Here is a 57,671-nt window from a genome sequence, read left to right as displayed (position 1 = left end):
GGGGTGCCCGGCAGGCCCACCCGGGAGGCTAGGGACACGGCTTCCTCATCGCTGGACCTGGAGGCGGCGGACGGGGGGATCGCTGAGTTCCACGGCTTCGTCGTCGGTGAAGCACCGCAGCCAGTATGGGCCCGGGGCGTCCGGGAGCGGGAGGGAGACTTCCCCGGGGACGGGCACCCGCTCCCACGCGCCGACCGTCTCGCCGTCGCCCGCGCCGTGCGGCATCACCCGCCCGGCGCGCAGCACCAGCGTGAGCCGGCCGATCCGCAGCGGCCTGGACGCGGTGAGCCGGACGGTCAGCGACCGCCGCCACGGCGGGCCGCCCCGCACCAGGTCGTAGCGCACCACGGCGGACGCGGCGACGGCCGCCGTCACCGGCGGCCCGGTCACCCGGACGCCGCCGACCCGTCCGGCGGAGGCCACCGTCACCTCGACCGGTTCGTCCTCGGGCACCGGCAGCCGGACCCCGCCCTGGGTGTCGTACGCGGCGCGGGTGACGGTCCGGTGTTCGGAGGCGGTCCCAGAACCCCCGGCGGGCTCGGCGGTCTCCGCGGCGCGTCCCGGCTCGGTCCGGTCGCCGGGCCCGGCCGGTCCGGCGCCGACGCGGTGGGCCAGCTCGACCTCCGCCACGTCCGGCGGCCAGTCGAACCCGACGTGCACGTGCGCGCCGCGCCGCTCGGCGACCAGGCGGCGCGGCGGCGGCAGGTCGACGTGCCGGTGGTACGCGCCGATTGCGGCGGTGCCCCCGGCCACCGTCACCGCGAGCAGCCAGCCGCTGCCGGGCCGCACCTCCAGGCCGTCGCCGGCCGGCGTGCCCGCCAGCCGCCGGCTCTCCCGCCGCACCTCCTCGACCGGCACGAGCGCGCTGCGCGGCCACGGCGGCGGGCCGTCCACCAGCACCAGCTCGGCGGTGCCGTGCGGCGGCGGCGCGAACCGCACCCGCAGCAGGCCCGGGTCGGCGGGGTCGGGCTCGGCGGCCAGCTCGTACACCGGGACGGGCGGCGCGCCCGGCGTGACCGACGCCGGCACGCCGGGCGTGACGACCTCGCGGCCCGTCCCGTCGAGGTAGACGGCGCTGACCCGGTAGTGGTGGGTCGCGCCGTTCGGGACGCGTTCGCGGAACCCCTCCCGCTCTGCCGGGACCACCCGCCCGTCGCGGACGAGATGGATCCGCGCGGCCTCGGCGGGGCACCGCCACCGGCCCGTCACCACGCCGTCGCCGGGGGCCAGCGCCACCTCCCGCGGCTCGGGCCGGACGACCACCGGCCCGGCCACGGCGGGCGCCGACGCAGCCTCGCCGCGCACCGCGACCACGCCGTAGTAGAGGGGCACGTTCACCGGCGGCCGGTCGTCGCGCGCACCGGGCACCGGCTCGCCGTCGGCCGCGCCGCGCGGCGGACGGCCGCGGCGCCGCACCACGTGGTAGATCACCTCGCCCGCGGTGGACGGCGAGGCCGGCCACGACAGCCGCACCGCCGTGCCGTCCGCCGGGCCCGCGGACGTGCCGTCCGCCGGGTCGGGGGGCGCGCCGGTCCCGGCCGGGGCGTCGACGTCGGCGCGCAGCGACGGCACCGGCCGCGGCGCGAGCCGCCGCTGGTGCTCCAGCGCCCCCGGCAGGTCGCGGACGAGCCGCAGCGCGTCGGCGAGCAGCCGCCAGGCCCGGTCGGGGTCGTCGTCGGCGACGGCGGCCTCGCGCAGCCGGACGGCGGTGCCCAGCCGGTGCCGCGCCTCGGCCGCCAGCACCTCCTCCTCGGACCGCCCGCCCTCGCCCCACGGCCCTGGGAGCCCCGGCGCCGCCGCGTCGCCGGGCCGCCCCGTCCGGGACGCGCCGGCCAGCTCGGCGGCGGCGTGTACCTCGCCCGCGTCCAGCAGCGTGCGCAGCCGTCCCGCCAGGCCCCCGCCGGGCCCCGCCTCGCGCAGCACCGCGAACACCAGCCGCCGCGCGTCGCCGGGCTCGACCCCGAGGTCCTCCACAGCGTGCCGCAGCAGCGCCGCTTCGGACGCCCGCTGCCGCAGCCGCTCCCGGAGCCGGTCGACCACGTCGAACAGCAGCAGCCCGTCGGGGTCGGCGCCGGAGCGCAGCGCCGCGAGGACGGTGTCGGCGTGCGTGGTGCTGGTGTCGCGGCTGTGCCGCGCCCACTCGGCGCCCGCCGCCGCCACGGCCGTGGGCGTCGGCCGCAGGACCCCGCCCGCGCCGCCGGACGCTCCCGCGCCGCCGGACGCTCCCGCGCCGCCGGACGCTCCCGCGCCGCCGCCCGCGCCGCCCGTTCCCGGGGCCGCGAACCCGCCGAGCACCCGCATCGGTCCCGACAGCCGGGCGCCGAACAGGAAGCCCGCCAGGTGCGGCTTGCCGAGCACGTCCAGCGACTCGCGGACCTTGGGGTAGGCGGGGTAGGGGGCGGCGGTCGGCAGCGCGTCCGGCTCGAGCACCTCGATCCCGTCGGCGCGGGCGAGGCCCGCCAGCTCGTCCAGGGTGACCCCGCCGGCCCGTGCGATCTCCTCGACCTCGGCGGGCGCGACCATGCGCAGCGTCCCCGCCGCGTCGGCCAGCCGCGCCCGCGCCCGGCCGAGGCGCCGCCGGGTCAGCTCCCGCCCGCCGCGCAGCCGCTCGTCCAGCGGGCGGAGGTCGCCGCGCCCGGCCGCGTCGAAGACCGGGGCGAGCTCGCGGTGCTCGGCCTCCAGCCGGTCGACGAGCTTGCGGTACTTCAGTTGCCCGCGGGCCCGCCGCCAGCACTGCCGGACCTGCTTGACCCGCGCCGTGACGGCCGCCGCCGCCAGCGGCTCGGGCAGCGCGTACCGGACCCGCAGGTCCTCGGGCGGCTGGTCGCCGGCCGCCCGCGCGGGCTCGAGCACCTCCCGCTGGTACCACTCGTCTGCGAACATCGCTCCGCTCCGCTCGGCGCGGGGCTCCGGGCCCGCCCGGTCAGCTCACCTGGACCCGGGACAGGGCCTTGCGGGACCGCTCGACCTCCTCCTCGGACATGCCGCCCACGTCCACCTTGAGCTCCAGCCGCTCGCCGGTCTCCTTCTCCACCGCGGTCACGTTGAGCAGCCCGGACGCGTCGAGCGCGAACGTCACCCCGATCGGCCAGCCCGCCTTCTTCCCGGCGGGCACCCGGATCTCGCCTGTGGCGATCTCGGCGTTGTCGATCAGCTCGGCCGACTCGACGCTGCCGGCCTGCTCCATCACCCGCACGGCGGCCGAGGTCTGGTCGTCGTAGACGGTGAAGAAGTCCTCGGTCCGGGCGGCCGGGAGCTCGTCGTTGGCGTGCACCAGGTGCGCGACGTGCTCGGCGCCGGTCTCCCGGTCGACCACCACGATCCCGAAGGCGTGCGAGGCGACCGTCTTGATCTGCCGCCCGGCGATCTCCCGCTGCTGCTCGGCCGACAGGCCCGCCCGGCTGGCCATCTCCTCGGCGCGCTCGGTGGCGCCCTCGCTGACCAGCCGCCGGTAGGTCTCCTCGAACGCGTACAGGGCCGCGCCCTTGGCGACCGCGAGGTCGGGGTCCTGGAGCCGGGGCGCCAGCCCGAGCTCGGTCTCCAGCCGCGCCGCCACCACCGGCATCTTGGTGGACCCGCCGACCAGCACCAGGTCGTCGTAGTCGTGCACGCCCTTGTCGGCCGCGGTGGCCAGGGTGCGGCCGGTGATCTCGACGGTCCGGTCCAGCAGGTCCCTGGTCAGGTCCTCCAGCTTCTCCCGGGTCAGCTCGACCGCGGCGACCCGCCCGTCGTGCATCACCCGGACGGTGTGCGCGGTACGGGTGGTGAGCGCCTTCTTGGCGTCCTCGGCGTCGCGGCGGAGCTGCTGCTCGGTCTGCCGATCGTCGAGCGGGTCGCCCGCGTCCGGATGCTCGGCGCGGAACCGCTCGGCCAGGTGCTCGACCAGCCGGGCGTCCCAGTCGGCGCCGCCGAGCTCGTGGTCGCCGTCGGTGCACACCACCTCGATGTGCCCGCCGCGCAGCGCGATCACGGTGGTGTCGAAGGTGCCGCCGCCGAGGTCGTACACCAGGATCGTCCGGTCGGCGCCCGGGTTCAGCACCCCGTAGGTGATCGCGGCGGCGATCGGCTCGGACACGATGTCGATGACGTTCAGGCCCGCGATCCGGCCGGCCTTGCGGGTGGCGTCGCGCTCGGCGGCGCCGAAGTAGGCCGGCACCGTGACGACCACGTCGCGGGCCTCCTCGCCGGTCGTGGTGCGCGCGTCGGTCGCCAGCTTGAGCAGGATGAACGCCGACAGCTCCTCGGGGGTGAAGTCGATGCCGTGGATCGGCCGGGTCACCTCCCGGCCCATGTCCCGCTTGATCAGGCTGACCACGTGGTCGGGCTCCAGCACCGCGGTGTCCTTGGCGGTGGCGCCGACGATCACGTTCTCGCCGCTCTCGAAGTAGACGACCGAGGGCGTGGTGTCGGTGCCCTCCAGGTTGCGCAGGACCGTGGGACGGCCCACATCGTCGATGGAGGCGATACAGGAGTAGGTGGTCCCCAGGTCGATCCCGTAGACGGCCATCAGAGTCGCGCGAAGGTGCGGCGGCCGTTGGGCGCCGCGGCGTCCGCGCTTGCTCCCTTCCCGGTTTCGTGGATGTGGGCGGGTCCGGTGTTCATCCTCTGGTGTTCAGGGTCCGGCGGTGTCCATCGTCTCGCTCCGCGCGCCCTCGCGCAGCCCGGTCGGACGAGCCGGGAAGGCCGGACGTGCCGGATTCGTCCGATGTGACGGTCTCGGCCGGGTCCGTGGCGAGCTTCCCGACGTGGACGGCGGCCTTGCGCAGGACCCGGTCGCCCTGCTCGAAGCCGTGCGCCTGGACGCCGACCACGGTGCCCGCCCGTCCGGGATCGGTGACGGGGGTGACCGCGACCGGACGGTGCCGGGAGGCGTCGTAGGGCTCGCCGGGCTCGGGGGCGAAGCGCTCGGCGCCGATCCGGGCGAGCACGTCGGCGACGTCGTCGGCGACCGCGGCCAGCAGCCGCGCGGCGTGCGCGGGCGCCGGCGGGGCAGGCTCGGACCAGCGCTCGGACTCGCGGCGGGCCTGGTCGTGCAGGCGGTACAGGGCGGCGCGGACCGGTTCGAGCAGCTCCTGGAGCTCGCCGCGGCGGAGCCGCTGGTTCTCCTCGTGCAGCCGGTCGATGATCGCCTCGCGGTGCGCGGCGCGGTCGTGGTCGCGGTCGAGCCGCGCCGTCAGGACGGCGAGCGCCGTCCTGACCTCGCCCCGGAACCGCTCGCCGCCGTCATCGAGGTCGTCGCCGTCCGGTCCGGCCGTCTCCCCCTGGGGGGCCTGGGCGGCCTCCGCGACCTGGGCGTGCTCGCGCCGCGGCTCCGTGGCGGAGCCGTCGCTGACCCGGAGCTCGCGGTCGCTCGACACGTGCAGTTACCTTAATGGGAGGGAGGGACGGGGGATAGAGCCTGTAGTCCACCTTCATCGGACTTTTCGGTGACCGGTGCCCATTCTCTCGCACCGGCCCCTTCCGCGCCGGTTTCTTCGTGCGGACACGCATGGGTAACACGATGGAAACGCGCTTCCCGCACTGTAGAGGGAGCGGCCCGGCACAAGGCCGCGTACGGCGCGTGAGGACGCGCGCAGACCGCGCGTGGAGGAGGTGGCGATGTTGCTGAGGATCCGCGTCCGGCTGCCGGACCGTCCCGGATCGCTGGCCAAGGTGGCGCGCACCCTCGGGGCCGCGGGCGCCGACGTCGTCCAGATGACGGTCCTGGAACGCGACAACGGGCGGGCGCTCGACGACTTCACCGTGACCTGGCCCGCCGGGGCGGGCATCGACCGGCTCTGCGACGGGCTGGGCTCGATCCCGGGCGTCGGCATCGTGGGCGTCTGGCCCACCGCCGAGCCGCAGGGCGCCTTCCCGGACGCCGCGGTGATCGGCCAGCTCGCGGCCGACCCCCGGCGCGGCGCGCTGATCCTCGCCGACGCCGTCCCGGCGATCCTCAGCGCCGACTGGGCGGGGCTCGCCGAGCCCGGGGCGGACGAGTCGGGCGAGGACGCCGCGCTGGTGTACGCCAGCGCGGGCGGCGTCCCCGGCGGGAGGATCCCCGTCCTGCGCCCGCTGCGGCCCCGGTCCTTCACCGCGCCGGACGGCACCCAGTACGCGACCGGGCCCATCTCCAGCGGCACCGAGCGGGGCCTCGTGCTGCTCGTCGCCCGCACCGGGGCGCCGCCGTTCCACCAGACGGAGGTGTCGCGGCTGGCGCAGCTCGTCGGAGCCGCCGAGACCGTGCTGAGCGGATCGGGCACCCGGCTCGCGACCGGATGAGCGGCCGGGGGTGACCGGCCGGGGGTGAGCGGCCGGTCGGAGGCGGGTCAGCGGGGGCCGAGGAGGGCGAGCACGCCGTCCAGGTCGGTGAGGTGGGCGTCCGACCCGAGGCCCTGCGCGACCGTCGCCGCCGCGGCGCCGCCCCAGGCGGCGCTCTCGACGACGTCCTCGCCGTGCACGAGGCCGGTGATGAAGCCCGCGCAGTAGGCGTCGCCGCAGCCGGTGGTGTCGACCACGTCGACCTCCAGCGCGGGCAGCCGGGTGACCCCGTCGCGGGTCACCACCACGCTGCCCTGCTCGCCGAGGGTGACCACCACCGACCGCGGGCCCTGGTCGAGCAGGGCGAGCGCGGCGGGCACCGGGAGGGCCTCGCCGGTCATCGCCTCGGCCTGCTCCTGGTTGGGCAGGAAGTGGTCGACGTGGGGCAGGAACGCGCTCGCGCCCTTGACCAGGTCGGGGAGGTTGGACAGCAGGTCCATGGTGACCACGGTGCCGGTGTCGCGGGCCGCCGCGAGCATGGCGAAGAAGGCGGGGTCGTTCAGCCCGAAGGTGACGTCGGGGCCGCCGAGGTGCACCACGTCCGCGGCGGCGAGCAGCCCGGGGCCGACCGCGCCCGCGGTGAGGGTGAGGTTGGCGCCCGGCACGTGGAACGAGGGCCGGCCGCCGTCCGGGCGGATCGGCAGGATCGAGGCGCTGGTCTGGTCGGCGGTGCGGCGCACCAGCCCGGTGACGTCGACGCCGTGCCGGCCCATCACCGCGACCAGCAGGTCGCCGAGGTCGTCGTCGCCGATGGCGCCGACGGAGACGACCTGGTTGCCGAGCCGGGCCAGGGCCACCGCGGTCCCGGCGGCGGCGCCCGCGGCGGTCACCCTGATCTGGTCGACCACCACCGTGTCCTGGCCCGGCGGGATCGCCTCGACCGGACGGGCGAGGACGTCGATGATGTGCGCGCCGAGCGTGACGACAGCCATGACCGCGCTCCCTAATGATCGTCAGGGCCGTAGCGTACGCCCTGGAGACCGAAGAACGTGAGAGGTGTTCACATGGTGCTGGAGTACGAGCGGAGCGCGTTGTGCGAGGTCGGCCGCCGGATGGCCGGAACCGGCCTGGTGACCGGCGCGGCGGGCAACGTCAGCGTGCGCGTGGGGGACCTGGTCGCGGTCACGCCCGGCGGGGTGATGCTCGACCGGATGACCCCTGCCGACTGCCCGGTCGTGGACGTGCGGGGCGGCCCGGTGGAGGGCGCGCGGGCGCCGTCCTCGGAGACGCCGATGCATCTGGCGATCTACGAGGCGACCGGCGCCGCCGCGATCGTGCACACCCACTCCACCTACGGGACGGTCGTCGCCAGCACGATGGACGAGCTGCCGCCGATCCACTACAACACGCTGCTGCTCGGCGGCGTGGTGCGGGTCGCCGAGTACGCCACCTACGGCACCCCGGAGCTGGCGGCCAGCGTGCGCGCGGCGATGGCGGGCGGCAAGCGGGCCGCGCTGCTGGCCAACCACGGCGGCGTCGCGATCGGCGGCGACCTGGACGAGGCGTTCGAGAACGCGCGGCTGCTGGAGTGGCTGTGCGGGGTCTACGTGCGCGCCAGGACGATCGGCGAGCCGCGGATCCTCACCGAGGAACAGCTCACCGCCGTCGTCGAACGCGGCCTCGCCCCGGCGGAGTGGCCGGCCGACCTGTAACCTAGCGCTTGCTAGGTTACCTGGAGGAGGGGGCCGCCGATGTCCTTTGTCCTGATCGATCAGCCCCGGCCGCACGTCACCCGGATCACGCTGAACCGGCCCGAGCGGATGAACGCGATGGCCTTCGACGTGATGGTCCCGTTCCGCGAGGCGCTGGAGGAGGTCGGCCGGGACAACGGCACCCGCGTCGTGGTGGTCACCGGCGCCGGCCGCGGCTTCTGCTCCGGCGCCGACCTGGAGTCGCCCGGGGCGATCCCCGGCATCGAGGGGCTCACGGTCAGCTCCATCGCGCTGCGCTCGATGGAGCTGCTCGACGACGTCGTCCGCGCGCTGCGCCGCCTGCACCAGCCGGTGATCGCCGCGGTGAACGGCCCGGCGATCGGCGGCGGCCTGTGCCTGAGCCTGGCCGCCGACATCCGGCTGGCCGCCGACACCGCCTACTTCCGCGCGGCGGGCATCAACAACGGCCTCACCGCGAGCGAGCTCGGGCTCAGCTACCTGCTGCCGCGCGCGATCGGCGCGTCCCGCGCGTTCGAGATCATGCTGTCCGGCCGGGACGTGGACGCGGCCGAGGCCGAGCGGATCGGCCTGGTCTCCCGCACCGTCCCGGGCGACAAGCTGCTGGACGCCTGCGACGAGCTGGCCGAGCGCATCGCCGGGTTCAGCCGGCCCGGCGTCGAGCTGACCAAGCGGATGCTGTGGTCCGGCCTGGACGCCGCGAGCCTGAACGCGCACATGGACCACGAGGGCATCGCCCAGCTCTACGTCCGCCTCACCACCCGCAACTTCGAGGAGGCGATCCAGGCCCGCAAGGAGAACCGCCCTCCGGAGTTCCGCGACTGACTCCGGCGCGCCGCCACCGTCCAGGTGACGGTGACCTGCGCCTGACGCCCGGTGCCCCGGTGCTGGCGTGGGACGGTGGGCCGTGACAGGCTGCCGCCGTGCCCAGGCTTCCTCCGGACGACGCGCGGCTGCGGCTGATGACGGTTCCGGTCGCGCGGCTCGCGACCGCCGACGAGCACGGCCGCCCGCACCTGGTCCCGGTCAGCTTCACCGTCCACCGGGGCACCGTCTACACCGCCGTCGACCACAAGCCGAAGAGCACCCGCGACCTCAAGCGGCTGGCCAACATCCGCGCCAACCCCCGGGTGGCGCTCCTCGCCGACCACTACGAGGACGACTGGGACCGGCTCTGGTGGGTGCGGGTGGACGGCCGCGCCCGGGTCGTCGAGGACCCGGCGGCGATGGCCGGGCCGGTGCGGCTGCTCGCGTCCCGCTACGCGCAGTACCGCGACCGCCCTCCGGAGGGGCCGGTCATCGCGGTCACCATCGAGCGCTGGACCGGATGGGCCGCCACGGCGGACGGAATCGACTAGCTTGCCGGGATGCCTCCCGGTCTGCACCTTGTGAACGACTGGCTGTCGCCCGCCGACGCCCAGGTCCTGGCCGAACGGATCGACGCGGCGGACTGGTCCGATCAGCTCAAGCGCCGCGTCCAGCACTACGGCCACCGCTACGACTACGGGCGGCGCGGCGTGGCCGCCGGAGCGCCCGCCCCGCCGCTGCCCGGCTGGGCGCGCGACCTGGGCGGACGGCTTCACGCCGAGGGGCACCTCGGCGAGCCGCCCGACCAGGTGATCGTGAACGAGTACCGGCCCGGCCAGGGGATCAGCGCGCACGTCGACTGCGTCCCGTGCTTCGGGCCGGTGGTCGCGGCGGTGAGCCTGCTGTCGGGCTGCGTGATGGAGTTCAGCGAGAAGGACGGCGAGGGCAGGGAGGCGCGGCGGCTCGAACCGCGCAGCCTGTGCGTCATGACCGGCCCGTCGCGGTTCGCGTGGCGGCACGCGATCCCCGCGCGCAAGACCGACCCCGGCCCGGACGGCGCCCCGGCCCGGGTCGCGCGCGGCCGGCGGATCTCGGTCACCCTGCGGACCGTGCTGAAGACTTAGGGCCGGTTTCAACGCGCCTCAGCCGTAGCGCGAGCGCGTTACCTGGCCGGTGGGGCGAAGCCGGAGGCGAGCCCCACCGGCCGGATCGCGAAGCGATGCCGCGCTCGCCCAAGCACGGTCGGCGTCCGAGCCTTCAGGCGAGAACGCCGGGCCGGGCTTGAAAGACAACTCAGTCCCAGGCGAGGCCGACGCGGGTCAGGTGGCCGGTGTACTCGATCCGGGGGCGCCAGGCGGGCGGCCAGGCGTCCATGCCGAGGTGCGCGCCCGCGAAGGCGCCGGCGAGGCAGGCGATCGAGTCGGAGTCGCCCGAGGACGCGGCGCCGCGCGCGAGGGCGCCCACCGGGTCGTCCGGGAACAGCAGGAAGCACAGCAGGCCGGTGGCGAGGGCCTCCTCGGCGACCCAGCCGGCGCCGGTCGCCGCGCACGGGTCGGCGCGCCGGTCGGGCGCGGCGAGGGCGGCGTCGAGCCGGTCGAGGACGCCGAGGCACTCGTCCCAGCCGCGGGAGATGAACGCGGCGGGGGAGTCGATGGCGGGACGCTGCCACAGGTCGCCGAGCCAGTCCTCGTGGTAGGTGGTCCGCTGGGCGTGGCAGTGGTCGCGGAGCGCGGCGGGCAGGCCGGCCGGGGCCAGGCCGTCGCACAGCCACCGGACGGCGTACGCGGTGAGCTCGCTGGCCGCCAGCCCGGTCGGGTGGCCGTGGGTGAGGGCGGCCTGGAGCTGCGCGGCGGCCGACCGCTGCTCGGCCGTGAGCCCCGGGACCAGGCCGACCGGCGCGACCCGCATGTTGGCGCCGCACCCCTTGGAGTCCCGCTGGGTCGCCTGGAGCCAGGGGAGCCCTGCGGCGAGGCCCTCACAGGCGCGCAGGCACGTGTTCCCCGGCGCCCTGTTGTTGTCGGGGCTGTACAGCCAGTCGACGAACCGGCGCCGCCACAGCGGGACGATCACGTCCGGGGTGAGCGGCACGTCCCGCGGGGCGTCGAGCAGCCCGTCGGCGACGGCGAGGGCCATCTGGGTGTCGTCGGTGACCAGCGCGGGCGACCCGGTGGGCTCGCGCGGCCCGTCCGGCCCGAACCGCCGGGCGATCTCCTCCATGCCGAGGAACTCGGTGGGCGCGCCGAGCGCGTCCCCGTACGCCAGCCCGAAGACCGTCCCGCTCGCCCGCCGCGTCATGGCGAGTCCTCCTTCTCCCGTACGTCGTCCTCGCCGCATTGTTTCCTAATCGGGGGCGGTGGCGCGGCGGTAGGCGCCGGGCGTGATGCCGAAGCAGCGGACGAACCAGCGGGTCAGGTGGCTCTGGTCGGCGAAGCCGGTCCGGGCCGCGACGGCGCCGATCGGCTCACCCCGCGCGAGCAGCCGCTGCGCGGCGCGCAGGCGGAGCTGCCGCTGGTAGTCGCTGGGCGCCATCCCGTGCACCTGCCGGAACGCCCGGTAGAGCGCGAACCGGCTGCATCCCGCCGCCTCGGCCAGGGCACCGCCCGACACGTCCTCCAGCGGGGCCTCGTCCAGCCGCAGCCGGGCCCGTTCGGCGATCCGCGCGACGCCCGGCGGCGGCGCCGCGCGCAGGGGCCCGGTCGCGGCGCGGTTCACCATCGCGCCGACGGCGGCGGTGAGCAGCTCGTCGCGGCGCAGTGCCGGGGCGCCGTTGAGCAGCGCCCCGTGCAGGGCGCTCAGACCGTTCGCCAGCAAGGCGTCGGCGACGACCGGGGCGGCGAACAGCGGCGCCGCGGCGGGCCGTCCGGCGATGTCGGCGAGGACGCCGGACACCACCTCCGGCCCGATGTGCACGATCCGGTAGGTGAACCCCAGGGGGTCGGCGGGGTGCCCGTCGTGCGGGTCGTCGGGGTTGAAGGCCATGACCATGCCGGCCGTGCTGGTGTGCGCGGCGCCCCGGCAGCGGAACGCCTGGCGACCGTCCTCGGTGACGCCGAACGAGTAGGTCTCGTGGCTGTGCCGGTGGTAGGCGTGCCGCTCGATGTGGGCGTGCATCGCCTCCAGGGGCCGGTCGCCGGACCGCCAGTACCGGGTCCACTCGCGCGTCACGCCGCCATTCTCCCAGGACGGGGCGCACGAGCGTCCAAGACGGCCGGACGGAACCGGGCCAGGCTGGCCGCATGCGTTTCGACACCAAGATCGGCATCGTGGTCCGCGACGACCTGGCGGCGTGGCAGCGGCTCAACGTGACCGCCTTCCTGGCCGGCGCCCTCGCCGGCGGGCCCCCCGGGCTGCTCGGCGAGCCCTACGAGGACGCCGCGGACCGCCGCTACCTGGCGATGTTCCGGCAGCCCGTGCTGGTCTACACCGCGACCGCGGACGACCTCGCGCGGGTGCACGAGCGCGCGGTCGCCCGCGGGTTCGACCTCGCCGTCTACATCGAGGAGATGTTCAAGACCGGCCACGACGAGGACAACCGGGCCGCGGTCCGCGCCGCCGACGCCGCGCGGCTGCCGCTCGTCGGGCTCGGCGTGCACGGGCCGCGCAACCCGGTGGACAAGGCGCTCAAGGGGCTGCCACTGCACCCGTGATGCCGGCCAGCTCGGCCAGCCGGGCGCGGTGCCGGTCGGGGGAGCCGAAGAGCTGCCGGGACGACTGGGCCCGCTTGAAGTACAGGTGGGCGTCGTGCTCCCAGGTGAACCCGATGCCGCCGTGGAGCTGGATGGTCTCGCCCGCGGTGTGCAGGTAGGCGTCCGAGCAGTACGCCTTGGCGAGCGCGGCGGCGGCGGGCAGCTCGGCCGGCCTCTCGTCGGCGGCCTCCGCCGCGTTCAGCACGGCCGATCGGGCCGACTCCACCTGCACGAACATGTCCGCGCAGCGGTGCTTGACCGCCTGGAACGAGCCGATCGGGCGGCCGAACTGGTGCCGCACCTTGGCGTACTCCACGGTCATGTCCAGGGCCTGCTGCGCGCCGCCGAGCTGCTCGGCCGCGAGGGCGACCGCCGCCACGTCCAGCGTGCGCGCGAGGACGGCCGCCGCGTCGCCCTCGATCCGCCGGGCCGGGACGGCGGCGAACGCGAGCCGCGCCAGGCGGCGGGTCTGGTCGAGGGTGGGGAGCGGCGCGCGGTCGAGGCCGGGCGCCGTGCCGTCCACCGCGAACAGCGCCGTGCCCTCGCCGGTGCCGGCGGCGACCAGGAGGAGCCCGGCGATGTGGCCGTCGAGGACCTGCGGCGCCGCGCCGTCCAGGACCCAGCCGCCGCCGCCGTCGTGGCGGGCGGTGACGGGCGCGCCCTCGACGAGGGTGGCGATGGTGTCGCCGGACGCGATGCCGGGGAGGAGGTCGCGCTTGGCGGCCTCGTCGGACGTGGCGGCCAGCGCGGTGCCGGCGAGCGCGACGGTGGCGAGGTAGGGGGAGCAGACCAGCGCGCGGCCCATCTCCTCGAACACCACGGCCAGCTCGCGCACCCCGAACCCGGCGCCGCCGTACTCCTCGGGGATCGCCAGGCTCTGGAGGCCGAGCTGGCCGGCCATCTGCGCCCAGACCCGCGGGTCGTGGCCCTCGGGCGTCTCCATCAGCCGCCGGACCTCGGCGCCCGGCGATCTGTCGGCGAAGAAGCGGCGCAGTGTCGCGCGCAGTTCCCGCTGTTCCTCGGTGACGACGAGCCTCATCCAGCGGCCTCCTGAAATAGCCGACCTTGTGCTTGGTCGGGCATTGTGCCCTACTCGTGCTCCGGGGCCGGCGGCCGGGGTCAGGGTGCCCAGTCGTGCGGGCCGAGGGTGAAGCCGGCGGGTGTCGAGTGCAGGTGGTTCGCCGAGACCAGGCGGCCCAGTGCCGCCCAGATGTCCTCCTCGGGCCGGCCGATCTGCTCCCTGAGGGTGTCGATGTCGGCCGCGCCCCCGTCCTTGTCGATCTCGGCGACCGCCTCGTACACCACGAGTTCGAAGTCGCTCAGCTCTTGGACGTCGCCGCGTTCGTCGGTCATACCGACGGCGTTCCCGTTCTGCGCGCGTCCAAGAGTCGCCCCGCGCCGCCCGGACGGGTCAGCCGTGCCGCTTGAGCTCGTGGAAGAAGTCCGGCACGGTGTTCAGCGCGCCCGACGCGGCGACCCGGTCGTAGACGTAGCGGGCCACGGCGAGGTCGAGGACGCCGAGCCCGAACGGGGAGAACACGACCGGCCGGTCGGCGGGCGGGCGGGTCCGCCCCTCCAGCACGTCGTAGAGGGTCCCGGCGACGAAGTCGCGGTTCCCGGACCGCTGCTCGGCCAGGTGCGGCGAGGTGTCGGCCTTGAGGCAGTGCTCGACGTCGTCCACCACGTTGTAGGCCGACAGGATGATCTCGGGCGACAGGTCGCGCAGCGAGACGTGCAGCACCAGCGGGTTGTGCCCGAACCAGCCGGGGTCGGTGACGTGCGGCGCGCCCGCCACGGTGGCGAAGACGATCAGGTCGCTGGAGCGGATCAGGTCCTCGGCCCGGTCGTGCACGGTGACCGTGCCGGAGCCGGAGCGCTCCAGGTAGCCGCGGAAGCCCTCGGCGTGCTCGGCCGACAGGTCGTGCACCCCGAGCCGATCGAACGCGAAGCCGTTCGCGGCCAGGTACATGTGGACGTAGCGGGCGATCAGCCCGGCGCCGACGAACCCGACGCGGCGCGGGCGGCCCGCGGAGGCCGGGCCGTCCCGGCGGTCGCTCAGCTCGGCGGCGGCCAGCGCGGCGGACGCGGCCGTGCGGGCGGCGCTGATGATGGAGCTCTCCAGGCAGGCGAACGGGTAGCCGGTCTCGGTGTCGTTGAGGATCAGCACCGCCGAGGCGCGTGGGATCCCGGCGGCGACGTTCTCGGGGAAGCTGGAGATCCACTTGATCCCGTGCACGCCCACGTCGCCGCCGACCGAGGCGGGCAGCGCGATGATCCGCGAGGACGGCCGGTCGGGGAAGCGCAGGAAGTAGGAGTCGGGGTTGACCGTCCGGCCCTCGCCGTGCAGCCGGTAGGCGGCCTCGACCATCCGGGTGACCTGCTCCTCGCGCCCGCCGATCGCCTCCTGGACCTGGGCTCCGGAGATCACGGCGAAGGGGGGTGGCTGCGTCATGTCGGCGACTCCGGGGAAGGACGGTCGGTGAGGATGGGGGTCAGACGCCGAGGATATCGGCGCCCGGCAGGTCGAGCTCGGCGGCCAGTTCGCCGAAGTTCTCCACCAGCCAGCTCTCCTCGTAGATCGAGTCGAGGTAGCGCTCGCCGAGGTCGGGGGCGATGGCCACCGCGACCGGCCGCTCGCCCGGGTACTTCTCGGCGAGCCAGCGCGCGGCCCCCGACACCACCGTGCCGGTGGACCCGCCGAACAGGAACCCGCGCGCCGCGAGGGCGTGCACGGTGCGGATGGTGTCGGTCTCGGGGACGTGCACCACGTCGTCGATGTAGGCCTCGTCGACCAGCTCGGGACGGCTGCTGGTGCCGAGGCCCGGGACCATGCGCCGTTCGGGCATGCCGCCGAAGGTGACCGAGCCGACCGCGTCGACGGCCACGATGGTGACCGGACGGGCGCGCTCGCGGAAGTAGCGGGCGCAGCCCATCAGCGTGCCGGTGGTGCCGGCCCCGACGAACAGCACCTCCAGCCCGGGGAACTGCCGGTCGATCGCGGGGGCGGTGCCGCGGTGGTGCGCGACCCAGTTGTTGCGGTTGGCGTACTGGTTCAGCCAGACGTAGCGGTCGCCGGACTCGCACAGGCTCCGCACGTAGCCGATCCGGCTCTCCAGGTAGCCGCCGTTGGCGTCCTGCCGGGAGATGACCCGCACCTCGGCGCCGAGCGCCCGCATGACCCGCATCGACGCGGGGTTGCAGCGCGGGTCGGTGACGCACACGAACCGCAGGCCCTTGCTCGCGGCGATCAGGCTCAGCGCGATGCCGAGGTTCCCCGAGGAGGACTCGACGATGATCGAACCGGGGGTCAGCGCGCCCTCCCGCTCGGCCGCCTCGATCATCGCCGCCGCGGCCTTGAGCTTCACCGAGCCGGCGAAGTTGAACCCCTCGCACTTGAGATGCAGAGGCAGGCCGAGTACCGCCCCGAGATCCACATAAAGGTCCTCGACATTAAAATCCTGCGGCGAGGTGATGATGGGCACTTTGCCACCCTCGAATGAATGACAATTGTCGGTCGCGAGGGAAGGAATGGCGGTCTCGGTAATTGATGCCGTTCCCCCCGTCGACCCCCGAAGTTCGCCGCGGGGTTCTCACCGAACCGTGGCGGAGCCTCACCGTACCTTCGGCCATGTTCCCCCGCAACCCCCACTTACCAGCGAGTAAGGTCTAATGCGCGGATTCCGGTGAGCTTCTGGGCGACGACTGACATAGGCTATGCCACCGCTCATTTGGTGATGACAGTGCATAAGTCTTACATCACGGAGAGTAAACATGAATGCTCGCCGACCCGTCCTCGACCGGCTGCCGGCCACGGCCGGGCTGCCGGCCCTCGCGATCCCCGCCGCGGACCTCGAGCGGGCCCGTGAACTGGCCGTACGGCACGGGATGGCGCGCGAGCGGGAGGTCGACCTGGCCGATCCGGTGATCACCTGGGTGGAGCGCTTCGCCGCCGAGGCGGACCGGCCGGCCGTCCGGGACCGGACCCGCGTCCTGTCCTATGCGGAGCTGGCGGCCGAGGCCCGCCGCATCGCCGCGCTGCTGGCGGCGGCCGGGGTGGAGCCGGGCACCGTCGTCGGCGTCGGCGGGGCCCGCTGCGCCACCGTGGTCGCGGCGTTCCTGGCGATCGAGCTGATCGGCGCGCTGTACGTGCCCGCCGACGAGACCTGGCCGGCGGCGCGCGTGCGGGACGTGCTCGCGCAGGCGGAGGCGCCCGTCCTGCTCACCGTCGACACCGGGGCGACCGCGCCCGCGCTGCTGGACGGGGCCGCCGAGGCCGGCTGCCGGGTGGTGCGCGCCGAGGGCGCGGCCGGGTGCGCGCCGTGGGCGGGGCCGCCGCTGCTGGACGCCCCCGACCGTCCCCGGTACGTGCTGTTCACCTCCGGCTCGACCGGCCGCCCGAAGGGCGCGGTCGTCGAGCACCAGGGGATGCTGAACCACCTGCACGCCAAGATCGTCGATCTGGGCCTGACCGGCGCCGACGTGGTCGCGCAGACCGCCCCGCTCGGCTTCGACATCTCGGTCTGGCAGATGCTGTGCCCGCTGCTGGTCGGCGGCCGGGTGGACGTGATCGGCGACGAGACCGGGCACGACCCGGTGGCGTTCGCCCGCGCGGTGGACGGGCAGGGCATCACGGTGGTGGAGCTGGTCCCCACCCTGGTCGGCCACCTGCTGGACGACCTGGCGGGCGCCGCCGGCCCGGGTCCGGCGGGGTCGCTGGGCGGGCTGCGGTGGATGATCGCGACGGGGGAGGAGCTGCCCGCCGAGCTGGCGCGGCGCTGGCTGGCCGCGGTCCCGCACGCGCGGCTGCTCAACGCCTACGGGCCGACCGAGTGCTCCGACGACGTCACCCACCACACCGTGACCGCGGGCGATCTGGACCTGCTGCGCCTGCCCATCGGCGGCCCGGTCGTGAACGCCCGGCTGTACGTGCTGCGCGAGGAGGACGGCCGCTGGACGGCCTGCGACGTGGGCGAGGACGGCGAGCTGTTCGTCGGCGGGGTCTGCGTCGGCCGCGGCTACCTGGGCGACCACGACCGGACGCGCGAGGCGTTCTACCAGGACCCGTTCGGGGACTCGCCGACCGGCCGGCTGTACCGGACGGGCGACGCGGTCCGGCTGCTGCCCGCCGGCGCGGGCGGCGAGGACCGCCCGACGCTCCAGTACCTCGGCCGGGTGGACCGGCAGGTCAAGATCTCCGGCGTCCGGATGGAGCTGGGCGAGATCGAGGCGGTGCTCCAGCGGCATCCGGACGTCCGGGCCGCCGCGGTCGTGGTGCACGAGTACGGGTCCCGCCGCGGTGGAGGATCTGCTGACTCTGTGTGACGACACTGGCCGTGTCCGGTCGTCAACCGTTGTCACTTGACGAGCGTCCGATGCCGCCGCGGCGCCGCCGCTGACCGTCCGCTTTGTAACTCCCGTGAGTAATTCCTGGGGCCAAGTTCTACATTCGGGGGGATTGCGAGGCATGTGACAGGCTGGTTAACTGTGGCTTCGCTACTCCCGAGTAGTGACGCGGGCCGCGGTCGGCCCCGTCAGGACGGAAAGCGGCGGAGCCCGCAGTGCTCCGCACCGGTGGGAACACCCGTGCGCGGCGGGTGTCGCGCGCGGGACCGCGTTCTCCGGCGGGACTTGGGGAAAGGGGACGGGGACAAGACCGACGGTTCTGTGGTCACTCTTTTTATCTCATGCCCTTCGGGTGGCCTGCGGCCCCTATCTCGGGCGTAAGTAAACCCCCTTCGACCGGGAAAGTACCGCGTGATGCCGTCCTCTGAGTACGTTCCTCTATCCGCCGCTCAGCAGAGCGTCTGGTACGCGCAGCAACTGGCCCCCGAAACGCCCATCGGCATTGCGCAGTACATCGAGATCGACGGCCCGCTCGACCACGCGCTGTTCGACCGGGTGGCGCTCATCGCCGCGCACGAGTCCGAGGCCATGAACGCGCGGCTGGCCGAGCGCGACGGAATGGTCTTCCAGGTTCTGGACCCGGCCGCGACCGCGACGGTCCCGCTGGTCGACCTGACGGCGGAGCCGGACCCGCGGGCGGCGGCGCGGGCGTGGATGGACGAGCGGATGCGGTCCCCGCTCCCGATGGACGCCGAGCACCTGTACGTGACCGCGCTGCTCCGGCTCGCCCCCGACCTGTACTGGTGGTTCAACCGCGTCCACCACGTCATCCAGGACGCCTTCAGCGGCTCGGTGGTCAGCCGCCGCGCCGCCGAGATCTACACCACGCTGGCGCGCGGCGGCGAGTACGCCCCCGCCGACCGCGGCTCGTACCGGGCGGTGCTGGCCGCCGAGGCGGCCTACCGGGAGTCGGCGAAGTTCGAGCGGGACCGCGCCTACTGGACCGAGCGGTTCGCCGACCGGCCGGTCGCGGTCGGCCTGGCCGGGGACACGGCCGCGCCGACCGCCGACCACCTGAGCCGGATCACCCTCGTCCCGCCCGGCCCGGCCGCGGCGCTCGCGGCCGGGGCGCGGCGGCTGCGCACCGCGACGCAGGGCCTGGCGATCGCGGCGACCGCCGCGTACGTCGCGCGGATGACCGGCACCGACGACGTCATCCTCGGCCTGGCGGTCTCCGGCCGCACCACGCAGGTGGCGCTGGACACCCCCGCGATGCTCTCGACGGTGCTGCCGCTGCGCGTCGCCGTGCGGCCGGACATGACGGTCGAGGAACTGGTCCGCACCGCGACCCGGGCCGCCGCGCGGGCGCTGCGGCACCAGCGCTACCGCCGCGAGGACCTGCTCCGCGACCTGCGGATGCTGGGCGAGCCGCGCCGGCTGCACGGCCCGGTCATCAACATCATGCCGTTTGACTACCGGCTCGACTTCGCCGGGATCCCGGCCAGGATGCACGCCATCACCACCGGCCCGATCGACGACCTGTCGATCAACATCTACGACAACTTCGACGGCAACGGCCTGCGCATCGACTTCGACGCGCACCCCGACCTGTACACCCCGGACCGGCTCGCCGCCCACCAGGACCGGTACGTCCGCTTCCTACGCGCCCTCGGCGACGCCGGCCCGTCCACGCCGCTCCGGGACGTGGAGCTGCTGGACGGCGGCGAACGGGCGCTGGTCCTGGACGGCTGGAACGACACCGCCGCCCCGGTGCCGCCCGCCGTGGTCCCCGAGCTCTTCGAGGCCCAGGCCGCCCGCACCCCGGACGCCCCGGCGGTCGCCCACGACGGCGTCACGCTGACCTACCGCGAGCTGAACGAGCGGGCGAACCGGCTGGCGCGGTGCCTGGCCGCGCGGGGCGTGGGCGCCGAGGACTTCGTCGGGCTGGCGCTGCCGCGCTCGGCGGACCTGGTGGTGGCGGCGCTCGGCGTGCTGAAGGCGGGTGCGGCCTACCAGCCGATCGACCCGGCCTATCCGGCCGACCGGATCGCGCTCATGCTGGCGGACGCCGCGCCCGCCTGCATCATCACGACCGGCGCCGCCGGCCTTCCGGGCGACGCCCCGCGCCTCCTTCTGGACGAGGCGGACCTGAGCGGCCACTCGCCCGCCGACCTCGCCGACACCGAGCGGGTCCGCCCCCTGCGTCCGGGCAACGCGGCGTACGTGATCTACACGTCCGGTTCGACGGGCCGCCCCAAGGGTGTCGTGGTCTCGCACGCGAGCGTGGTGGACTTCTGCGCCTGGGCCGAGCGCGACTTCGGGCCCGGCCGGCTCGCCCGGGTGCTGTTCTCCACGTCGTTGAACTTCGACGTCTCGGTGTTCGAGTGGCTGGCGCCGCTGACGGTCGGCGGCCGGATCGAGGTCGTCCGGGATCTGCTGGAGGTCGCCGAGCGGGGCGGCTGGGAGGGGACGCTGGTCAGCGGCGTCCCGTCCGCCATGGCCGCACTGCTGGCCACCGGCTCCGCCGACCTGCGCGCGGGCGACGTGGTCCTCGCGGGCGAGGCGCTCCCGGCCCGGCTCGTCCGTGACCTGCGGGCCTGGCTGCCGGGCGCGCGGATCTCCAACATCTACGGGCCGACCGAGGCGACCGTCTACGTCACCGCCTGGTTCGACGACGGCAACACCGAGGGGCACGCGCCCATCGGCGGTCCCCTCGCCAACACCCGCGCGTACGTGCTGGACGCGGCGCTGCGGCCCGTCCCGGCCGGCGTCCCGGGGGAGCTGTACATCGCCGGCACCGGCCTGGCCCGCGGGTACCTGCACCGCCCCGGGCTGACCGCGGGCCGCTTCGTGGCGTGCCCGTACGGCGCGGCGGGCGGGCGGATGTACCGCACCGGCGACCTGGTCCGCTGGGACGAGGCCGGCCGCATCGAGTACCTGGGGCGCCTGGACCACCAGGTGAAGGTCCGCGGGTTCCGGATCGAGCCGGGCGAGATCGAGACGGCCCTCGCCGCGCACCCGTCCGTCGCGCAGAGCGTGGTCGTGGCCCGCCGGGACGCGGCCGGCGACCCGGCCCTGGTCGCCTACGTCGTCGCCGGCCCCGGCCGGACGGTCGACGCGCCGCAGGTGCGGGCGTTCGCCCGGGAGTCGCTGCCGGAGTACATGGTCCCGGCCGCGGTCGTGGTGCTGGAGGAGCTGCCGCTCAACCCGAGCGGCAAGCTCGACCGCGCCGCGCTCCCCGCCCCGGACCTCGCCGCGTCCGCCACCGGCCGGGCCGCGCGCGACGCCCGCGAGGAGATCCTCTGCGGGATCTTCGCCGACGTGCTCGGCGCCGAGCGGGTCGGCATCGACGACGACTTCTTCGCCCTGGGCGGCGACTCGCTGAAGGCCACCCGGGTGGTGGCGCGCGTCCGCGCGGCGCTGGGCGCCGAGCCGGCCGTCCGGGCGCTGTTCGAGGCGCCCACGGTCGCCGGCCTCGCCGGGCACCTCGCCGCCGCGACCCCCGCGACCGGCGGAGACGCCCGGCCGGCGCTGCGGCCCGTCCGGCGTCCCGGCCCGGTCCCGGTGTCGCACGCGCAGGAACGGCTGTGGTTCCTCAACCGGTTCGAGGGCCGCACCGCCACCTACAACCTGCCGATCCCGCTGCGGCTGACCGGCGCGCTCGACCTCGACGCGCTGCGCGCCGCGCTCCGCGACGTGGTCGCCCGGCACGAGTCGCTGCGGACGGTCTTCGGCGACACCGACGGCGGGTCGATCCAGCGCATCCTCGGCCCGGACGAGGCCGTCCCGCCGCTCGTCACCGGAGCCGTGGCCGCGGGCGACCTGGACGCCGCGCTGTTCGCCGACGCGACCCGGGGCTTCGACCTCGCCGAGGAACCGCCCGTCCGGGCGCACCTCTACCGGCTGGGCGCGGACGAGCACCTGCTGCTGCTCGTCCTGCACCACATCGCCGGCGACGGCTGGTCGATGGAACCGCTCGCCCGCGACGTCGTCACCGCCTACCTCGCGCGCCGCGACGGAGCCGCCCCGGACTGGGCGCCGCTGCCCGTCCAGTACGCCGACTACGCGGTCTGGCAGCGGGACCTGCTCGGCTCCGCAGACGACCCCGGCAGCCTCGCCGCCCGCCAGCTCGCCTACTGGACCGGCGCCCTGGCGGGGCTGCCCGACCAGATCGCGCTGCCCGCCGACCGGCAGCGTCCCGACCGCGCGTCCTACCGGGGCGGCCAGGTCGCCTTCGAGGTGCCCGCCGAGCTGTACGAGGGGCTGGCCGGGCTCGCCCGCGACCACCAGGTCAGCGTCTTCATGGTGCTCCAGGCCGCGCTCGCCGCGCTGCTCACCCGCCTCGGCGCCGGGACGGACGTGCCGATCGGGACGCCGGTCGCGGGCCGCACCGACGAGGCGCTGGACGACCTGGTCGGCGTGTTCGTCAACACGCTCGTGCTGCGCACCGACACCTCCGGCGACCCGGCGTTCGCCGAGCTCCTCGCGCGCGTCCGGGAGACCGACCTGGCCGCGTACGCGCACCAGGACGTCCCGTTCGAACGGCTCGTGGACGCCGTCAACCCGGCCCGGTCGCTTGCCCGGCACCCGCTGTTCCAGGTCATGCTGACCTTGCAGAACGGCCCCGAGGCGGTGGTCGAGCTGCCCGGCCTGACCGTCGCGGTCGAGCCGGTGGACGCCGGGGTCGCCAAGTTCGACCTGGAGTTCATGCTGGAGCGGCGCCGCGACGGCGCCCCCGGCCTCACCGGGACCCTGGAGTACGCCCTCGACCTCTTCGACCGCGGCACGGCCGGACGGCTCGCCGGCTGGTACCTGCGGGTGCTGGAGGCCGCCGTCCGGTCCGCCGCCGCCGTCACCGTCGCGGACCTCGACCTGCCGGGCGCCGCCGACCTGCGCCCCGCACCGGTCGCGCCCGCCGTCCCGGCCCTGCCCGCCGAAGGGCCGATGGTGAAGCGGCTCGTCGCCTACGTCGTCGCGGCGCCCGGCCGGGTCCTCGACCCCGAGGAGCTGCGCTCCCACGTCCGGGAGAGCCTGCCCGAGGCGATGGTCCCCGCCGCCGTGGTCGTGCTCGACGCGATGCCGCTCACCCCGAACGGCAAGGTCGACGCCAAGGCGCTGCCCAAGCCGGACCTGACCGGCGGGACCGCCGCCCCCTATCGGGCCCCGCGCGACGCCCGCGAGGAGGCCGTCGCCGCCGTCTTCGCCGACCTGACCGGTGCGGCCCGCGTCGGCATCGACGACGACTTCTTCGAGCTGGGCGGCAACTCTCTCATCGCCATGCGGGTCGTCAGCCGGATCCGCCGCGCCCTGGACACCGAGCTCCCGGTCCGCGCGGTGTTCGAGGCCCCCACCGCCGCGCTCCTCGCCGCCCGCGTCGCGGCGCCGGACGGCGGCGCCCCCGGCCGTCCCGCGCTGGAACCGCGCGAACGGCCCGCCGCCGTCCCGCCGTCGTACGCGCAGCAGCGGCTGTGGTTCCTCAACCGGTTCGAGGGTCCGTCCGCCACCTACAACATGCCGGTGGCGCTGCGGATCCGCGGGCCGCTCGACCGCGGTGCGCTGCGCGCCGCGATCGGCGACCTGGTCGCCCGGCACGAGACGCTCCGCACCGTCCTGCCCGACAGCGGCGGCGTCCCCCGCCAGGTCGTGCTGGACCCGGCCGCCGCCCGCCCCGAGCTGGAGACCACCGACACCACCGCCGCCGAGCTGCCGGTCCGGCTCGGGACGGCCGCCGGATACGCCTTCGACATCTCGGCCGAACCCCCGCTCCGCAGCCACCTGTTCCGCGTCGGCCCCGAGGACCACGTCGTGCTGCTCCTCATGCACCACGTCGGCGGCGACGGCTGGTCGATGGCACCGCTCGCCCGCGATGTGATCCTGGCGTATGCGGCGCGTGTCGAGGGCCGTGCGCCCGAGTGGGCGCCGCTGCCCGTTCAGTATGCGGATTACACCTTGTGGCAGCGCGAGCTGCTCGGGTCGGAGGACGATCCGGAGAGTTTGGTCTCCAAGCAGATCGCGTATTGGCGGGATGCGCTGGCGGGGTTGCCGGAGGAGTTGGAGCTTCCCGCCGACCGTCCGCGTCCCGCCGAGTCGTCCTACCGGGGCGGCACCGCGCGCTTCCGGCTCGGCGCCGGCGTCCGGTCGGCCCTGCTCACGGCCGCGCGGGAGACCGGGACCAGCCCGTTCATGGTCGCCCAGGCCGCGTTCGCCGCGCTGCTCACCCGCCTCGGCGCGGGGACGGACGTGCCGATCGGCTCGCCGATCGCGGGCCGGACCGACGAGGCGCTGGACGACCTGGTCGGCGTGTTCGTCAACATGCTCGTCTTCCGCACCGATACCTCCGGCGACCCGACGTTCCGCGACCTGCTCGCGCGGGTCAGGGAGACCGACCTGGCCGCGTACGCGCACCAGGACGTGCCGTTCGAACGGCTCGTGGAGGTCCTCAACCCGCCCCGCCACCTGGGCCGCCACCCGCTGTTCCAGGTCGGCCTGACCTTCCAGAACAACCCCGAGGCCAAGCTGGAGATGCCCGGGTTCGCCGCCGAGCTCGAACCGCTGCACGCCGGCGTGTCCCGCTTCGACCTGCTGATGATCCTCACCGAGCGCGAGGACGGGCTGGACGGCGAGCTGGAGTACGCCCTCGACCGGTACGACCCCACCTCGGCGGAACGGCTCGTCGGCCGCTTCGAGGCGTACCTGACCGCGCTCCTCACCGACCTGGACGCGCGCATCGGCGCCGCCGACGTCCTCGCCCCCGCCGAACGCGCCACCATCCTCACCGACTGGGCCGGCGGCCCGGCCTGCGACGTGGACCGTTCGACGATCCCGGCGTTGTTCGAGGCGCAGGTTTCTGCGCGTCCGGATGCTCTTGCGGTGACGTTCGAGGGTGTGTCGTTGTCGTTTGGTGAGGTGAACGCGCGGGCGAATCGTTTGGCGCGTCATCTGGTCGCGCAGGGCGTCGGTCCCGAGCAGTTCGTGGCCCTGAAGTTCTCGCGTTCGGCGGACTTGGTCGTCGGGGTTCTGGCCGTGTTGAAGGCGGGTGCGGCCTATGTTCCGGTCGATCCGGATTATCCGGTGGATCGCATCGCGTACATGCTGGACGATGCCCGGCCTGTGTTGACGCTCGACTCGGTAGACGTTCCGGACGGCTACGCCGACACGAATCTGAACGTGCCGATCTCCCCGGACCACCCGGCGTACGTCATTTACACCTCGGGTTCGACGGGTCGTCCGAAGGGTGTGGTGGTCCCGCATCAGAACGTGGTGCGGCTGCTGGCTTCGACTGAACCCTGGTTTTCGTTCGGCCCGGACGACGTGTGGACGTTGTTCCATTCCTACGCGTTCGACTTCACCGTGTGGGAGCTGTGGGGTTCCCTCCTCACCGGCGGCCGTCTGGTGGTCGTCCCGTACCTGACGTCGCGTTCCCCTGAGGATTTCCTCAAGCTGTTGGTGTCGGAGCGGGTGACGGTTCTGAATCAGACGCCGTCGGCGTTCTATCAGCTGATGGCCGCTGATCGTGATGGTCCGGGCTCTGAGTTGGCGTTGCGTTTTGTGGTGTTCGGTGGTGAGGCGTTGGAGTTGGGGCGTCTGGACGACTGGTATTCGCGGCATGCCGAGGATGCTCCGACGCTGGTCAACATGTATGGGATCACTGAGACGACTGTGCATGTGTCCTATGTCGCGCTCGATCGCGCCTACGCGGCCACGGCGCCTGGGAGCGTCATCGGTGTGGGCATCCCCGACCTGCGGGTCTATGTGCTCGACGAGCGTCTTCAGCCTGTCGCGCCCGGTGTGGTGGGCGAGTTGTACGTGGCGGGTGCGGGTCTGGCCCGCGGCTATCTCAACCGTCCGGGCCTGTCGGCGGAACGGTTCGTCGCCGATCCGTTCGGTGCGTCCGGGACGCGCATGTACCGCACCGGGGACACCGCGCGCTGGCTGAACGACGGGCGGCTCGAGTACCTGGGCCGTTCTGATCAGCAGGTGCAGTTGCGGGGGTTCCGGATCGAGCCGGGCGAGGTTGAGGCCGTGCTCGCGCGCCACGAGGGTGTCACCGATGTGGCGGTCATCGTCCGCGACAACCGCTTGGTCGCTTACACCGTCCCGGCCGAGTCCGGCGCCTTCGACCCGGGCGAACTACGCCGCTTCGCCGCCCGCGACCTCCCCGACCACATGGTCCCGGCCGTGGTCGTCGAGCTGGATGTTCTCCCGCTGACGGTGAACGGGAAGCTGGACCGCACGGCGCTCCCGGCGCCCGACCTGTCCTCGAAGGTGTCGTCGCGGGAGCCCCGCACTGGGGAAGAGGAACTCCTCGCGGCGCTGTTCGCCGAGGTGCTGGGACTGGAGCGGGCGGGGATCGACGACGGGTTCTTCGATCTCGGCGGTGATTCGATCATCGCGATCCAGCTCGTGTCCCGGGCCCGCCAGTCCGGCCTGGTCATCTCCCCGCGCGAGGTGTTCCAGCACCAGACCGTCGAAGAACTCGCCGCCATCGCCCGCCCCGCCGGCACCGGCGAGGAGATCGAAGCCGAGGCTCCGGGCAGCGGAGTGGGGCCGGTCCCGGTCACCCCGATCGTGGCGTGGCTGCGCGAGCGGACCGGCGGGGACGCCTCCCTCATCGGCGGCTTCCACCAGGCGATGATCCTGCGCACCCCGGCCGGTCTCGGCGCGGACCGCCTCACCGCCGCGCTGCGCACCCTGCTCGACCACCACGACGTGCTCCGGCTCCGCCTGGACGTGGACCACGGCGCGGACACCGGCGCGGACCACGGCACCGGCACCGGCACCGGCGGCGACGGCGGACGGTGGCAGCCGGTCGTGCGGCCCACCGGGTCCGTGCCCGCCGCCGACCTGGTGACGCGGGTGTGCGTGGAGGGGCTGGACGCCGACAAGCTCGCCTCCGTCATCGACGAGCAGGCCGCCGCCGCCCAGGGCCGGCTCGACCCGGCCGCCGGGACGATGGCGCAGCTCGTGTGGTTCGACGCCGGAGAGGCGCAGGGCCGGCTGCTGGTGATGCTCCACCACCTGGTCGTGGACGGGGTGTCCTGGCGGATCCTGCTGCCCGACCTGGTCACCGCCTGGGCGGGGGAGGGACTCCAGCCCGTCGCCACCTCGTTCCGCCGCTGGGCGCAGAAGCTCACCGCCCTCGCGTCCGACCCGGCACTCGCCGACCGGGAGCTGGACGACTGGCTCGACATCGTGGACGGCCCGGACCGCCCGCTGGCCGGGCGCCCCCTCGACCCGCGGGTGGACATCGCCGCCCGCGCCCGGTCGCTGCGGCTGGAGCTGCCCGCCGGCGTCACCGGCCCGCTGCTGACCGACGTGCCCGCCGCGTTCCACGGCCGCGCGAACGACGTGCTGCTCACCGGGCTAACCCTCGCCGTCGCGCAGTGGCGCCGGCACCGGGGCGGGCGCGGCACCGGGTTCCTGCTCGACCTGGAGGGGCACGGCCGCGAGGACGTGGTCCCGGGTGTGGACGTGTCCCGGACCGCGGGCTGGTTCACCTCGATCCACCCGGTGCGGCTCGACGCGGGCCAGGCCGACTGGGCCGAGGTCCGGGACGGCGGCGCCGCCGTCGGCACCGCGATCAAGAAGGTCAAGGAGCAGTTGCGCGCCGTCCCGTCCGGCGGCGTCGGCTACGGGCTGCTGCGGTACCTGGACGACGCCGCCGCGGCGGAGCTCGCCGCCCCGGCCCCGGCGCAGGTCGCGTTCAACTACCTCGGCCGGGTCGCGCCCGGCGGCGAGGACGGCGACTGGAGCCTGGCACCGGAGGAGCCGCCCGCCGGGGAGGACCCCCGGATGCCGATGGCGCACGTCCTGGAGATCAACGCCGTCACCCGCGACCTGCCCGGCGGCCCCGAGCTGGCGGCGACCTGGACGTGGCCGGACGGGCTCCTCGCCGAGGACGAGGTGCGGGAGCTCGCCGAGGCGTGGTTCACCGCGCTGCGCGGCCTGGTCGCGCACGTCGCGGCGGGCGACGGCGGCGGCGACGGCGGCGGGCCCGGCACGGCGGCGGGCGGCTTCACCCCGTCCGACCTGCTCGTGGAACTCGACCAGGGGGAGATCGACAAGTTGCAGAACGCCTGGAGGCAGAACACGTGAACCGGGGGGACCTCGAAGACATCCTGCCGCTGTCGCCCTTGCAGCAGGGGTTCTTCTTCCACGCGCTCTTCGACGCCGGCGACACCGACGTGTACACCGCGCAGCTCGTCCTGGACCTCGACGGGCCCCTGGACGCCGCCGCGCTGCGCACCGCCGCGGGCACCCTGCTGCGGCGGCACCCCAACCTGCGCGCCGCGTTCTGGCACGAGGACCTCTCCCGCCCCGTCCAGGTGATCCCGCGCGCCGTGACGCTGCCGTGGGAGGGCTTCGACGTCTCCGCCGCCGCCGATCCGTCCGCCGAGGCCGACGCGGTCGTCGCGCGGGAGCGGGCCCGCGGCTTCGACATGACCGCGCCGCCGCTGCTGCGGTTCGCGCTGGTGCGGCTCGCGCCTGGACGGCACCGGCTCGTGTTCACCAACCACCACATCCTGCTGGACGGCTGGTCCACCCCGATCCTGGCGACCGAGCTGTTCCTGCTGTACATGCAGGACGGCCACGACGGCGGGTTCCCGCGCGTCACCCCGTACAAGAACTACCTGGCCTGGCTCGCCGGCCAGGACCGGGCCGCGGCCGAGGACGCCTGGCGGCGGGCGCTCGACGGCATCGACGAGCCCAGCCTGGTGGCGCCCGAGGCGGCGGCGCGCCCGCCCGAGCCGCCCGCCCGGACCGCCACCGTCCTCGACGCGCGCCTCACCAGGAGGCTCGGCCGCGCGGCCCGGCGGCACGGCGTCACGCTCAGCACCGTGCTCCAGGGCGCGTGGGGCCTCACCCTCGCCCGCCTCCTCGGCCGCGACGACGTCGTGTTCGGCGCGACCGTCTCCGGCCGTCCCCCCGATCTCCCCGGCGTCGAGCAGATGATCGGGCTGTTCATCAACACGCTGCCGATCCGGGTCCGGCACCGGCCGGACGAGCCGCTCGCCGCGCTGATGGAACGCCTCCAGGACGAGCAGACCCGGCTGCTGCCGCACCACCACCTCGGCCTCACCGACGTCCAGCGGGCCGTCGGCGCGGGCGGCGCGCTGTTCGACACCATGACGGTGCTGGAGAACTACCCGTTCGACCCCGCCGTGATGGACGGCTCCCTCAACGGCGTGACCATCGCCGCCGCCGACTCCTACGACGCCACTCACTTCCCCCTGTCGCTGGTCGCCGTGCCCGGCGACGAGCTGTCGCTGCGCCTGCACTACCGGCCCGACGTGTACGACCGCGACCTCGTCGAGGCGCTGCTCGCGCGCGTCCGCCGCTTCCTGGAGGCGTTCGCCGAGGACTCCGGGCGGCCCGTCGGCGCCGTCGAGCTCGCGGGCGACGCCGAGCGGGCGCGGCTCGCGGCCTGGAACGACACCGCCGCCGAACGCCCGGCCGGGACGCTGAACGCGCTGTTCGAGCGGCAGGCCGCCCGCACCCCGGACGACGCGGCGCTGGTCAGCGGCGCCGAGACCCTCACCTACCGGGAGCTGAACGAGCGCGCCAACCGGCTCGCGCACGCCCTCATCGCCCGCGGCGTCGGCCCCGAGGACCGCGTCGCGCTCGTCCTGCCCCGCACCCCCGCGATCGTCGCGGCGATCCTCGCCGTGCACAAGGCGGGCGCCGCCTACGTCCCGATCGACCCCGAGTACCCGGCCGAACGCGTCGCCCACATGCTGGACGACTGCCGTCCCGCGCTCACCATCACCACCGGCGACATGCCCGGCACCGGCGGCCTCCCCGCGCACGACCCGGCGGACGCCGACCGGGTCCGCCCGCTGCTGCCCGGCAACGCCGCCTACGTCATCTACACCTCGGGCTCCACCGGCCGGCCCAAGGGCGTGACGGTCCCGCACGAGGGCGTGCTCAACTACTACGAGGCGCACCGCGCCGCGTTCATCGACCCCGCGGTCGAGGCGGCGGGCGGGCGCCGGATGCGGTTCGCGCACCTGGCGTCGTTCTCGTTCGACACCTCGTGGATGGGCCTGCTGTGGATGGCGCACGGCCACGAGCTGCACCTCATCGACGACGCCACCCGCCGCGACGTCGAGGCGTACGTCGCCTACGTCGCGGGCGCCCGCATCGACCTCGTCAACACCACCCCGTCCCACCTGCGGTCGCTGCGCGACGCGGGCCTCCTGGACGGCGGCCGGCACCTGCCCGCCCACCTCCTGCTCGGCGGCGAGGCGATCGACGACGCGCTCTGGACGGACCTGCGGGCGCTGCCGCCCGGCGTCACGGTCCGCAACTTCTATGGGCCGACCGAGTCGACGATCGACACGATGAACCAGCCGGTCGCCGCCACCGGGCGCCCCGCCATCGGCGCCCCGTACCGCAACACCCGCGCCTACGTGCTCGACTCCGCGCTCCAGCCCGTCCCGCCCGGCCTCCCCGGCGAGCTGTACCTGGCGGGCCTCCAGCTCGCCCGCGGCTACCTCGGCCGCCCCGGCCTGACCGCCGAGCGGTTCACCGCCGACCCGTTCGGCGCGCCGGGCGACCGGATGTACCGCACCGGCGACCTCGCCCGGTGGCGCGCGGACGGCACCCTCGAGCACCTCGGCCGCACCGACGACCAGGTCAAAATCCGCGGATACCGGGTCGAGCCGGGCGAGATCGAGACCGTCCTCGGCGGCTTCCCGGGCGTCGCCCACGCCGCCGTCGTCGTCCGCGAGGACCGCGCCGGCGAGCGCCGCCTCGCCGCCTACGTGGTCCCCGCCACCGTCGACCTGGCCGCGCTGCGCCGGCACGCGGCGGACCGCCTGCCGGGCCACATGGTCCCCGCGCTGACCGCGATGGACGCGCTGCCGCTCACCGTGAACGGCAAGCTCGACCGTGCCGCGCTGCCCGCCCCGGGCGCCGCCGCGTCCGCCGGCCGCGCCCCCCGCACCCCGCAGGAGGAGATCCTCTGCGGGCTGTTCGCCGAGATCCTCGGAGTGCCGCGGGTGGCCGTCGACGACGGGTTCTTCGAGCTCGGCGGCGACTCGCTCACCGCGACCCGGCTGGTCAGCCGGATCCGCACCGCGCTCGGCGCCGAACTGCCCGTCCGCGCCCTGTTCGAGGCGCCGACCGTCGCGGGCCTGGCCGGACGGCTCGCCGCGACCGCCGGGGCCGCCCGCCCGCCGCTGGCGCGGGCCGCCGAACGGCCCGAGGCGATCCCGCTGTCGTACGCGCAGCAGCGGCTGTGGTTCCTCAACCGGTTCGACGGCGCCTCCGCCGTCTTCACCCTGCCGATCGCGCTGCGGCTGGAGGGCGCGATCGACCGCGACGCGCTCCAGGCCGCGCTCGGCGACGTCGTGACGCGGCACGAGCCGCTCCGCACCATCTTCCCGGACGGGTCCGGGGCCGCCCGGCAGCTCGTCCTGGACCCCGCCGCCGCGCCGCCCCGCCTCACCGTCACCGAGACCGGCGAGGCCCGGCTCCCGGCCGAGCTCGCCGCCGCCGCCCGGCAGGGCTTCGACCTGTCGGTCGAGCCGCCGCTCCGGGCCCGGCTGTTCGCGCTCGGCGACGACGTCCACGTCCTGCTGCTGGTGCTGCACCACGTCGGCGGCGACGGCTGGTCGATGGCGCCGCTCGCCCGCGATGTGATCGTGGCGTATGCGGCGCGTGCTGAGGGCCATGCGCCGGAGTGGGAGCCGCTCCCGGTTCAGTATGTGGACTACACCCTGTGGCAGCGTGAACTGTTCGGGTCGGAGGACGATCCGGAGAGTCTGGTCTCCAAGCAGATCGCGTATTGGCGGGACGCGCTGGCGGGGTTGCCGGAGGAGTTGGAGCTTCCCGCCGACCGTCCGCGTCCCGCCGAGTCGTCCTACCGGGGCGGCACCCACGCCTTCGACCTCGACCCCGAACTGCACGCCGGGCTCCTCGCCCTCGCCCGCGACGGCGGCGCCAGCCTCTTCATGGTCATGCAGGCCGCCTACGCGGCGCTGCTCACCCGCCTCGGCGCCGGCACGGACGTGCCCATCGGCGCCCCCATCGCGGGCCGCACCGACGAGGCGCTGGACGACCTGGTCGGCATGTTCGTCAACATGCTCGTGCTGCGCACCGACACCTCCGGTGACCCGTCCTTCCGCGACCTGATCGCGCGGGTCAAGGAGACCGACCTCGCCGCCTACGCCCACCAGGACCTCCCCTTCGAACGGCTCGTGGAGATCCTCAACCCGGCCCGGTCCATGGCTCGGCACCCGCTGTTCCAGGCCGCGCTGTCCTTCCAGAACAACCCCGAGGCCAAGCTGGAGCTGGACGGCCTCAGCGGCGCCGCCGAACCCCTCGCCTCGGGCGTCGCCAAGTACGACCTGTCCCTCTACCTGGAGGAACGGCACGGCGAGGACGGCGCCCCCGCCGGAATCGAGGCCGCTCTGGAGTACGCCCTCGACCTCTTCGACGCCGACACCGCCCGCTCGGTCGCCGCCCGCTTCGACCGGCTCCTGCGCGAACTGGTCGCCGCCCCGGACGCCCCCATCGGCGCCGCCGAGATCCTCGACCGCGCCGAGCGCCGCACCATCCTCCGCACGTGGGCGGGCGGCCGGGCGGCCGAAACGGACCGCACCACCATCCCGGCGTTGTTCGAGGCGCAGGTTTCTGCGCGTCCGGATGCTCTTGCGGTGACGTTCGAGGGTGTGTCGTTGTCGTTTGGTGAGGTGAACGCGCGGGCGAATCGTTTGGCGCGTCATCTGGTCGAGCGGGGGGTTGGCCCGGAGCAGTTCGTGGCGTTGTGTTTGCCGCGTTCGGTGGACTTGGTCGTTGGGGTTCTGGCCGTGTTGAAGGCGGGTGCGGCCTATGTTCCGGTCGATCCGGATTATCCGGTGGATCGCATCGCGTTCATGCTGGACGATGCCCGCCCGGTACTCACGCTCGATTCGGTAGATGTTCCGGACGGCTACGCCGACACGAACCTGAACGTGCCGATCTCTCCGGACCACCCCGCCTACGTCATTTACACCTCGGGCTCGACGGGGCGTCCGAAGGGTGTGGTGGTCCCGCATCAGAACGTGGTGCGGCTGCTGGCGTCGACGGAGCAGTGGTTCTCGTTCGGCCCGGATGACGTCTGGACGCTCTTCCACTCCTACGCGTTCGACTTCTCGGTATGGGAGCTGTGGGGGCCGCTGCTGAACGGCGGCCGTCTCGTCGTCGTCCCGTATCTGACGGCGCGTTCGCCGGAGGATTTCCTCAGGCTGCTCGCTGCTGAGCGGGTGACGGTGTTGAACCAGACGCCGTCGGCGTTCTACCAGCTCGTGGCCGCCGACCGCGACAACCCCGGTACCGATCTGTCACTGCGCTACATAGTGTTCGGTGGCGAGGCGCTGGAGCTGGGGCGTCTGGACGACTGGTATTCGCGGCATGCCGAGGATGCTCCGACGCTGGTCAACATGTATGGGATCACTGAGACGACCGTGCATGTGTCCTATGTCGCGCTCGATCGTGCCTACGCCGCGACGGCGCCTGGGAGCGTCATCGGTGTGGGCATCCCCGACCTGCGAATTTATGTGCTTGACGAGCGCCTCAAGCCCCTGCCGCCCGGTGTGGCCGGAGAACTGTACGTGGCGGGTGCGGGTCTGGCTCGCGGCTACCTCAACCGTCCGGGCCTGTCGGCCGAACGGTTCGTCGCCGACCCGCACGGTGAGCCGGGCACCCGCATGTACCGCACCGGCGATCTGGGCCGGTGGCGCCGCGACGGGAACCTCGAATACCTCGGTCGTTCCGATCAGCAGGTGCAGTTGCGCGGGTTCCGGATCGAGCCGGGCGAGGTTGAGGCGGTGCTCGCGCGACATGAGGGTGTCACCGATGTGGCGGTCATCGTCCGCGACAACCGCCTGATCGCCTACACCGTTTTCACTGAGCCCGGCGCCGTCGACCCCGCCGAACTGCGCCGCTTCGCCGCCCGGGACCTCCCCGACCACATGGTCCCCGCGGTCGTCGTCGAGCTGGACGCCCTCCCGCTCACCTCGAACGGGAAGCTGGACCGCACCGCGCTCCCGGCGCCCGACCTGTCCTCGAAGGCGTCGTCGCGGACGCCGCGGACCCCTCAGGAGAAGACCCTCGCCGACCTCTTCGCTGAAGTCCTCGGTCTGGAGCGGGCGGGGATCGACGACGGGTTCTTCGATCTCGGTGGTGATTCGATCATCGCGATCCAGTTGGTGTCCCGGGCCCGCCAGTCCGGCCTGGTCATCTCCCCGCGCGAGGTGTTCCAGCACCAGACCGTCGAAGAGCTCGCCGCTATCGCCCGCCCCGCAGGCACCGGCGAGGAGATCGAAGCCGAGGCGCCCGGCGCGGCGGTCGGGCCGGTCCCCGCGACGCCGATCATGCGCTGGTTCCAGGAGCTGGACGGCCCGGTCGGCGACTACAGCCAGCGGATGCTGCTCCAGGTCCCGCCCGCGCTCGGCGTCGACCGGCTGACCGCCGCGCTCCAGGCCGTCCTGGACCATCACGCCATGCTCCGGCTGCGCCTGGACCGGACGGCCCCCGAGTGGCGGTTCGAAGTGGCCGAGCCGGGCGCGGTGGACGCCGCGCCCCTCGTCCGCCGCGTCGACGTCGCCGGCGCCGCCGGCGCCGAGCTGCGCGCGGTCCTCGGCGCGGAGGCCGCCGCCGCCCGCCGCCGCCTCGACCCGGACGCCGGGACGATGGCGCAGCTCGTCTGGTTCGACGCGGGCCCGGATCGGCCGGGGCGGCTGCTGCTGACCGTGCACCACCTCGCCGTGGACGGGGTGTCCTGGCGGATCCTGCTGCCCGACCTGGTCACCGCCTGGGCGGGGGAGGGACTCCAGCCCGTCGCCACCTCGTTCCGCCGCTGGGCGCAGCGCCTCGCCGCCGAGGCGTCCGATCCGGCCCGGACGGCGGAGGCGGCGCTGTGGGCCGAGATCCTCGCCGGCCCCGACCCGGTGCTCGGCCCCCGGCCGCTCGACCCGCGCGCCGACACCTTCGGCACCGCCCGGCACCTCACCGTGGAGCTGCCGGCGGACGTCACCGGGCCGCTGCTCACCGACGTGCCCGCCGCCTTCCACGGCCGCGTCAACGACGTGCTGTTGACCGGCCTCGCGCTCGCCGTCGCCGAGTGGCGCGGCGAGGACCGCACCGCCGTGCTCGTCGACCTGGAGGGGCACGGCCGCGAGGAGATCGTCCCGGGCGTCGACCTGTCCCGCACGGCCGGCTGGTTCACCGTGATCCACCCCGTCCGGCTCGACGCGGGCGGGGCCCGCTGGAACGAGGTCCGCGACGGCGGGCAGGCCGTCGGGACCGCCCTCAAGCGGGTCAAGGAACAGCTCCGCGAGATCCCCGACAACGGCATCGGGTACGGGCTGCTCCGCTACCTCAACCCGGCCACCGCGGCGCGCCTGGCGGGCGCCCCCCGGCCGCAGCTCGCGTTCAACTACCTGGGCCGCACGGCCGCGCCCGAGGGGACCGACTGGGGGCCCGCCGCGCAGGCCGACGCCGACGCGCTCGGCGGCGGCCAGGACGACGCCCTCGCCCTGGTGCACGCGATCGAGGTCGACGCGCACACCCGGGACCTGCCCGGCGGCCCGGTCCTGACCGCCACCTGGACGTGGGCGGGCGGGCTGTTCGGCGAACCCGAGATCGCGGCGCTCGCGGACCGCTGGACCACCGCGCTGCGCGGCCTCGTTGCGCACGTCGTGGCGGGCGCCACCGACGGCCCCGTCGGCGGGTTCACCCCCTCCGACCTGTCCCTGGTGGACGTCGGACAGGACGAGATCGACGAGCTGGCCGCCGAACTCGACGGCGAATGGGAGCTGGAATGACGGCACCGCGGAAGAAGTCTCAGCTCGAGGACGTCCTCCCGCTGTCGCCGATGCAGCAGGGCCTGTACTTCCACGCCCTGTACGACTCCCGCGGCGGGCACGACGTCTACACCGCGCAGATCGTGTTCGACCTGCGCGGCCGGCTGGACGCCGCGGCGCTGCGTGCGGCGGCGGCGGCCCTGCTGCGCCGGCACGCGAACCTGCGCGCCGGGTTCCGGCAGCGCAAGGAGGGCTCACCGGTGCAGGTCGTGCACCGCGAGGTGCGGCTCCCCTGGGAGGACGCCGACCTGACCGGGCTGCCGGACGAGGCGGCCCGCGAGGCCGGGGCGCGCGACATCGCCGGACGCGAGCGGACCCGCCCCTTCGACATGGCCCGCCCGCCGCTGCTCCGCTTCGTGCTGATCAAGCTCGCCGCCGACCGGCACCGGATGGTGTTCACCCACCACCACATCCTGCTCGACGGCTGGTCCACGCCGGTGCTCCAGACCGAGCTGTTCGCGCTCTACCTGGCGGGCGGCGACGACGCCGGGCTGCCGCGCGCCACTCCGTACAAGAACTACCTGGCCTGGCTCGCCGCGCAGGACCGGGCCGCGGCCGGGGACGCCTGGCGCCGCGCCCTGGACGGCATCGACGGCCCCACCCTCGTCGCCCCCGGCGCCCCCGACGCGGGTCCGGGCACCCGGACGGGCCAGGTCCGGCTCCGGCTCACCGAGGACCTCACCGCCGCGCTCAACGCGCGCGCCCGCGCGCACGGCGTCACGCTCAACACCGTGCTCCAGCTCGCGTGGGGCGTGCTCCTCGGCCGCCTCACCGGCGGCACCGACGTGGTCTTCGGCGCCGCCGTGTCGGGCCGCCCGCCCGAACTGCCCGGCGTCGAAGAGATGATCGGCCTGTTCATCAACACGCTGCCCGTCCGGGTCCGGGTGCGGCCCGCCGACACCGTCGCGGACGCGCTTATCCGCCTCCAGCGCGAGCAGGCCGACCTGATGGCGCACCACCACCTCGGGCTCGCCGACATCCAGCGGCTCACCGGCGCGGGGACGCTGTTCGACACCATGACGGTGCTGGAGAACTACCCCTTCGACGCGGACGCCGCGGGCACCGACCTCGGCGGCCTCACTTTGCACGACGTGGACGGCCACGACGCCACCCACTATCCGCTCACGCTCGCCGCCGTGCCCGGCCGCGGCCTGTCCCTGCGCCTGGACCACCGCACCGACCTGTACCCCGCCGGCGACGCCGAACGGATCACCGCGCGGCTCGTCCGGATCCTGGAGGCGGTCGCGCACCGTCCCGCGCTGCCGCTCGGCCGCCTCGACGTCACGGACGGCGCCGAACGCGACCTCGTCCTGCGCGCCTGGCAGGGCCCGCGCACGGACCGGGCGCCCGGCACTCTCACCGGCCGCTTCGCCGAACGCCTCGCCGAGAACCCGGACGCCGTCGCTGTCCGCGCCGCCGGGGAGGCGCTCACCTTCGCCGGGCTGGACGAGCGCGCCAACCGCCTCGCGCACCGCCTCATCGGGCTCGGCGTCGGCCCCGAGACGCCCGTCGCGATGCTGCTCGAACGGTCCGCCGAGGTCATCGTCGCGACCCTCGCGGCACTGAAGGCCGGGGGCGCCTACGCGCCGATCCACCACGGCTACCCGCCCGAGCGGACGGCGTGGGCGGTCGGCGAGGTCCGCGCGCCCGTCCTGCTGGTCGACACCGCCACCCGGGACCGCGTCGCCGGGCTGGACACCGCCGCCCGCATCCTCACCGTCGACGACGACCCGGGCCTCGCCGCGCAGCCCGGCACCGCCCCCGCCGTCGCCGTCCACCCCGAGCAGCTCGCCTGCGTCCTGTTCACCTCGGGGTCCACCGGGGAGCCGAAGGGCGTCATGCTCCGGCACCGCGACGCGGTCGACCTCGCCACCGACGGGCGGCTGCGCGGCGGCGCCCACGACCGCGTCCTGGTCCACTCGCCGCACGCCTTCGACGCCTCCATCTACGAGACGTGGACGCCGATCCTGCACGGCGGCACCGCCGTCGTCGCCCCGCCCGGCCCGCTGGACGGCGAGGCCCTCGAACGGATCATCGCCGCCGAGGACGTCACCGGCCTGTTCCTCACCACCACCCTGTTCAACCTCGTCGCCGACGAGCGGCCCGGGGCGTTCGCCCGCCTCCGGGAGGTCCTCACCGGCGGCGAGGCGGGCTCGACCGCCGCGATCCGCAGGGTCCTGGCCGCGTGCCCGGACACCGAGGTCGGCCACATGTACGGCCCGACCGAGACCACCACCTACACCACCGTCGCCGCGCTGCGCGACGCGCTCGCCGACCCCGCCGAGACCACCCCCGTCCTCGGCCGTCCCATCGGCGACATGCGGGTGTACGTGCTGGACGCCGGGCTCCGCCCGGTGCCGCCCGGCGTCGTCGGCGAGGCCTACATCGCGGGCGCCGGGCTCGGCCGCGGCTACCTGGACCGCGCCGGGCTCACCGCCGGGCGGTACGTCGCCGACCCGTTCGGCGCCCCCGGCGACCGGATGTACCGCACCGGCGACCTGCTCCGGTGGCGGCCCGGCGGCGCCCTGGAGTACGTCGACCGGGCCGACCTCCAGGTCAAGGTCCGCGGGTTCCGGATCGAGCTCGGCGAGATCGAGGCCGCGCTCGCCGCGCATCCCGCCGTCGCGAACGTCGCCGTCCTCGCCCGCGAGGACACCCCGGGCGCCAAGCGGCTGGTCGCCTACGTCGTCCCGCGCCGCGGCGGCTCGGCGGACGGCCTGCGCGAGTACGCCGCCGGGCGGCTGCCCGAGTACATGGTGCCCGCCGCGTTCGTCGCGCTGGACACCCTCCCCGTCGGCCCGACCGGCAAGCTCGACCGGAACGCCCTGCCCGCGCCCGACTACGCCGGGGCCGCCGCCGGACGCGCTCCCCGCACCCCCGAGGAGGAGGTGCTCTGCGGCCTGTTCGCGCAGGTCCTGGAGCTGGACGAGGTCGGCGCCGACGTCAGCTTCTTCGACCTCGGCGGTGACAGCATCGCCGCGCTCAGGCTGGCCACCCTGGCCCGGCGGGCGGGCGTGGAGCTCACCCCCCGCGACGTGTTCACCCACCAGACCGCCGAGGCGCTCACCCGCGCGGGCGAGCCGGCGGACCGGCTCGGCTTCGAGGTGCTGCTCCCGATCCGCACGTCCGGCACCCGGCCCCCGATGTTCTTCGTCCACCCGGCGGGCGGCCTGGCCTGGGGCTACCTGCAGTTCCAGCGGCACCTGGGCCCGGACCAGCCCGTCTACGGGCTCCAGGCCCGCGCGTTCACGCAGGCGGAGCTGCCCGGCTCGGTCGCCGAGATGGCCGCGGACTACCTCGCGCAGATCCGGACCGTCCAGCCGTCCGGCCCCTACCACCTGGCCGGCTGGTCGCTCGGCGGGCTCGTCGCGTACGAGATGGCCGCGCGGCTCCAGGCGGCCGGGGAGGAGGTCGGCCTGCTCGCCCTCATCGACTCCTACCACGGCCAGGATCTGGAGGTCGACAAGCGCGAGGTCCTGCCCGAGCTGCTGGAGGGCATTGGCGTCGACGCCCGGATGGTCGCCGCCGACGGGAACCCCGACATGGCGCAGATCATGGCGGTGCTCGCCGAGCGCGGCGACGCGCTGGCCACCCTCGGCGAGGACGACCTCGTCAACGTCTACCGCAACTACGAGAACGGGCTCGCGCAGGCCGAGGCGTACCGGCCCGGCCCGTTCCGCGGCGACATCGTCTTCTTCACCGCGCTCCGGGGCCGCGCCGCCGGCTCACCCACCGGCCGCTCCAACTGGGGCGCGCTGGTGGACGGCGAGATCGAGGACTACCCCCTCGACGTCGCCCACCACCTGCTGATGGAGCCCGGCCCCGCCGCCGAGATGGGCGCCGTCCTGGCCGCCAGGCTGGGCAAGCTCCACCCGACCCGCGGCTGACCCGGTACGACGGCACTCAGGAAGGAACCCCCGATGACCAACCCGTTCGAGGACCCCGACGGCACCTACGTCGTGCTCACCAACGACGAGGGCCAGCACTCCCTCTGGCCGTCCTTCGCCGAGGTCCCGGCCGGCTGGACGGTCGCCAAGACCGAGGACACCCGGGCCGCCTGCCTGGAGTACGTCGAGGCGAACTGGACCGACATGCGCCCCGGCAGCCTCATCGAGGCGATGGGTGACTGACGGGGAACCGCCCGCGGCCCGGGTCGTGGCGGTCACCGAGTGGACGATGGAGATGGCGGACGCCGCCGACCTGCGGCCCGCGCCGCCGCCCGGCGGGGAGATGGCCTTCACCCGCGCCCGCGTCCCGTCCGCCGACGTCAGCCGCGCGCTGTACGCGGCCGTGGGCGCCCCGGTCTGCTGGACCGACCGGTTCCCCTGGACCCACGCCGACTGGCGGGCCTGGGTGGAGCGGCCCGAGCTGAGCACCTGGATCGCGATGGCCGAGGGCACCGTCGCGGGCTTCTTCGAGATCGAGGCGCAGGCCGCGGGCGACACCGAGATCCACCTGGTCGGGCTGACGCCCGCGTTCGTCGGCCGGGGCTACGGCGGCCACCTCGTCGAGCAGTGCGTCCGCCGCGCCTGGCAGCGCGGCCGGCTGTGGGCCGCGCACAGCGGCCCCGCGGCCCGGGTCTGGCTCCGGACCAGCAGCCTGGACCACCCGAACGCGCTCGCCAACTACCGGCGCCGGGGCTTCAAGGTGGCGGCGGAGAGCACCGCGCCCAAGACCGTCCCGGATCCGCGGACGGCGCCGTGGCCGCTGCCGCGCGACCCGCGGACGGCGCCGCGGCCCGCCGTGGCGGAGGAGTTGATCACGTGAGCTGGTTCCGCTGCACCGAGACGCGCCCCTGGGCGTCGATGCGGCTGTTCTGCCTGCCGCACGCGGGCGGGTCCGCGGTGTTCTACCGCGGCTGGGCCGAGGAGGTCGGCCCGGCGGTCGAGCTGCACGCGGTGCAGTACCCGGGCCGCGCCGACCGGATGGCCGAGCCCGGCGTCCCCGACGCGCAGCAGCTCGCCCGGCTGATCGCCGGGGCGATGGCGCCGCTGCTCGACCGTCCCGCCGCGCTGTTCGGCCACAGCATGGGCGCCCTGGTGGCCTACGAGGTGGCGCGGCTGCTCCAGGAGCGCGGCGCCGCCCCCGTCCACCTGTTCGTCTCCGGCGCCCGCGCCCCGCACGACCGCGACGACGAGGCGTTCGCCGGGCTCGACGACGACGGCCTGGTCGCCGAGATGGTCAAGCTGGGCGGCACCGACGCCGAGGTGCTGCGCGACCCCGAGCTGCGCGAGCTGGTGCTGCCCTACGTGCGCAACGACTTCGCCCTGGTCGAGAACTACCGGCAGCGCGCCGGGACGCGGCTGGCCGTCCCGGTCACCGCCGTCATCGGCGACGCCGACCCGCGCGTCGACCGCGCCCAGGCCGCCCGCTGGGGCGAGGTCACCGACGCCCGGTCCGCGCTGAGGGTGCTGCCCGGCGACCATTTCTACCTGGTGCCGCAGCATGCCGCGGTCGTCGGCGAGATCCTGCGCACCCTTGAGGTCCCCGTCGGCGGCTGACGGCGGTTCCGATGTGAAGCACCCCGGCAGGGGCCGTGGCCTCTGCCGGGGTGCCGCGTCGGGAGCCTTGTGGGCGCGCCGCACGTCGGTGCGGGGACGTGTGCGGCGCGCCCGTGCTCCCTGCTATGCGTCCTTCCGGAGCGTCCGGATCAGTAGACCGATGCGCCGAAGTAGCTCAGCGCCTCAGTGGCGGGCTGGAAGAACGTCGTCCCGCCGGACGAGCAGTTGCCGCTGCCGCCGGAGGTGAGCCCGATCGCGTCCGAGCCGTCGAACAGCGGGCCGCCGCTGTCGCCGGGCTCGGCGCACACCGTCGTCTCGATCAGGCCGTTGACCGTGCCCTCGGCGTAGTTCACGGTCTGGTCCAGGGCGGTCACCTGGCCGTCGTGCACCTGGGTGGTGCTGCCACTGCGCTGGACGGTCTGGCCGACCGTCGCCTCGGCGGCGCCGGTGATGTCCTGGGTGTCGCCGTAGAGGCTGACGGTGCCCTGGGTGTCGGTGGGGGTGCTGGAGTACTTCACCAGACCGAAGTCGTTGTCCGGGAAGCTGCTTCCGGCGGTGTCCCCCAGCTTCTGGGAGCTACCCGAGTCGGCGTACCAGGTCGCGCCGATCTCGGTGCAGTGGCCGGCGGTGAGGAAGTAGTACTCGCTTCCCTTCTTGACGTTGAAGCCGAGCGAGCAGCGGCCACCGCCGGTGTAGATGGCCTCGCCCCCCGCGGTGAACGGGCGGAAGGTGCCCGCGACCTTCTTGGTGCGGATCGCGGCGCCCTGCTTGGCCGCCGCGGCCTTCACCTTGGACAGGCTCTTGCCCTTGACGCTGCTGTCCAGCGACAGCACCACCTGGTTGGCGGCCGGGTCGACGGCCCAGGCGGTGCCGGGCACGGTCGCGTCCCGCTTGAGCGCGGCCATGACCTTCTTCAGGTCGGCGCCGCTGCGGGCCACCGTCTTCGGTTCCGCGCCGGCGGCGCGCACGCTCTGCGCCGCGCCGGCGTCGGTGACCGTGACGACGAGCTTGCGGGTGGCCCGGTCGATGTAGGCGCCGGCGGTACGGGTCCCGAGGGTCCCGGCCAGGGAGCGCGCCACCTTGGCCTGGTCGGCCTGGGGGGTGGGGCCCGCCGGTCCGGCGGGGGCCCCGGTCGACGCATTCGCGCCGGCCGTGGCGATGAGGGTGGTCGCCATGAGGCCGGCCGCCGTCCCGATGACGACGGTTCCGCGGATGCGGGCGTGGCGGATCTTCACTGAGCCTCCAGAGGGGAGCGGGTGCGCCCGAGTGGCGCACCGGAGGTCACCGACATCGTGGAAGACCGCCAAGTCCCGTGAAAGGCCGGAATGTGCTTAATCCGCCCCTTGTGCGTTGGCAGATTGGGTGCGGGAGACTGGTCGGATTTCGGGGATGATGCCCCCTTTGGCCGGATTATCATTGCCTGATAAGTCCGGTATCGCCCTGAACGGGCCTCCCCGGAACCCCTCCTCCGTCGTAAAGTCGGAGGCGGCGGGGGCCGGACGTAAGACGCGGACCCTCCGCCCCCGGTTCCCCTGGGGAGTCTCCATGGGTGTCGAGATCCGGGTGGAAGGGCTCAGAAAGTCGTTCGGCCGACAGGTCATCTGGGAGGACGTGAGCCTCACGATCCCCGCCGGAGAGATATCCGCCCTGCTGGGGCCATCCGGAACGGGAAAATCGGTCTTCCTGAAGAACCTGGTCGGACTGCTCCGCCCCGATCGGGGTCACGTCTATGTCGGCGGCGGCGACGTGCCGCGGCTGAACGAAAACGATCTTTATGCGCTGCGCCGAAAGTTCGGCGTGCTGTTCCAGGACGGCGCGCTGTTCGGCTCGCTGAACATCTTCGACAACATCGCCTTCCCGCTGCGCGAGCACACCAGGAAGCGCGAGTCGGAGATCCGCCGGATCGTCGAAGAGAAGATGGAGATGGTCGGCCTGACCGGCGCCGGCGGCAAGCTCCCCGGTGAGATCTCCGGCGGGATGAAGAAGCGCGCCGGCCTCGCCCGCGCCCTGGTCCTGGACCCCGAGGTGATCCTCGCCGACGAGCCCGACTCCGGCCTGGACCCGGTCCGTACCGCCTACCTCAACCAGCTCTTCGTGGACCTCAACGCCGAGCTCGGCGCCACCTTCCTGATCGTCACCCACGACATCGGCACCGCCCGGGTGCTGCCCGACAACCTCGGGCTGCTGTTCCGCCGCGGGCTGGTCATGTTCGGACCGCGGGAGATGATCCTGTCTAGCACCCACCCGGCGGTCAACCAGTTCTTCAACGCCCGCCGCCAGGGCCCGATCGGGATGGCCGAGGAGAAGGACGCGGCCCAGATCGAGGACGAGGGGGCGGCGCCGCCCGCCCTGCCGGCCCCGATCCAGCCGCAGCTCATGCCGAGCGACGGGCGGGTGCGGCCGAGCATGCGGCGGCCGGGCGAATGGCTGCGCGACCACCGGGTCAAGGCGCCGCCCGGCTCGTTCATCGACAACGAGGGCCGCGACTGGCTCACTGGCTGGGACGGGCTCACCGCCGCGCACCAGCGCCCGCAGTGACCACGACCGCCCCCCGGCCCGGCGCCCGACGGGCCGGGGGCGCGAAGATGATCCGGTGACATTGCTGCTGAACCGTTCCGACCTCGAGTCCGTCCTCGACCCGGCGCGGTGCCTGGAGGCGCTGCGCCGGGGCTTCACCGCCGAGCCGGGGGAGGTACCGGCGCGCCGGGTCATCGTCCCGCTGCCGGGGCCGGGGACCGCCACCACGCTGATCCCCGGGCTCGTCGAGGGCGTCCCCGCGTACACCGTGAAGGTGAACGCCAAGTTCCCCGGGAGCCGTCCCGCGCTGCGGGGCGTCGTCGCCCTCCACGACCTCGGCACCGGCGAGACCCTCGCGCTGCTCGACTCCGCGACCGTCACCGCGTGGCGCACCGGCCTGGCCGCCGCGCTCGGCACCCACGCGCTGGCCCGCGGCGACGCGGCCACGGTCGCGGTCGTCGGCGCGGGCGCGCAGGCCGAGCTGGTGCTGCGCGGGCTGGCCGCGCTCCGGCCCGTCCGCGCGCTCACCGTGTCCGACCTGGACGAGGACCGCGCCGCGGCCTTCGCCGGACGGCACGGCGCCCGCCTCGGCATCGCCGCGGCCACCGAGGCCGACCCCCGCGCCGCCGTCCGGGACGCCGGGATCGTCATCACCGCCACCTGGGCGCGCGACCCCCTCCTGCACGCGGCCGACGTGGCGCCGGGCGCGCACGTCACCTCGCTCGGCGCCGACGAGCCCGGCAAGGCCGAACTCGGCGCCGACCTGCTCGCGGGCGCCCGCGTCGTGGTCGACGACGTCGCCCTCGCCACCGAGATGGGCGTCCTGGCCGGCGCCGGGCCGGACGCCGCGCGCGCCGCCGGCACCCTGGGCGCGGTGCTGCGCGGCGAGGCGCCCGGACGGGCGGCGGACGGCGAGGTCACCGTCTACGCGCCGGTCGGCCTGCCCTGGCAGGACCTGGCGCTCGGCTGGACGGCCTACCAGGCGGCCCGGGAGGCCGGCCGGGGGACCGACTACGACTTCCTTGATTGAAACACGTTCTACTTGTGTCTAGGCTGGCCGGACCCGGCGCAGGGAGGCACAGTGGTCCTGGAGCGGTTCCGAGTCGACGGCAAGGTCGCGGTGGTCACCGGGGCGGGCCGCGGGATCGCCGGGTCGCGGGCCGCGGCTACCTCGCCTACGGCAGCGCCAAGGCGGCCCTCGCGCACTACACCCGCCTCGCCGCGCTCGACCTGGCCCCCAAGGTGCGGATCAACGCCGTCGCCGTCGGATCGGTCGCCACCTCGGCGCTCGACATCGTGACGTCCAGCGACGAGCTGCGCACCCGGATGGAGGCTGCGACGCCGCTCGGCCGCATCGGCGAGCCCGAGGACGTCGCCGCCGCGGTCGTCTACCTGGCCTCCCCGGCGTCCGCCTACGTGACCGGCACCCTCCTGCGCGTGGACGGCGGCATCGACACCCCCAACCTCGACCTCGGCATGGAGGACCTGTGACGTACCGCGTCGTCCAGTGGAGCACGGGCAACGTCGGCCGCAACGCCATCGCGGGGATCGACGCGCACCCGGGCCTCGAGCTCGCCGGCGTCTGGGTGTCCAACCCGGCCAAGGCGGGCCGGGACGCCGGCGAGCTCGCCGGGCTCGGCCCCCTCGGCGTCGCCGCCACCACCGACGGGGCCGCCCTCCTGGCGCTGCGTCCCGACTGCGTCGTCTACACCGCGATGGCCGACGTCCGTATCTTCGAGGCGATCGACGACCTGTGCCGCATCCTGCGGTCCGGCGCGAACGTGGTCTCCAGCAGCCCGGTCTTCCTCCAGTTCCCGGACGGCGTCGTCCCGCCCGAGATGGCAGACCCCGTCCGGCGGGCGGCGGCGGAGGGCGGCGCGTCGGTGTTCGTCAACGGCATCGACCCCGGCTTCGCCAACGACGTGCTGCCGCTCGCCCTCACCGGCATCAGCGAACGCGTCGACGAGGTCCGCTGCCTGGAGATCCTCAACTACGCCACCTACGACCAGGCCACGGTCCTGTTCGACATCATGGGCTTCGGCCGCGCCCTCACCGAGACCCCGATGCTTCTCCAGCCCGGCGTCCTGACGATGGCCTGGGGCAGCGTCGTCCGGCAGCTCGCCGCCGGACTCGGCGTCGCGCTCGACGAGGTCACCGAGCACCACACCCGCCTCCCCGCGCCCGAGACGTTCCAGGTCGCGTCCGGCACCATCGAGGAGGGCACCGCCGCCGCGCTCCGCTTCGAGGTCGCCGGCATGCTGGACGGCCGCGCCGTGGTCGTCCTGGAGCACGTCACCCGCCTCCGCGACGACCTCGCGCCCGACTGGCCCCAGCCCGCCGGCGCCGGCTGCTACCGCGTGGTGGTGAAGGGCGAGCCCGACTACACCCTCGACCTCCAGCTCCTCGGCGGCGACGGCGACCACAACACCGCGGGCCTCAAGGCCACCGCGATGCGCCTGGTCAACGCCGTCCCGGCCGTCGTGGAGGCGCCGCCCGGCCTCCTCACCGCGCTGGACCTGCCCCTCATCCCGGGCCGGGGCCTCCTCCGTTAGGCGGTGTTTCGAAGCCCGGCCGGGCTCCGCCGGCCGCTCGGGTCAGAGCCCCTCGCGGTGGGCCATCGCGGCGGCCTGGGTGCGGCTGGAGGCGCCGAGCTTGGCCAGGATGTTGGAGACGTGGACGCTGGCGGTCTTGGGGGAGATGAACAGGGCCGCCGCGATCTGCTTGTTGTTGCCGCCCTCGGCGACGAGCTTGAGCACCTCGCGCTCGCGGACGGTCAGCGCGGCGAACGGGCCGGGCCGCGGCGCGGGCCGCGCGGAGCCGAGACGGGCGCGGGTGCCGAGAGCGCGCAGCGCCCCGAGCAGCGGGACGGCGCCGAGCCGCTCGGCGGTGGCGACGGCGGCGGCCCACTCGGCGGCGGCCTCGTCGCGCTCGCCCCGCTCGGCCAGCGCCTCGGCGAGGCGCCAGCGGGACCGCGCGACCTCGTAGACGAAGCCGTCGCCGCCGTAGGTGAAGGCGCCGGTGGCCTTCCGCCACAGGTCCGGGTCATGGACGCCGCGGACGCGGCGGTGCTCGGCCTCGGCGCGGGCGAGCCAGGCGTGCCCCTCCAGGCCGAGCCACGCGCGGGGCCGGTCGTCGTGGGTGGTGACCGCGACCTTGCGGGCGCGCTCGATCAGGACGTCCGAGGCGGCGGCGGCCTCGGCGACGGCGGCGCCGTCCCCGGCCGCGCGGGCCCGGGCGGCCCGCTCGGCGTGCGCCCACAGGCCGGTCGTCGCGATTCTGATGACCCCGGTCTCGTAGGGGTAGAGCATGTTGAGGACGGCGGTCACATGCGCGAGCGCCGCGTCCGGGTCGTCCCGCCACAGGGCCTGCTCGGCGGCGAGGCCGCGGGCGACGAAGGCCAGGAACTGGTCGTCGGCCCACAGCGGCTCGATCCAGCGGAGCCGCTCGTCGGCCGTGCCGCTGCCCTGGGCGACCTCCACGAACAGCGCGTACGCCGACACCTGCGCCTCGGGCGGCCGGACGACCTGCGCGCCGAAGTCGTCAGCCAGCTCGGTCGCCCGCGCCCAGTCGCCGGTCGTGTAGTGGACCAGGTACTGAAGGCAGCGGAGTGTGGTGCCGAACGAGCTCCAGCCGAGGCCGTTGCGCAGCGTCAGCCGGACGCCCTCGTCGGCCGCGCGCGCCGCACCGGCCAGGTCGCCGCGGTCGAAGACGGTGCGGGCGCAGTGGAAGGAGGCGCGCAGGGCCACCGGATGGTTCTCGTCGGCGAGGGCGAGGTCGCGGGCCTTGGCGAAGAGCCGGGCCACGCCGCCGTCCGGTCCGGAGCGGAGCGAGGATCCCCCGGGTGAGGGCTCGTCGGCCTCGCGGGACTCGCGGTAGATGCCGAGGGTGACCAGCGCGCTGGCCTCGGCGTCCCTGGCCCCGGCGGCGCGGGCGGCGGCGATGGTCTGCTCGGCGAATCCGGGGAGTTCGCTGTCGTCGTCCCGGATCAGCAGGGTGCGGGCATAGGTCGCCATCGCGGCGGCCCGCTCCAGCGTCGGCGGGTCGGCCGGGAGCATGGTGACGGCGGCGCGGGCCATCTCGATCGCCTCGGTGTCCTCGTCGATGTCGCCGAGGGCGGTGGCCAGGTGCTCGCGGATCTGGACGCCGAGCCGGACGTCGGCGGGATCGGCGGCCTCCAGCAGCCGGCGCAGCCGCGAGACGCCGCGCCGGATCTCGCCCGCGCGCTCGTACGCGCGGACGGCGGCGAGGGAGAACCGCATCCGGTCGGTCCCGGCGACCTCCTCGGGGCCCTGGACCGCGTCCCACAGCGACAGTGCGCGGTCGAAGTGCTCGTGGGCCTCGGCGGGCGCGCCGACCCGTTCGGCCTCGCGCCCGGCCCGCACGGACGCGGCGAACGCGGCGGGCAGGTCGTGCGCGGCGAGGCTGTGGTGGGCCAGCTCGGCGGCCGAGCCCTGCCGCCCGCCGGGCATCGCGGCCAGCAGCCGCGCGAAGTCGGCGTGCAGCCGGGTGCGCTCGCCGGGCAGGAGGTCGGCGTAGACGGCCTCGCGGAGCAGGGCGTGCCGGAAGGTGTAGCCGACCGCGCCGTGCGGCGAGAGGAGCTGGTGGGAGACGACCTCGCGGAGCGCCTCGCCGACCGCGGCCTCGTCCAGCCCCGACACCTGCCGGACGAGCTCGTCGTCGATGCGGCGCCCGGCGACGGCGGCGACCCGCACGACCCGCTGGGCGTTCTCGGAGAGCCGCTCCATCCGGGACAGCAGCAGGTCGGCGAGCCCCGCGGGCAGCTCCTCTCCGCTGCTCGCGGCCGAGTAGAGCTCGCCCGCATAGAACGGGTTGCCCTCCGAGCGCAGGTGGACCCGTTCGATCTCCTCGGCGGACGGCGCGGCGCCGGAGCCGAGGGCGGTCAGGTACTCGGCGGTCTCGCCCGGTCTGAACGGCCGGACCTCGACGGCGGACACGTTCGGCAGCCGCAGCAACTCGGCGACCAGCGGGCGCAGCGGATGCCGCCGGTGCAGGTCGTCGGTGCGGTACGTGCCGATCAGGCAGACCCGCTCGCGTTGCAGGACGCGGCTGAGGAACGTCAGCAGGTGCCGGGTGGAGCTGTCGGCCCAGTGCAGGTCCTCCAGCACCAGCAGCACCGGCCGCTGCCGTCCGAGCTCGCCGAGCAGCCCGAGCACGGCGCCGAAGAGCTGCTGCTGCCCGAGCTCGGACGCGCCGCCGGGGACGCCGTCGCCGTCGGGCAGGAGGCGGCCGAGCACCGGGCGGGAGGCCAGCGCGGCCCGGATCGCCTCCGATTCCGGCGGGGCGGGCTCGGACGCGCCGCGGGCGGCGGTCCACAGCGCGTCGGTGAGCGGCAGGTAGGGCATGCTCTCGCCGAGCTGGGCGCACTGCCCGACCAGGACGGCGCAGTCGCGGTCCCGCGCGGCCCGGCACAACGCGCCGACCAGGTGCGTCTTGCCGACCCCGGCGTCCCCGCCGACCAGGACGACCCCGGCGCTGCCCGCCGCGGCCCGGTCGAGCGCGGCGGTGAGCTCGCCGAGTTCGGCGGCCCTGCCGATCAGCACGGGGCGCCTCCGGAGGGCGCGCCGTCGTCCTGCCACTGGATCATGTTGCACATTATCCCACCTGGCGTGGGAGCTCAGAATTGCCCGTTCTGCCTGGTCCGGCGGGTGACGTGATGCGGAGCACGTCGAACGGTCCGTCCCCCTGCCGCCGCCGGCGCCGCGGCGCCCGTGAAGAACGCGGGCCCCCGATCCTCGGGGGATCGGGGGCCCGCGTTTCGGAGGGGGTCACGCCGTGGCGGCGGCCTTCTCCGCCTCCGTACTCCCGCCGTCCCCGGCGCTCTCGGCGGTGCCGGCGTCCTCGGCGTCCGGCTCGACCACCGGCCGGGGGAGCACCTGGGCGTACTCGCGCAGCGTCTCGGCGGCGATCCGGCTCCACGAGTAGCGGGACCGGGCGCGGTCGGCCGCGGCGATCGAGTAGCCCTTGAGCGTGGTCTGCTCGGCGAGCAGCCGGCGCAGCTCGCGGCCGATCACGACCGGGCGGCCCGCCGGGACGTGCAGTCCGGTGATCTTGTCCAGGACGGCGTCGGTGTTCCCGCCGGCCTTGACCGCGACCACCGGGACGCCGCACGCCATCGCCTCCAGCGGCACCATCGCGGACGGCCGGTGCGGGGCGAGGCACAGCGCCAGCCGGGCGGTGCGCAGCAGCTTGGGCAGCGACCGGCGGGGCACCCGGCCGAGGAAGATCACCCGGTCCGCGACGTGCAGCTCCTTGGCCAGCAGGATCAGCCGGTGCACCACCGGGTCGTTCTCCAGCTCCTCGCGCTCCGGGCCGCCCGCCACCGTCAGCTCGGCGTCCGGGACGTGCACCAGGGCGCGGATGCCGGTGGCGACGTCGCCGGCCTCCAGGTCGCGGCAGACCATCACCATCCGGTCCCGGTCGCCGCGCGGCATCGCCGGGCCGGTCTGCGCGAACTGCTCGCCGTCCACCCCGTACGGGACGACGGCGATCTTCGTGCGCGGCACGCCCAGCCGCACCGTCTGGCCGGCCTCCTCGGCGTGGCCCGCCAGCACGGCGGCCGAGCCGGTCCCGATCGCCTTCTCCAGCCGGGCCCGCGCGGGGTGCACGGCGCCGCCGGAGCGGCGCTCGCCGATCGCGAGGCCGTGGTTGCTCTGCACGAACGGGATGTCGAGCTCGCGGGCGACGGCGCAGGCCGCCAGCCCCGCCACCCAGCCGTGCGCGTGGACGATGTCGGGGCGTCCGGAGCCGGACCAGCGGCGGCGCAGCCCGTCGGCGAAGTCGCGGACGTGGTCGAGGGTCTCGGCCTCGCCGAGGGGACGCGCCGGGCCCGCCTCGATGTGGTGGAGCGAGGCGCCCGGCCCGATCCGCGACCGGGTGCGGGCGGCGCCGTCCTGCCGGCGCGCGCAGACGGTGACGTGGTTGCCGGGCTCGTCCTCGCGGGCCGGGCGGGCCAGGGCCAGCGCGAGCTCCCGGACGTGGACGGCGTCGACACGCTCACCGTCGAAATCGGCGGTGGACACGAGGGAGATGTTCAAGGGGTGCGACATGACGAGACCTCCGGGTCGACACGAGGGAAGACTGGAGGTATCTGCGTCTTAGACACCTGCTCGCCCCATGGTCTGTCCGCCAGGCGCCTCCGCGAAACCCCGGAACGCGTCCCATCCGCGCGACCCCTGGTCAGAGACGGGAACCGTGACGGGTGTCACCACGTCTGACGTGGATGCGTCCTCTGCGTCCTGCCCTCGCGCTCGGCTGCCTCGCGGCCGTCGCCCTCACCGCGGCCTGCGGCTCCGGCGGGCCGGAGGTGCGCGTCGCGCGCGCAGACCCGGCCCCGGTCCGCGCCGCCGATCCGCGCACCGCCGCCCGCGCCGACACCGCGTTCGGCCTGGACCTCCTCGCAGCCTGGTGCGCGCGGGACCCCGCCGCGAACCTGGTGCTGTCGCCGAGCAGCATCGCCGGCGGCCTCGGCATGGCCTACCTGGGCGCGCGCGGCGCGACCGCGAAGGCGATGGCCGCCGGGCTGCACCTGCCGGACGGCGACCCGCTGCCCGCGCTGCACGCCCGCGCCCAGGCGCTCGCGACGCTGAACGGCGAGAAGACCACGGTGAGGACCACCGACCAGGTCTGGTCCGACCTCGCCCTCCCGCCCGACGGCGGCTACCTCTCGCGGGTGGCCACCGGCTACGGCGCCGTGCTGAAGCGGCTCGACATCCAGGGCGACCCCGACGGCGCCCGCCGCGCCGTCAACGAGGCGATCGAGACGTCCACCGCGGGCCAGATCCCCGACCTGCTGCCGCAGGGCTCGGTGACCCGGGACACCGGCTGGCTGCTCACCGATGCGGTCTACCTCAAGGCGCGGTGGGCCGACGAGTTCAAGCGCTCGCACACGAGCCCCGCGCGCTTCACGACCGCGGCCGGGCAGGCGGTCCGGACGCCGACGATGAGCCGGGAGGCGTCGTTCGGCTACGCGCACGTCCAGGGCTGGACGGCCGTCGACCTCCCCTACGCCGGCGGACGGCTCAGCATGACCGCCCTGATGCCCGACCCCGCCGCGACTCCCGGTTCCGCCGCGACCTCCGGCTGCCCGCGCCTCGACGCGTCCACACTCGGCCGGGTGACCGGCGCGCTGCGGCCCGCGCGCGTCGATCTGGCGCTGCCCAAGGTCAGGCTGCGTTCCCGGCAGAACCTCCAGCCCCTGCTCAGCGGGCTGGGGATGGGCGTGATGTTCTCCGGCGGCGCCGACTTCACCGGCATCTCGCCAAAGGCGGCGCGGGTCGCGTTCGTCCAGCACGCCGCGACCCTGCTGGTCGACGAGAGGGGCACCGAGGCCGCCGCCGCGACCGCGACCGGGGTGCAGGCGGGCGCGGCGCCCCCGCGGGCGGCGCTCGAGGTCGTCTTCGACCGTCCCCACCTGCTGCTCGTCCGCGACACCCGGACCGGTGAGCCGCTGTTCCTCGCCCGCGTCGCCGACCCGTCCAGGACCTGACCCGCTGCTAGGTTCGGGACATGGACGTCGGTGACGTGGTGGACGACTTCGAACTTTCGGACGAGACGGGCGAGCCGCGCACGCTGAGCGGGCTGCTGGAGGACGGGCCGGTGGTGCTCTTCTTCTACCCGGCCGCGATGACCCCCGGCTGCACCGCCGAGGCGTGCCACTTCCGCGACCTGGTCGCCGAGCTCGCCGAGGTCGGCGCGCACCCGGTCGGGATCAGCGCGGACGCGGTGGGCAGGCAGAAGGAGTTCGCCGACAAGCACGGCTTCGGGTACCCGCTGCTGTCGGACCCGGGCGGCGCGGTCCGGGCCCGCTTCGGGGTCAAGCGCGGGTTCGCGCTCGCGCCCACCCGGCGCCAGACCTTCGTCATCGGCACCGACCGCCGCGTGCTGGAGATCGTCAAGAGCGAGGTCCGGATGAACGCGCACGCGGACCGCGCCCTGGCGGCGCTCCGCGGCGCCGGGGCCTGAGACCGGGGCGGCGTCCGGCCGGTGTTTCCAAGCCCGGCCCGGTGTCCTCGCCTGGCGGCTCGGACGCCGACCTGGCTTGGGCGAGCGCGGCATCGCTTCGCGATCTGGCCGGTCGGGCTCGCCTCCGGCTTCGCCCCACCGGCCAGGTGGCGCGCTCGCGCGACGGCTGAGGCACTTTGAGACACGCCTAGCCCGCTTCGCCCGGCCCGTTGGGCTCGTCCGGCCCGTTGGCCTCGCCCGGCCCGTTGGGCTCGTCCGGCTCGTCAGGTTCGGGCGCCGGGACGATCGGCAGCACGATCGCCGACGCCCGGCCGGGCTCGTGGAAGATCTCCTGGGCCGCGATCCGCATCTCGGTCGCGGTGCCGATCGGCTCGCCGGTGCCGGTGTTGCGGGCCACCCGCGGGTAGGCGCCGCTCGCGACCTGCACCCGCACCCGGTTGCCGCGCTTGAACCGGTGGCCCGCGGGCCACAGCTCCACCGCCACCCGCCGCACCCCGTCCGCGTCCGGCTCGGGCGCGCCGGGGAGCAGCCGCCGCATCCCCTCGCAGAGGTTGTACGACTCGCCGCCGGGCGTCACCTCGCACAGCCGCACCACGAAGTCGGTGTGCGAGCGGTCGGACCGGACGAACAGCTCGGCCGCGACCGGCCCGATGATCTCCATGTCGTCGTCCAGCTCGGCGGAGGTGTAGGTCAGCACGTCCTGCCGGCGCTCCAGCCGCCGCTGGTCGGCCACCGGATGGTTCTCGCCGAGCAGCGTGGGCCCGCCGAGGAACGGCGTCGGGTGCGTCGGGTCGTACCGGTAGGCGTCGGGCTCGGACGCGGGCGGCTCGCCGGGGGCCAGCGCGCCGCCGGGCTGGAGGTGCCACCGCTGCTCCCGCATGCCCGGGACGGGCCAGTCGGGGAACTCGCGCCACTCGTCCGCACCGGTGATGAGCAGCCGCACCGGCTGCTCGCGCAGGTCCGACGGGTCGTCGAGCAGGTGCGCGCGGAACCAGGTCACGGCCTCGCCGACCGAGTCGCGCATCATCCGCTGGTCGGCGTGGAACCACGGGCCGATGGTCAGGTACGGGCGGTGCCCGGCGGCGCGCAGCGCGGCGTAGTCCTTGAGCTGCCAGGGCAGGAAGATGTCGTACCAGCCGCCGGTCATGTTCACCGGCGCCCGCACCCGCGCCACCGTCGGGCTGAAGTCGCGCTTGTCCCAGAACGGGGTGTCGGGCCCGCTGACCAGCAGATCCTGGAAGAACCGCTGCTGCTCGCCGGTCGCGAGCCGGTCGAGCTCGCCGAGCGGCCGGCCCGACAGCGCGGCGCGGCGGGCCCGGCGCGGCGACATGATCCCGGTGGTGATCCCCGACAGCGGGTTCTTCATCCGGGCGGTGAGGTCGACCCAGATCAGCGTCGACTCCAGCGCGAAGGTGCCGCCGACGTTGATGGCCTCGCGGAACTGCGACGCGGTGACCTGCATCGACAGCGCCTTCAGTGCGGGTCCGGCCTCGGCGGCCACCGCCCACTGCACGTAGCCGAGGTAGCTCGGGCCGTGCATGGCGAAGGTGCCGCCGAACCACGGCTGCTCCTTGAGCCAGGCGATCGTGGCGAGCCCGTCCTCGTGCTCGTCGAGGGGCTCGAACACCCCGCCCGAGCCGAAGCCGCCGCGCACGCTCTGCACCACGGCCTGGAAGCCGTGCGAGGCGAACGTCTGCCCGCACATCAGCCCGAACGGCCCGCGCCGCCCGTACGGGGAGCGGACCAGGACGGTCGGGGGCCGCTCGACGTCGACGGGCGCGTGCCGGTCGGCGAGCAGCACCACCCCGTCGGAGGCCGGCACCTCCAGGTCGCGCTCGACCGTCACCCGGTGGGGGCCGTTCCGCAGTCCCAGCGCCGTGGCCCCCCAACGGCGCATCATGCCGACGCCTACCACCTGATCGATCGTAACGGGCGGCGCCGGCGGTCCGTCGGTCCGGGCACCCCCGGTATTCCCGGACGGGGCACGGCGGGGCCGGGCGTTCACTACGATCGGGCGATATTCGGACCAGTGGTGCACGGCTAACAATTGCCGCATACCCCATTTTTGCTACATACACCTACATTACGGGCGGCCGGACCGGCGCCCGGAGGGAGCGATCCACACCATGCCCGAGTCGGCGGAGCGCGCGGCGCGAGGGGTCTCATGAGAGATCAGGTGACCTGGTCGGAGATCCTGGCCGCGGTCGTGGTCATGCTGGTCGCGCTCGCCCTGGCGGTCGTCCTGCGGGTGCTGACGGGCCGGCTCTTCCGGCGGGCCGGCGACACCCGGTGGGCCTGGGACGACCTGGCCGCCCGGCTGATCCGCGACCTGGCGGTGCCGGTGGCGATCATCGGCGGCGCCTGGATCACCGCCAACGTGCTGCCGATGAAGTCCGGCACCCGGCACGCCACCGCGCAGGCGCTGACCGCCGCGACCATCCTCATCGTCTCGCTGGCGCTGGCCCGCCTCATCGCCGGGATCGTCACCTCGGTCGCGCTCGCCCGGCAGGGCATGGCGTCCAGCGTCACGATCTTCGCCAACATCACCCGGGTGGTGGTGCTCGGCGTCGGCATCCTGGTGATGCTCCAGAGCCTCGGGGTGTCGATCACGCCGCTGCTCGGCGCCCTCGGCGTCGGCGGCCTCGCGGTCGCGCTGGCGCTCCAGGACACCCTTGCCAACCTGTTCGCCGGTGTGCACGTGCTGGCGTCCAAGACCATCGAGCCCGGCGACTACATCCGGCTGAGCAGCGGGCAGGAGGGCTACGTCGTCGACATCAACTGGCGCAACACCTCGATCCGCACCCTGTCGGACAACATCGAGGTGATCCCGAACCAGCGGTTCTCCGACACGATCCTGACCAACTACCACCGGCCCGCGCAGGACATGTCGCTGCTGCTCCAGGCGAGCGTCTCCTACGAGGCCGACCTGGCCGTGGTCGAGCGGATCGCCATCGAGGTCGGCGAGGAGGTGATGGCCGACGTCAAGGGCGGGGTGAAGGAGGCCGAGATCCTGGTGCGCTTCCACACCTTCGGCGAATCGGCGATCAACTTCACCACGATCCTGCGGACCGGCGAGTTCGGCGACCAGTTCCGCATCAAGCACGAGTTCGTCAAGCGCCTGCACCGCCGCTTCCGCGAGGAGGGGCTGGAGGTGCCCTACCCCCGCCGCAAGGTCGTCCTGGACGGCGGTCAGACCCTCGTGGCGGCCACCGGCGGCCCGCCGCCGGCCGGCTGACGCCACGGGCGAGCCGGTCGGGGCCGCGGCGGCCTCGACCGGCTCAGCCGCCGCTCACCCGATGAAGCGGACGTCGGGATGGCGCGGGGACGGACGGTCGAGCAGACGTCCGGGCCGTCCCCGCAGGTGCCGGTCGAAGAACGCGGTGGTGTAGGCGCGCTGCGCCGCGACCATCCGGCCCGGGTCGACGGTGCCGATGAGGCCCTCGCGGTCCCCGGCGGGGATGCCGAGCCGCCGCGCGAGGCCCGGGAGGTACGCCTGGAGGTCGGTGTAGGAGTAGTGGGAGGCGCGCGGGACGTTGAGATCGCGCTTCCATCCGGCCGAGCGGTCCCAGAGCGATCCCCAGGACGGGCTGGTCAGGTGCGTCTGCGGGCTGCCGCCGGTCGCCGCGCCCATCAGCATGAACGGGCGGTCCAGCCCCTCGCGCGCGGCCTGGACGAGGTCGCCCTCGGCGTACTGCATGGTGCCGTCCATGTCGATGCCCGCGTCCACCCGCCGGTCGAGCCGCATGGCCTCGGCGGCCTGGATGCCTCCGGCGGAGTGCCCGGCCATGCCGACCGCCGACAGGCTGAGCGTCCGGCCGAGGCCGCGCGGGAGCGTCCGCCCCTCGGCGTCGGGGTTGGCGCCGCCGCGCAGCGCGGCGAGCCGGTCCAGGACGAACCGGGTGTCCTGGACCCGCGCCGCCAAGGCGGTGCGGAGCCGCTGCGGGCCCGATTCCGGCAGCCTCTGCCCCTCGACCCGCCCGCCGGGGAACTCCACCGGGGCCGTCTCGTAGGTGTGGTCCATCGTCACCACCACGTAGCCGCGGCTGACCAGCTCCTCGGCCATGGAGGTCCCCAGCGCGCGGGGCACGCCGAACCCGGGGGAGTAGAGCACCACGGGCCGTGCCCCCTGCCGCGCGTCCACCGGCGCGGACTCGCCCGCGTGGGTGCGGGCGCCCGCCCAGTCGACCTGGCCGGGCTTGAAGACCCCGAGCGCGCCGGCCGCGTCGACCGCCCTAGCGGCTCCCGGCCGCAGGTACGGCGCGACGCGCCACGCACCGCCCGGTCGCGCGCCGCCTGATGGCGCACCGCCCCGCCGGGCCGGATACCAGACGCTGACCATGAGCTCCCGGGTCTTCCCGGCGACCCACGGATCGGGGCGTCCCTTGTCGACGAGGTGCAGCTCGGTGGTGCCGACGGCCTGACCGCCGGTCGGAGCGGGCAGCGAGAAGCCCGCCGGGGCGGCCCGTCCCGCGGCCGTCCTGACCGCGGGCTCGGCGGAACCGCATGCGGCGAGCCCGAGCGGGAGCACGGCCGCGGCGGCGAGGGCGGCCGTGCGCGGACGGCAGGGGTTGTTGGTCGATCGCATCCCCCGACCCTGCCGGCCCGGGCCGGGCCGCGGCCATGGACGAACGGCCCCGGCCGTACCCGACCTTGGTCAGGGGCGGACGATCGGCATCAGGATCTCGTCGACCACCGACTCGAGGTAGGCGGCGTCGATCGGGGAGCCGTCGGTGAGCGAGTGGTAGACGATCACCGCGGGCCCGACGTCGGCCACCCGCCGGGCCACCGTCCCGCTCAGTGCCCGTCCCGCCTGGCGGCCTCGGCCGCCTCGAACCAGGCGAGGAACTCCTCGTTGCCGAACATCCGGGCGGTGTCGGCCGCCGACGGCGTCCCGGCCCCCGGGTCGGCGCCGGCGTCGAGCAGGGCCCGCACCACCTCGGGCTCCTTCTTGAACACGGCACCGGCCAGGGGGCGCTGCCCCCGGTCGTTCGCCCGCTCGGGGTCGGCGCCCCGCCC

38 protein-coding genes (2 of these 38 only partly in view) are annotated in these 57,671 nt (G+C 74.8%); 20 read left to right on the top strand and 18 right to left on the bottom strand.

The window, feature by feature from the left end:
- From QP090_RS20800 to grpE, 4 genes are all read right to left on the bottom strand, one after another.
- Positions 1-38, bottom strand: the start of a protein-coding gene (locus QP090_RS20800; RefSeq protein WP_285940782.1) for a TRAFAC clade GTPase domain-containing protein. 1,264 nt of this gene lie to the left of the window's left edge; the window shows 38 of its 1,302 coding nt (coding positions 1-38); its start codon is at positions 36-38; its stop codon lies beyond the left edge, outside the window.
- 7 nt (positions 39-45) lie between these two features.
- Complete coding sequence (locus tag QP090_RS20795; protein ID WP_285940781.1) at positions 46-2,883, bottom strand: SaeA-related protein; 2,838 nt, start codon at positions 2,881-2,883, stop codon at positions 46-48.
- 40 nt (positions 2,884-2,923) lie between these two features.
- Positions 2,924-4,507 (bottom strand): Hsp70 family protein, encoded by a 1,584-nt coding sequence (locus QP090_RS20790; protein ID WP_285940780.1) that lies wholly within the window; start codon positions 4,505-4,507, stop codon positions 2,924-2,926.
- Positions 4,508-4,598: 91 nt separating this feature from the next.
- A complete protein-coding gene (gene grpE / locus QP090_RS20785; RefSeq protein WP_285940779.1) occupies positions 4,599-5,357 on the bottom strand; it encodes a nucleotide exchange factor GrpE in 759 nt (252 codons plus the stop codon).
- 241 nt (positions 5,358-5,598) lie between these two features.
- Here grpE and QP090_RS20780 point away from each other — a divergent pair, with 241 nt between their 5' ends.
- A complete protein-coding gene (locus QP090_RS20780) occupies positions 5,599-6,261 on the top strand; it encodes an ACT domain-containing protein (RefSeq protein ID WP_285940778.1) in 663 nt (220 codons plus the stop codon).
- 47 nt (positions 6,262-6,308) lie between these two features.
- On the opposite strand, the gene QP090_RS20775 is transcribed toward QP090_RS20780, so the two are convergent.
- Positions 6,309-7,232 (bottom strand): carbohydrate kinase family protein, encoded by a 924-nt coding sequence (locus QP090_RS20775; RefSeq protein WP_285940777.1) that lies wholly within the window; start codon positions 7,230-7,232, stop codon positions 6,309-6,311.
- Between the two features lie 72 nt (positions 7,233-7,304).
- Here QP090_RS20775 and QP090_RS20770 point away from each other — a divergent pair, with 72 nt between their 5' ends.
- The 4 genes from QP090_RS20770 (at position 7,305) to QP090_RS20755 (ending at position 9,901) form a co-directional block, all read left to right on the top strand.
- A complete protein-coding gene (locus QP090_RS20770) occupies positions 7,305-7,952 on the top strand; it encodes a class II aldolase/adducin family protein (protein WP_285940776.1) in 648 nt (215 codons plus the stop codon).
- 39 nt (positions 7,953-7,991) lie between these two features.
- Positions 7,992-8,795 (top strand): enoyl-CoA hydratase, encoded by an 804-nt coding sequence (locus tag QP090_RS20765; RefSeq protein ID WP_285940775.1) that lies wholly within the window; start codon positions 7,992-7,994, stop codon positions 8,793-8,795.
- Between the two features lie 98 nt (positions 8,796-8,893).
- A complete protein-coding gene (locus QP090_RS20760; protein WP_285940774.1) occupies positions 8,894-9,328 on the top strand; it encodes a TIGR03668 family PPOX class F420-dependent oxidoreductase in 435 nt (144 codons plus the stop codon).
- Between the two features lie 9 nt (positions 9,329-9,337).
- The gene (locus QP090_RS20755; protein WP_285940773.1) at positions 9,338-9,901 is read left to right on the top strand and encodes an alpha-ketoglutarate-dependent dioxygenase AlkB; all 564 of its coding nucleotides are present in this window, start codon (positions 9,338-9,340) and stop codon (positions 9,899-9,901) included.
- A gap of 169 nt (positions 9,902-10,070) precedes the next feature.
- On the opposite strand, the gene QP090_RS20750 is transcribed toward QP090_RS20755, so the two are convergent.
- Positions 10,071-11,072: an ADP-ribosylglycohydrolase family protein gene (locus QP090_RS20750; RefSeq protein WP_285940772.1), complete on the bottom strand. Its 1,002-nt coding sequence runs from the start codon at positions 11,070-11,072 to the stop codon at positions 10,071-10,073.
- A gap of 45 nt (positions 11,073-11,117) precedes the next feature.
- Positions 11,118-11,942 carry a helix-turn-helix transcriptional regulator gene (locus tag QP090_RS20745; RefSeq protein WP_285940771.1) on the bottom strand — a complete coding sequence of 275 codons (825 nt, stop codon included), beginning with the start codon at positions 11,940-11,942 and terminating at the stop codon, positions 11,118-11,120.
- Positions 11,943-12,013: 71 nt separating this feature from the next.
- Here QP090_RS20745 and QP090_RS20740 point away from each other — a divergent pair, with 71 nt between their 5' ends.
- A complete protein-coding gene (locus tag QP090_RS20740; RefSeq protein WP_285940770.1) occupies positions 12,014-12,424 on the top strand; it encodes a DUF2000 domain-containing protein in 411 nt (136 codons plus the stop codon).
- On the opposite strand, the gene QP090_RS20735 is transcribed toward QP090_RS20740, so the two are convergent.
- The 4 genes from QP090_RS20735 to sbnA form a co-directional block, all read right to left on the bottom strand.
- Complete coding sequence (locus QP090_RS20735) at positions 12,399-13,502, bottom strand: acyl-CoA dehydrogenase family protein (RefSeq protein ID WP_285940769.1); 1,104 nt, start codon at positions 13,500-13,502, stop codon at positions 12,399-12,401. The genes QP090_RS20740 and QP090_RS20735 overlap by 26 nt on opposite strands.
- Before the next feature lie 80 nt (positions 13,503-13,582).
- Positions 13,583-13,816: a hypothetical protein gene (locus QP090_RS20730; protein ID WP_285940768.1), complete on the bottom strand. Its 234-nt coding sequence runs from the start codon at positions 13,814-13,816 to the stop codon at positions 13,583-13,585.
- Between the two features lie 58 nt (positions 13,817-13,874).
- A complete protein-coding gene (sbnB, locus tag QP090_RS20725) occupies positions 13,875-14,915 on the bottom strand; it encodes a 2,3-diaminopropionate biosynthesis protein SbnB (protein ID WP_285940767.1) in 1,041 nt (346 codons plus the stop codon).
- Positions 14,916-14,955: 40 nt separating this feature from the next.
- Positions 14,956-15,945 (bottom strand): 2,3-diaminopropionate biosynthesis protein SbnA, encoded by a 990-nt coding sequence (gene sbnA / locus QP090_RS20720; RefSeq protein ID WP_285940766.1) that lies wholly within the window; start codon positions 15,943-15,945, stop codon positions 14,956-14,958.
- 289 nt (positions 15,946-16,234) lie between these two features.
- On the opposite strand from sbnA, the gene QP090_RS20715 reads away from it, so the two are divergent.
- The 7 genes from QP090_RS20715 (at position 16,235) to QP090_RS20685 (ending at position 41,156) form a co-directional block, all read left to right on the top strand.
- Positions 16,235-17,785 (top strand): amino acid adenylation domain-containing protein, encoded by a 1,551-nt coding sequence (locus QP090_RS20715; RefSeq protein ID WP_285940765.1) that lies wholly within the window; start codon positions 16,235-16,237, stop codon positions 17,783-17,785.
- Between the two features lie 435 nt (positions 17,786-18,220).
- Positions 18,221-27,901, top strand: coding sequence for a non-ribosomal peptide synthetase (locus tag QP090_RS20710; RefSeq protein WP_285940764.1), 9,681 nt, complete (start codon positions 18,221-18,223; stop codon positions 27,899-27,901).
- The gene (locus QP090_RS20705) at positions 27,898-35,616 is read left to right on the top strand and encodes a non-ribosomal peptide synthetase (protein ID WP_285940763.1); all 7,719 of its coding nucleotides are present in this window, start codon (positions 27,898-27,900) and stop codon (positions 35,614-35,616) included. The genes QP090_RS20710 and QP090_RS20705 overlap by 4 nt, the downstream gene beginning before the upstream one ends.
- The gene (locus QP090_RS20700) at positions 35,613-39,542 is read left to right on the top strand and encodes an amino acid adenylation domain-containing protein (protein ID WP_285940762.1); all 3,930 of its coding nucleotides are present in this window, start codon (positions 35,613-35,615) and stop codon (positions 39,540-39,542) included. The genes QP090_RS20705 and QP090_RS20700 overlap by 4 nt, the downstream gene beginning before the upstream one ends.
- Positions 39,543-39,575: 33 nt before the next feature.
- Complete coding sequence (locus tag QP090_RS20695; protein ID WP_285940761.1) at positions 39,576-39,785, top strand: MbtH family protein; 210 nt, start codon at positions 39,576-39,578, stop codon at positions 39,783-39,785.
- Entirely contained in the window at positions 39,778-40,422 is a 645-nt protein-coding gene (locus tag QP090_RS20690; RefSeq protein WP_285940760.1) for a GNAT family N-acetyltransferase, read from the top strand. Before QP090_RS20695 ends, QP090_RS20690 begins: the two co-directional genes overlap by 8 nt.
- Entirely contained in the window at positions 40,419-41,156 is a 738-nt protein-coding gene (locus QP090_RS20685; protein ID WP_285940759.1) for a thioesterase II family protein, read from the top strand. Before QP090_RS20690 ends, QP090_RS20685 begins: the two co-directional genes overlap by 4 nt.
- A gap of 149 nt (positions 41,157-41,305) precedes the next feature.
- Here the strand turns inward: QP090_RS20685 and QP090_RS20680 are convergent, their stop codons facing one another.
- Positions 41,306-42,391, bottom strand: a complete 1,086-nt coding sequence (locus QP090_RS20680) for a S1 family peptidase (RefSeq protein ID WP_285940758.1) — start codon at positions 42,389-42,391, stop codon at positions 41,306-41,308.
- Between the two features lie 310 nt (positions 42,392-42,701).
- On the opposite strand from QP090_RS20680, the gene QP090_RS20675 reads away from it, so the two are divergent.
- From QP090_RS20675 to QP090_RS20660, 4 genes are read left to right on the top strand one after another with little or no spacing between them, the layout of a single operon-like run.
- Positions 42,702-43,694 (top strand): ABC transporter ATP-binding protein, encoded by a 993-nt coding sequence (locus QP090_RS20675; RefSeq protein ID WP_285940757.1) that lies wholly within the window; start codon positions 42,702-42,704, stop codon positions 43,692-43,694.
- A gap of 55 nt (positions 43,695-43,749) precedes the next feature.
- Positions 43,750-44,703 carry an ornithine cyclodeaminase family protein gene (locus tag QP090_RS20670; RefSeq protein ID WP_285940756.1) on the top strand — a complete coding sequence of 318 codons (954 nt, stop codon included), beginning with the start codon at positions 43,750-43,752 and terminating at the stop codon, positions 44,701-44,703.
- A 14-nt stretch (positions 44,704-44,717) separates the two neighbouring features.
- Positions 44,718-45,164: an SDR family oxidoreductase gene (locus QP090_RS20665; RefSeq protein WP_285940755.1), complete on the top strand. Its 447-nt coding sequence runs from the start codon at positions 44,718-44,720 to the stop codon at positions 45,162-45,164.
- Positions 45,161-46,225, top strand: coding sequence for an NAD(P)H-dependent amine dehydrogenase family protein (locus tag QP090_RS20660; protein WP_285940754.1), 1,065 nt, complete (start codon positions 45,161-45,163; stop codon positions 46,223-46,225). Before QP090_RS20665 ends, QP090_RS20660 begins: the two co-directional genes overlap by 4 nt.
- A gap of 42 nt (positions 46,226-46,267) precedes the next feature.
- On the opposite strand, the gene QP090_RS20655 is transcribed toward QP090_RS20660, so the two are convergent.
- Both QP090_RS20655 and QP090_RS20650 read right to left on the bottom strand, forming a co-directional pair.
- Positions 46,268-49,234 (bottom strand): helix-turn-helix transcriptional regulator, encoded by a 2,967-nt coding sequence (locus tag QP090_RS20655; RefSeq protein ID WP_285940753.1) that lies wholly within the window; start codon positions 49,232-49,234, stop codon positions 46,268-46,270.
- 225 nt (positions 49,235-49,459) lie between these two features.
- Positions 49,460-50,740: a glycosyltransferase gene (locus QP090_RS20650; RefSeq protein WP_285940752.1), complete on the bottom strand. Its 1,281-nt coding sequence runs from the start codon at positions 50,738-50,740 to the stop codon at positions 49,460-49,462.
- Positions 50,741-50,913: 173 nt separating this feature from the next.
- On the opposite strand from QP090_RS20650, the gene QP090_RS20645 reads away from it, so the two are divergent.
- Together QP090_RS20645 and QP090_RS20640 are read left to right on the top strand one after the other, a co-directional pair.
- On the top strand, positions 50,914-52,179 hold the full coding sequence (locus QP090_RS20645) for a serpin family protein (RefSeq protein WP_285940751.1): 1,266 nt from the start codon (positions 50,914-50,916) through the stop codon (positions 52,177-52,179).
- 20 nt (positions 52,180-52,199) lie between these two features.
- Positions 52,200-52,655: a peroxiredoxin gene (locus QP090_RS20640; RefSeq protein ID WP_285940750.1), complete on the top strand. Its 456-nt coding sequence runs from the start codon at positions 52,200-52,202 to the stop codon at positions 52,653-52,655.
- A 187-nt stretch (positions 52,656-52,842) separates the two neighbouring features.
- Here QP090_RS20640 and QP090_RS20635 read toward each other — a convergent pair whose 3' ends face one another.
- Positions 52,843-54,555 carry a CocE/NonD family hydrolase gene (locus QP090_RS20635; RefSeq protein WP_285940749.1) on the bottom strand — a complete coding sequence of 571 codons (1,713 nt, stop codon included), beginning with the start codon at positions 54,553-54,555 and terminating at the stop codon, positions 52,843-52,845.
- Positions 54,556-54,819: 264 nt separating this feature from the next.
- On the opposite strand from QP090_RS20635, the gene QP090_RS20630 reads away from it, so the two are divergent.
- On the top strand, positions 54,820-55,890 hold the full coding sequence (locus tag QP090_RS20630; RefSeq protein ID WP_285940748.1) for a mechanosensitive ion channel family protein: 1,071 nt from the start codon (positions 54,820-54,822) through the stop codon (positions 55,888-55,890).
- Between the two features lie 54 nt (positions 55,891-55,944).
- Here the strand turns inward: QP090_RS20630 and QP090_RS20625 are convergent, their stop codons facing one another.
- The 3 genes from QP090_RS20625 to QP090_RS20615 all read right to left on the bottom strand — a co-directional run.
- The gene (locus QP090_RS20625) at positions 55,945-57,240 is read right to left on the bottom strand and encodes an alpha/beta hydrolase family protein (protein WP_285940747.1); all 1,296 of its coding nucleotides are present in this window, start codon (positions 57,238-57,240) and stop codon (positions 55,945-55,947) included.
- A gap of 69 nt (positions 57,241-57,309) precedes the next feature.
- A complete protein-coding gene (locus QP090_RS20620) occupies positions 57,310-57,441 on the bottom strand; it encodes a TetR family transcriptional regulator C-terminal domain-containing protein (protein ID WP_285940746.1) in 132 nt (43 codons plus the stop codon).
- An 8-nt stretch (positions 57,442-57,449) separates the two neighbouring features.
- A protein-coding gene (locus QP090_RS20615) for an ankyrin repeat domain-containing protein (protein WP_285940745.1) crosses the window boundary here: on the bottom strand, positions 57,450-57,671 show its 3' portion. Its footprint extends 192 nt past the window's final position; 222 of the gene's 414 nt are visible here — the last part of the coding sequence; the start codon falls outside the window, past its right edge; its stop codon occupies positions 57,450-57,452.

Source organism: Actinomadura xylanilytica, from assembly GCF_030283145.1.
Classification (GTDB): domain Bacteria; phylum Actinomycetota; class Actinomycetes; order Streptosporangiales; family Streptosporangiaceae; genus Spirillospora; species Spirillospora xylanilytica.
The sequence above is the reverse complement of the archived record's forward strand: the minus strand, read 5'-3'. Positions and strand labels throughout refer to the sequence as shown.

Coding starts and splice junctions, on each gene's coding strand:
- QP090_RS20795 (WP_285940781.1), bottom strand. CDS start 2,883: ATGTTCGCAGACGAGTGGTACCAGCGGGAGGTGCTCGAGCCCGCGCGG.
- QP090_RS20790 (WP_285940780.1), bottom strand. CDS start 4,507: ATGGCCGTCTACGGGATCGACCTGGGGACCACCTACTCCTGTATCGCC.
- QP090_RS20780 (WP_285940778.1), top strand. CDS start 5,599: ATGTTGCTGAGGATCCGCGTCCGGCTGCCGGACCGTCCCGGATCGCTG.
- QP090_RS20775 (WP_285940777.1), bottom strand. CDS start 7,232: ATGGCTGTCGTCACGCTCGGCGCGCACATCATCGACGTCCTCGCCCGT.
- QP090_RS20770 (WP_285940776.1), top strand. CDS start 7,305: ATGGTGCTGGAGTACGAGCGGAGCGCGTTGTGCGAGGTCGGCCGCCGG.
- QP090_RS20765 (WP_285940775.1), top strand. CDS start 7,992: ATGTCCTTTGTCCTGATCGATCAGCCCCGGCCGCACGTCACCCGGATC.
- QP090_RS20755 (WP_285940773.1), top strand. CDS start 9,338: ATGCCTCCCGGTCTGCACCTTGTGAACGACTGGCTGTCGCCCGCCGAC.
- QP090_RS20750 (WP_285940772.1), bottom strand. CDS start 11,072: ATGACGCGGCGGGCGAGCGGGACGGTCTTCGGGCTGGCGTACGGGGAC.
- QP090_RS20740 (WP_285940770.1), top strand. CDS start 12,014: ATGCGTTTCGACACCAAGATCGGCATCGTGGTCCGCGACGACCTGGCG.
- QP090_RS20735 (WP_285940769.1), bottom strand. CDS start 13,502: ATGAGGCTCGTCGTCACCGAGGAACAGCGGGAACTGCGCGCGACACTG.
- QP090_RS20730 (WP_285940768.1), bottom strand. CDS start 13,816: ATGACCGACGAACGCGGCGACGTCCAAGAGCTGAGCGACTTCGAACTC.
- sbnB (WP_285940767.1), bottom strand. CDS start 14,915: ATGACGCAGCCACCCCCCTTCGCCGTGATCTCCGGAGCCCAGGTCCAG.
- QP090_RS20715 (WP_285940765.1), top strand. CDS start 16,235: ATGAATGCTCGCCGACCCGTCCTCGACCGGCTGCCGGCCACGGCCGGG.
- QP090_RS20710 (WP_285940764.1), top strand. CDS start 18,221: ATGCCGTCCTCTGAGTACGTTCCTCTATCCGCCGCTCAGCAGAGCGTC.
- QP090_RS20700 (WP_285940762.1), top strand. CDS start 35,613: ATGACGGCACCGCGGAAGAAGTCTCAGCTCGAGGACGTCCTCCCGCTG.
- QP090_RS20695 (WP_285940761.1), top strand. CDS start 39,576: ATGACCAACCCGTTCGAGGACCCCGACGGCACCTACGTCGTGCTCACC.
- QP090_RS20675 (WP_285940757.1), top strand. CDS start 42,702: ATGGGTGTCGAGATCCGGGTGGAAGGGCTCAGAAAGTCGTTCGGCCGA.
- QP090_RS20650 (WP_285940752.1), bottom strand. CDS start 50,740: ATGTCGCACCCCTTGAACATCTCCCTCGTGTCCACCGCCGATTTCGAC.
- QP090_RS20645 (WP_285940751.1), top strand. CDS start 50,914: ATGCGTCCTCTGCGTCCTGCCCTCGCGCTCGGCTGCCTCGCGGCCGTC.
- QP090_RS20640 (WP_285940750.1), top strand. CDS start 52,200: ATGGACGTCGGTGACGTGGTGGACGACTTCGAACTTTCGGACGAGACG.
- QP090_RS20635 (WP_285940749.1), bottom strand. CDS start 54,555: ATGATGCGCCGTTGGGGGGCCACGGCGCTGGGACTGCGGAACGGCCCC.
- QP090_RS20630 (WP_285940748.1), top strand. CDS start 54,820: ATGAGAGATCAGGTGACCTGGTCGGAGATCCTGGCCGCGGTCGTGGTC.
- QP090_RS20625 (WP_285940747.1), bottom strand. CDS start 57,240: ATGCGATCGACCAACAACCCCTGCCGTCCGCGCACGGCCGCCCTCGCC.